Consider the following 56,410-nt stretch of genomic DNA (forward strand, 5'->3'; position numbering starts at 1 on the left):
GCACGGGGTCCGATGCCAGGTATCTCATCAAGGCGTGAGATGGCGGTCAGCTGGGCCGCGTCGGGTCCGGTGCCGGCGTTGGGGCCGGTGGTGCCGTCGGGGTCGACGCCTTGGGCTGCGGGGATTGCCGCGATCATCTCTTCGATTCGGGTGCTCAGATGTTCGATCTGGCCGGTCAGGGTGTCGACCTGGTCCAGCAGGACCCGGGCCAGCTCGCCGTGGTGGTCGTCGAACCGGCCGGTGAGGGCCTGAACCAGCGCGGCGTGTTTGACCCGCAACCGGCCCCTGGCCAGGTCCGCCAGGACGAGGGGGTCACGTTGCCCGGCGATCAGCGCCTCGATCATCGCCCTTCCGGAAACACCCATGATGTCGGTGGCCACGATCGAGATCTTGATCAGCGCGTCCTCGAGCAGCTTCTCCAGGCGTTGGACGTGACGGGAACGTTCCGTGGTCAGGTCCAGACGAAGGCGGGTGAAGTCGCGCAGCCGGCGGATCTGGACCGGCGGGACGAACGAGGGACGCAACATGCCCCGCTCGTTCAGCTTGGCCAGCCAGATCGCGTCGAGTTTGTCGGTTTTAGGCCTGCCGGGGACGTTCTTGACGTCGCGGGCATTGACGAGCCACACCTGCAGACCGTGTGCTTCGAGCAGGTAGTAAAACGGGCGCCAGTAGTCGCTGGTGGACTCCAGCACGACGCGCTCGATGCCCTCGGATGCCAGTTCCTCAGCCAGACCAAGGATCGCGTTGGTGGTGGCCGCCACCTGCCATACCCTGCTCACCCGTTTACCCGGGGTGGTCTCATGCGGCACCCGCGTGCACACCATCCCACTGGCCTTGGCGACATCGATCGCCGCGACCCGTTGCACGAGCTGATCGTCGTCGGCGACGTCGATCAGCATCCCTTCCAGACCCATCGGAATTCCCTCCTGCGTGACGCTGCAATGAAGGGTTGCCCGGGGCTCATAAGGGAAACCGAGAATCTGATCGGCGTGCTCAAGGCAACAGTGCGCGGCCCTTCACGAAGCCCCACGCCAGACTAATCCACGGGCTCAGGCGCCAAGGAACGGTCGACGTTGCGGGCAACCCAATCCAATTTTCACGCCGGCACGGCGCCCCCGCCAGGGGGTATGAAGGCTAGATGAGTAATTACAAGGGATGCTCTGCCCGGCGTGGCTTGATGTGTTTGTGGGCAAGGGTGTCCAGAATCGGCGGTATCAACGTCGAACTTGGAGGCTCACGTGGACACCGATCTGGACACGCTTGCCACTGCATTCTATGTGAGGGTCGATGACCTGTTGAAGGCGTATCCGGGACGGATCCCGCCGCGTCCCCGGATCGGTATTGCGCCCAGGATCAGCGATGCCGAACTGATGACGCTGGCCGTGATGCAGGCGCTGCTGGGCTTTACCAGCGAGGCACGGTGGCTGCGCCACGCACGGAAGTGCCTGCGCCCGATGTTTCCGTATCTGCCGGGCCAGGCCGACTACACCCGATGAGATCGGGGGCGAACAGCATCCCCCTTGGCCCCTGCGGGGCCCGGGTCCAAGCCGTGCGTTCATGGACGTATCGCTGGTACTTTTCCCGCTGTCTCGCTGAAGCCGAATCGGTCGGCATCACCACCAGTCCTTGTGAGGCCCGGGCTGGCCGGTGTGATTGGGACGACGCCGTGGCAGCTTCACGATAGGCGCGGATCTGTGCTTGCTGGATTTGCGCGAACTCCTTTTCCTGATTCGATTCGGGGAAGATCACACTGCTGGAGAGCAGATTGCATCCGTTTGCCCCCGCCCAGATGGCTGATTTCTTGCTTGCCGCCCATCGGGGTCACGGCGGTTCCAAAGCTCGATCCGGGAGGTGCGCTGGCTGGCCGCGGCCATGATCGCAATGTGGGAGGAGATTCCGAACTGCAGATGGCGGTGGCGCAGCCAGGCGCTGTCGAATCCAAGCCGCTCGCCCAGGCATGGGCGTCCTTCAGTGATCGGTGTACGGCTGACCCTCATGATATGCGGGGGCCGGACCCTGCTCCTGCGAAGGATTGCGTGGCGACATAAACGTGTGCGGGAGACCTACCAGCGGGCGCAGCCGGACAACACTGGCCCACCTTGGAACCGCTAGAATTCAAGGAAAACCAGGAGATTCAACGTCGCGCGGGGATATGAGGTACTTTCTTTGCAACGTCTGATTCCGGACTGCAAAGGAGACTCCATGCCGCTAAGGCGCCTGATTGAGCTCATCACCGGGGCCGTGGTGGCGGCTCTGGTCATCTCAGGATGCTCCGGCTCGGGGGGAGCCGCACCAGTGGTGGTGGGGGAGTCGAACCGCGGCGGAAGCGCAACGGTTGCCGAGGTGAACGCTTTTACCTCCTTCAACCCGTTTAGTGCTGCCGGCAACACGGACATCAACACAAAGATCGGCCACATCACCCATTCCGGGTTCTACTACGTGGACAACACCGAACAGGTGGTCCACAACGAGAAGTTCGGCCGCTTTGAAAAGGTCTCCGACCGGCCCCTGAAGGTGAGGTATACCGTCAACGAGGGTGTGAAATGGTCCGACGGCGAAGCTATCGACGCCGGGGATCTCCTCCTCGCGTGGGCAGCCGGTTCCGGTTATTTCGACGATGCCAACTCTTCGGCAGGCACCGGCACGACGTACTTCTCTGCCGCCTCTGACAGGACCGGACTCGCGGCCACCGCACTCCCGGAGACCGGAAGCGACGGCCGGTCCATCACCCTCGAGTACACCTCCCCGTACGCGGACTGGGAGGTGGCGTTCGACGTCGGACTCCCGGCCCATGTTGTTGCCGCTAAAAGCGGCCTGAACGACGAAGACGACCTTATTAAGCTGATCAAAAGCTCGCCGCGCGGCAAGGCCGACGAACCCGCGGTCAACTCACCGCTGAAGCGGGTCAGTGACTTCTGGAACGCCGGATTCAACAGCAAGACGCTGCCTCAGGACCCGGCCATGTACCTGTCCAGCGGCCCCTACATCGTCCGGGACATCGTACCGGACACCTCAATGAGGCTCGTCCGGAACAAGGACTACGTCTGGGGGCCAGAGCCTTACCTGGATGAGATCAACGTCCGGTTCACCGGGGCCGTCCCTGCCGCCGTCTCGGCGCTCAGCACGGGACAGGCGGACGTCATTGCGGCGCAGCCGTCAGCCGGGACCGATGGCCTCTTCGAAGGGCTGGCCGCCAAGGGGAACACCGTTGAGCGGTACAGCCAGTCAGGTTACGACCACCTAGACCTCAAGTTCTCCGGCCCGTTCGCAGACAAGAAGGTCCGTGAGGCATTCCTTAAGACAGTTCCGCGGCAGGAGCTCGTCGAGGACGTGGTGGGCGGTTTGATGGCGGATGCGAAACCGTTGGACTCGCACGTTTTCCTGCCGTCCCATCCCAAGTACGCCGAGACGGTGAAGAACAACGGGTCCACCAAATATTCGGAGGTGGATATCCAGGGTGCAACGTCCCAGTTGCGCGGTGCTGTCCCCACAATCCGGATCCTGTACAACAAGGACAATCCCAACCGTGTTCGGGCCTTTTCCCTGATCCGGGACTCGGCCCGCCTGGCGGGCTTCACCGTTAACGACGCAGGCCTTGGCAATGCGGACTGGGTGTCCGCGCTGAGCACCGGTTCGTACGACGCTGCCATCCTCGGCTGGATCGGCCCCGGAGTCGGCGTCAGCCGCATCCCGCAGATCTTCAAAACCGGGGGTGGCAGCAACTTCAACGGGTTTTCCGACGCCGATGCTGACAAAGCCATGGACGACCTCGCCAGCACCACGGACCTGGCGAAACAGGACGAACTGATGGCCGACGTCGACAAGCGGGTATGGGAAAACGCCTACGGTTTGCCGCTCTACCAGACACTTGGAACGATCGCGTTCAGCAACCGCGTGACCGGCGTTAAACCCAGTTCGGGCGTCCTGGGTGTGTGGTGGAACGTGTGGGAGTGGCGACTGAAATAGGCCGGGACGGGCTTGCCGAACGCCCTGCGCACCGGCGCCCGGGGCCGAGTTCGCCCTCAGTCCTACCAACGAGTAGCATGTGACTTGCGCAACTTTCCGGGGCAGGCTAGTTATCGGCGGTTAACTGATTACGGTTTGGCAACGGTGTACCAGTATTTGGACTTTGTGCGGTTAGGCTACTCGTACATGGGCTACGTCACAGGGTAGATCTGTGGCAGGCCTGCCGGGGAGCAAACGATTTCCCCTGATCATCTCCCACAACTCATAGGAGGCGGAATGCGTTTCACGCGCACTTCCAAAGCACTCGGCATGGTGGCGATCGCCGCCCTAGCCCTGACCGGCTGCGGCGCTGGAGGCGGCAGCAATGACGGCGCCAGCCAATCTGCCGCTGACCCCAACAAGGTCATCACCGCTTACAACGGCGAACCCCAGAACCCGTTGCTGCCGGCGAACACCAACGAGACCAGCGGTGGGCACGTTGTAGAGCTGCTGTTCGAAGGCCTCCGTAGCTATGATGCCGACGGCAAGCCGGTCAACGCCCTCGCAGAGTCCATCGACTCGCCTGACGCCCAGAACTGGACCATCAAGATCAAGCAGGGCCAGAAGTTCACCAATGGCGAGGCCATCACCGCCAAGACGTTCGTTGACTCCTGGAACTTCGCAGCGAACTCCAAGAACCTGCAGAACAACAGTTTCTTCTTCGAATCCATTGCCGGCTATGAAGACGTCTCCGCGGTAACCACGGAGAAGTCCGCGGATGGCAAGACCACCACCACTCCGGCCCCGAAGGCCGAGACCATGTCCGGTTTGACGGCCACCGACGATTCCACCCTGACAGTGAAGCTGGCCCAACCGGAGGCGGACTGGTCGCTTCGCCTTGGCTACTCGGCCTTCTACCCGCTGCCCTCCGCTGCCCTAAAGGACCCCAAGACGTACGGCGAAAACCCTGTGGGTAACGGCCCGTATAAGTTCGAAAAGACGGGCGCCTGGGTCCATGACCAGTCAATCTCGCTCGTCAAGAACGCCGACTATAGCGGTCCCCGCGCAGCTAAGAACGGTGGCGTGACGTTTAAGATCTACACTGATCCCAGCCCCGCCTACACGGACCTGCAGGCTGACAACCTTGATATCACCGACGTTCTGCCCTCCAACGCGACGAAGACCTACGTCACGGATTTCCCGGACCGTAACGCCACCAAGCCGGTTGCCAGCGACGCTACTCTGAACATCCCGGGCTACAACGCGAACTTCCAAGGGGAAGCTGGAAAGTTGCGCCGCCAGGCACTGTCCTACGCCATCAACCGTGAGGAAATCACCAAGGTGGTCTTCAACGGAACCAAAACGCCGGCTACAGGGTTCGCCCCGCCGGGGATCGACGGCTACAACAAGAACATCCCGGGCAGCGAAGTGCTAAAGTTCGACGCGGCCAAGGCCAAGGACCTCTGGGCCCAGGCCGAAAAGATCAAGCCCTACGACGGCTCCAAGCCGCTCCAGATTGCGTCCAATACGGACGGTGGACACAAAGAGTGGATTGATGCCGTGGCCAACGGCTTCAAGAACAACCTCGGCATCCAGGCTGAAATCCAACCCTTCGCCAAGTTCGCTGAAGTACTCAACCTGCGCAAGTCCCAGTCCCTTCCGGGCCTGACGCGCGGTGGCTGGCAGGGTGACTACCCGTCGCTGTACAACTTCCTTGGACCTGTCTGGGCCACGGGCGCATCCTCCAACTACGAGAAGTACTCGAACCCGGAGTTCGACAAGCTGCTCAAGGAAGGTCTGGGCGCCAAGTCCACCGATGAGGCAAACGCCAAGTTCAACAAGGCACAGGAAATCCTGTTCCAGGACCTTCCCGGACTGCCGCTCTGGGATTACACCCGGCCTATCGTATGGAGCAATACCGTCATCAATGCTGAGACCGGCTGGAATGGCGGCATTCTCTACTACAACATCACCGCCAAGTAGTCTCCAGGATCTAAACTTGCCGTCAGGCTAACTGGGGGTCCGGCACCAGCCGGGCCCCCATTGTCCTGTAGGCAGGAAGGCACACATGAAATCCCCCTCTTCGCTTCCCGAAGGCTGGTGATCCGGTGGTCCGCTTTATTCTGCGACGACTCCTCCAAGTGATCCCCGTCTTCATCGGCACCACGCTTTTGGTTTATTACATGGTATTCGCCCTTCCCGGCGACCCCATTGCTGCGCTCTTCGGGGACCGCCAGCCCCCGCAGGCTGTCATCGACACCCTCCGCAGCCAGTACCACCTCGACCAGCCGTTCTGGGTCCAGTACGGACTCTTCCTGCAGAACCTCTTCACGTTCAACCTGGGCAATGACTTCACCGGTCAGCCCATCGCAGCAAGCCTGGCCCGGGTCTTCCCGGTCACGGCAATGCTGGCGGTTGAAGCGCTGGCCATCCAGGCCATCTTCGGCGTCGCCTTTGGCGTCTTCGCCGGGCTCCGCCGCGGCGGCTGGTTTGACTCCACCGTCCTGGTGGCCTCCCTCGTGGTCATCGCTGTCCCCACTTTCGTCCTTGGCTTCGTCTGCCAGCTGGTTTTCGGTGTCCAGCTCGGTTGGGCCAAACCCACGGTCGGTGCCACCGCGGACTGGGGCAGCCTGCTGCTTCCCGCCATAGTCCTGGGACTCGTGTCCTTCGCCTATGTGCTTCGCCTGACCCGGGCCTCGGTGAGCGAAAACATGAACGCCGACTATGTACGGACCGCCACTGCAAAAGGCCTGTCCCGGCCGCGGGTTGTGATGGCACATATCCTGCGCAACTCCTTGATACCGGTGGTGACTTACCTCGGCGCCAACCTCGGCGGCCTGATGGGCGGTGCCATCGTGACGGAAGGTATCTTCAACGTTCCCGGCGTAGGCAACAAGCTCTATCAAGCGGTCCTGCGCAGCGAAGGGCCCACCATCGTCTCCATCGTCAGCGTCCTTGTGCTGGTCTTTGTGGTGGCCAACCTGCTCGTTGATCTCCTGTATGCCTGGCTAGACCCGAGGATCCGTTATGACCAGTAGTAATAACAGCCACTTCGTGGCGCCCATCGACGAGACACCGCTGCTTGCAACGGACGCCGTCAAGACCGACCAGGCACCACTGAGCCTGTGGTCGGATGCATGGCGTAAGCTCCGCCGTCGGCCGCTGTTCATCATTTCCTCGCTCCTGATTCTCGCGCTACTGGTCGTGGCGCTCTTTCCCGGCCTCTTGTCGTCGGTGGCACCGAACGACGGCTGCGAGCTGGCCAACTCGGAAGGCGGTCCCACCGCGGGCCACCCGTTCGGCTTCACGTTCCAGGGCTGTGACATCTATTCCCGCGTTATCCACGGCACACAGGCCTCCCTCTCGGTGGGTGTGCTTTCCGTGCTGTGCGTGCTTGTCACCGGTGTCACGATCGGCGCCATCGCCGGCTACTACGGCGGCTGGGTTGACGCAGTGCTCGCCCGACTGGGCGACATCTTCTTCGCGTTGCCCCTGATCCTTGGTGCGCTGGTCATCACCCAGCTTCCGCTGTTCAGGGAAAACAGGAGCGTCTGGACGGTCGTGTTTGTCATCGCCCTGCTGGCTTGGCCTCAAATGGCGCGCATCACCCGCGGAGCCGTGATCGAGGTCCGCAACGCAGACTTCGTGACCGCGGCCCGCTCGTTGGGCGTTTCGAGGTTCGGCGCGCTTGTCAGACACGTCCTGCCGAACGCGCTGGCACCGATCATTGTCCTGGCCACCTTGGAACTGGGTGTGTTTATCGTGGCGGAAGCCACCCTGTCCTTCCTGGGGATTGGGCTCCCGCAGGGCATTATGTCCTGGGGCAATGACATTGCGGGTGCCCAGGCATCCATCCGCACCCATCCACAGATCATGCTCTACCCGGCAGCGGCGCTGTCCATCACCGTGCTGAGCTTCATCATGCTCGGTGATGCTGTCCGGGACGCGCTTGATCCGAAGAGCCGTCAGCGATGAGAGACAAAGAGATGACTACTCCCGAAATCAACATCGACGAGGCGGGCCCCGCGGGCTTAGAGCCTTTGCTGGAAATCCGCGACCTGGCCATTACGTTCAAGACCGGCGGCGGTGACGTCCAGGCAGTCCGCAGTGCGCACCTGACCATCATGCCCGGTGAGACCGTGGCCATTGTGGGCGAATCAGGCTCCGGCAAATCCACCACCGCGCTTGCCGCCATCGGGCTCCTGCCCACCAACGGCGCGGTGTCGGGCGGGCAGATTCTCCTTGACGGGGAGGACATTGCCCATGCCTCCGAAAAGCGGATGATCGAACTGCGCGGCAACACGGTTGGCATGGTCCCGCAGGATCCCATGTCCAACCTGAACCCGGTCTGGAAGATCGGCTACCAGGTCAAGGAGACCTTAAGGGCCAACGGGCAGCCCAGCGGCCCGGACGACATCGCCAAGGTGCTGTCCGAGGCGGGCCTCCCGGACGCCCACCGGCGCGCCAACCAGTACCCGCACGAGTTTTCCGGCGGTATGCGCCAACGTGCGCTGATCGCCATCGGGCTGTCCTGCCAGCCGCGACTGCTCATCGCGGATGAGCCGACGTCCGCCCTGGACGTCACGGTTCAGCGGCAGATCCTCGATCACCTGGACACCATGACCACGGAGCTCGGCACGGCCGTCCTGCTCATCACCCACGATCTGGGTCTGGCCGCTGAGCGGGCAGACAAGGTGGTGGTGATGTACCGGGGCCGGGTGGTGGAATCCGGTCCTTCCCTGGAGTTGCTCCGGAACCCGCAGCACCCCTACACCCGTCGGCTCGTTGAGTCAGCACCGTCGCTGGCAAGCCGGCGTATTCAGGTTGCCAAGGAACAGGGCGTGGAAGCGTCCGACCTGCTGGTGGCCGCCACCAAGGCGGCTGCCGCGGATAACATCCTGCAGATCCATGACCTGCGGAGGGTCTACAAACTGCGTAGCGGCCTGGGGAAATCGACGGACTTTGCAGCCGTCGACGGCGTCAGCTTTGACGTCAAGAAAGGAACCACGACGGCGATCGTGGGGGAGTCCGGCTCGGGCAAGTCCACTGTGGCCAGAATGGTCCTGCAACTCGAAAAGCCTACTGACGGCAGGATTCTTTTCGACGGCGTCGACACGTCGCTGCTCAAGCCCAAGGAACTGTTCAAGTTCAGGCGCCGCGTGCAGCCTATCTTCCAGGATCCGTATGGTTCGCTGGACCCGATGTACAACATCTTCCGGACCATCGAGGAGCCCTTGCGGGTCCACAAGATTGGTGACGCAGCCAGCCGCGAAAAGAAGGTGCGCGAACTCCTGGACCAAGTGGCGTTGCCGCAGTCCACCATGCAGCGCTATCCCAATGAACTCTCAGGCGGACAGCGCCAGCGTATTGCGATTGCCCGGGCCCTGGCCCTGGATCCGGAAGTGATCATTTGTGATGAGGCCGTGTCCGCCCTGGACGTGCTGGTCCAGGCCCAGGTGCTGAACCTTCTGGCAGACCTGCAGGCCAACCTTGGCCTGACGTACCTCTTTATTACCCATGACCTGGCGGTGGTCCGCCAGATTGCGGACCACGTCTGTGTCATGGAAAAGGGAAAGCTGGTGGAAACCGGGTCCACGGATGATGTTTTCGAATCGCCGCAGCAGGATTACACCAAGGCACTGCTGAACGCGATCCCCGGGGCTAAGTTGATGCTTCCGCCGGAAGTTGCCTGACCGAAGCACCTCAGTCCGCGCGCCTGAGTCCGGACAAGGATGGAGCCGGTGCCCTGCGGGGCACCGGCTCCATCCCTGCTAAAGGCGTCCATTCCGGGTGGCTCGATCCTCAGTTGAGACTCGGTCAGCTTGCCGGGACCTGCGGTGTGGCCGCCGAGGGGACAGTGCCTCCCGTTGGCTGCAGTTCGAGCCGAAGCTGCCGGAGCCTGCTCTCGAGCAGCCCGCCCAGGGTCTTCCGTCCAGCTGCGTCCATGTGCACGGCATCAGCCAGGTTCTTGGCGAGGTTGTACTTGGTCAGCCAGTCGCCGACGCCCACAAACGGGATGCCGTGCCTGACAGCCAGCGTTCCCAGCAGCGCGTCAACCTGGGTCCTGCGACCGCCGCCGTGGTCGGCGCCACGCGCCAGCGTGCCGATCAGCGCCATCGTGGCGCCCGGATAGCGCTCCTGCAGGGCATTGATCAGGCGTTCGGCGTTGGCCTCGATCTGCGCGTCCGTCGCGCCGCGGGCGGCATCGTTGCCGCCCCCCTGGATGACAATCAGAGCCGGCGCCCCATAAGGGAGCTTCCAGTCTCCCTGTTCCAGGGCATCGATGTAATTGCCGGTCTTTTCGTTGGCAGCCACGAACCCGGTTCCGCCGAATCCGCAGAAGTGCACCTTGTAGCCAACAGCGGCCAGGCCAAGGCGCGGCCATCCGTCGGCCGGTTCGGACTGGGAATCGCCGATGAGGAGCGCCGTATGCCGCATGTCCGGCAGCACTACTTCGTCACGGCCGCTTGCGGGATTGCGGATAACGTAACCTGCCGGGTCCACTCCGGGGGCGATTCCCGATGCGACTAGGCGGGACAGAGCCGAGGCTTTTCGCATCAGTGGTTCTCCGGGCTTGCTTGACGTATCACAGCCATGATGGGGCAGAATGTGACGAAAATCCAGTGACTTTGCCCACAGTCCGGCCGTGTCGGGGCCTAGGCCGGCGCTTCGGCCGACCGCGGACCGTTCGCGATTTTTAGGCGCATTAAGCCGCAGCGTTTAGAATAATGGAAGGCGCCCTGTGTTAATGGGCCAATCCGTCGTGGACTCCGGTTGGAAATGCGGCGAAATTCTACAGCTGACCCACTGAATCGAGCACTTACGCATGTCTGAAACCACCACCAACACCGCGGTAGCCACTGCCTCACGCAGTGACCTCCGCAACGTCGCGATCGTGGCCCACGTTGACCACGGCAAGACCACACTGGTCGACGCCATGCTCAAGCAGACCAACTCTTTTGCCGAACACAACCACCTCGAAGACCGCGTGATGGACTCCGGCGACCTGGAGCGCGAAAAGGGCATCACCATCCTGGCCAAGAACACCACCGTGGCCTACAACGGACCGTCCTCCAAGGGTGAAACCATCACCATCAACGTCATCGACACCCCCGGCCACGCCGACTTCGGCGGCGAAGTAGAGCGCGGCCTGTCCATGGTGGACGGCGTTGTACTCCTCGTTGACGCATCCGAGGGCCCGCTGCCCCAGACCCGCTTCGTGCTGCGCAAGGCCCTGGCCGCGCACCTGCCGGTTATCCTCCTCGTCAACAAGACGGACCGCCCCGACGCCCGCATCGAGGAAGTTGTCCATGAGTCGATGGACCTCCTCCTGGGCCTCGCCTCGGACCTCGCCGACGAAGTTCCGGACCTGGACCTTGACAAGATCCTTGAGGTGCCGGTCGTCTATGCAGCAGCGAGGGTGGGCCGCGCCTCCCTGGACCAGCCCGCCGACGGCTCCGCTCCGGACAACGAAGACCTTGAGCCGCTGTTCAAGACCATCATCGAGCACATCCCGGCCCCGACGTACAACCCGAACGGCGTCCTCCAGGCACACGTGACCAACCTGGATGCCTCTCCGTTCCTGGGCCGCCTTGCCCTGCTTCGTATCTACAACGGCACCCTGCGCAAGGGCCAGACCGTTGCCTGGGCCCGCGCCAACGGCGAGCTCAAGAACGTCAAGATCACCGAACTGCTGGCCACCAAGGCACTGGACCGTGTTCCCACCGAGTCTGCAGGCCCGGGCGAAATCGTCGCCGTTGCCGGTATCGAGGAAATCACCATTGGTGAGACCCTGACCGACGTCGACAACCCGCAGCCGCTGCCGCTGATCACCGTGGATGATCCCGCGATCTCCATGACCATCGGTATCAACACCTCGCCGCTGGCCGGCCGGGTCAAGGGCGCCAAGGTCACGGCCCGCCAGGTAAAAGACCGCCTGGACAAGGAACTGATCGGTAACGTCTCCATCAAGGTTCTCCCCACCGAGCGTCCCGACGCCTGGGAAGTCCAGGGCCGTGGCGAGCTGGCCCTTGCCATCCTGGTTGAGCAGATGCGCCGTGAAGGCTTCGAACTGACTGTCGGCAAGCCGCAGGTTGTCACCAAGACCGTCGACGGCAAGATCCACGAGCCGATGGAACACATGACCATCGACGTTCCGGAAGAGTACCTCGGCGCCGTCACCCAGCTGATGGCCGCCCGCAAGGGCCGCATGACCAACATGGCCAACCACGGCACCGGCTGGTGCCGCATGGAGTTCATCGTTCCGGCCCGTGGCCTGATCGGCTTCCGCACCAAGTTCCTCACCGACACCCGTGGTGCCGGCATTGCTTCCTCCATCGCCGAGGGCTACGAGCCGTGGGCCGGCCCCATCGAGTACCGCACCAACGGTTCGATCGTGGCTGACCGCTCTGGAGTGGTCACCCCGTTCGCGATGATCAAGCTCCAGGAACGCATGTCATTCTTCGTGCAGCCCACCTCCGAGGTCTACGAAGGCATGATCGTTGGCGAGAACTCACGCGCCGATGACATGGACGTGAACATCACCAGGGAAAAGCAGCTCACCAACATGCGCGCAGCGTCCTCGGACACTTTCGAGAACATGACCCCGCCCCGCAACCTGACTCTGGAAGAATCCTTGGAATTCGCCCGCGAAGACGAGTGCGTTGAGGTGACCCCGGAGTCCATCCGTATCCGGAAGCTCATCCTGGACGCCAGCGAACGCGCCAAGGCCACCCGCGCCCGCGCCAAGTCCTAATAGAGTTTTTGTCCAGATAACGGCACTTTTGGTCTGCCTGGGCCTCGTTATCTGGACAAAAACTCGGGGGTGGGGCGGCTGAGTCAGCTGTCATGAACTGCCGGTACGGCAGGCGGGATTCCCGCCGTCGTACCGGCAGTTTTTTTGCCTGCTGAAGGTGATCCTCAGAAGGTCAGCGGCGCACCGGGCGCCGCCCGGGGGCTGGCGGCACTTCCTTAGCGGCGACCACGAGGTCCAAAGGGATTACGACGTCGGCCTTCCGCGTCCGGACTGTGCACTCGCCGTCGTCGGTGGCCACCAGGTGGCCCAACGCGTCTGTCAGCCCCCCGTCGATTCGGTAACGGACCACAACCCTGGTTCCGGGCGCGGCGGTGGCCAGGAAATCACGGGGCGTAGGCTGGGCGGGACTCACCAGTTCATACTAAGGCGGCCCGCTAGGTTCGCGGGAACGGGCTGGGAGATAATAGGCTCAGAAGTCAACAGTCCGGCTATTGAGCCGGATTCAAGGGCCGGCGTTCGCCGGAAACAACGTGGAGAGGCAAGGGACGTGACGTACGTAATCGCGCAGCCGTGTGTAGATGTCAAGGACAAGGCATGTATTGAGGAGTGCCCGGTCGACTGCATCTATGAGGGTGAGCGTTCCCTGTACATCCACCCTGATGAGTGCGTCGACTGTGGTGCCTGCGAACCGGTATGCCCGGTTGAGGCCATCTACTACGAGGATGACACCCCTGAGGAATGGGCTGACTACTACAAGGCCAACGTCGAATTCTTCGATGATCTGGGGTCACCCGGCGGTGCCGCCAAAATTGGCAACACGGGCAAGGACCACCCTATGATTGCCGCCCTGCCGCCGCAGAACCAAGACCTCTGAGCCGGGCTCTCCGGTGTCCTCAGCGGTGAACACTTTTGGCCTGAGCCTGCCCGATTACCCGTGGGAGGCAATGGCCCCGTATCTGGCCAAGGCGTCCGAGCATCCCGGCGGGGCCGTGAACCTCTCCATCGGCACCCCCGTGGACCCCACGCCGGCGCTGATCCAGGAAGCCCTCAAAGCTGCTGCTGACGCTCCGGGGTACCCCACGGTTCACGGCACTGCCGGCCTGCGTGAGGCCATCGCCACGTGGTTTGACCGCCGCCGCGGAGTGCCGGGCCTGGATCCGAAGAACGTGATGCCGACGGTGGGGTCCAAGGAACTGGTCGCGTGGCTGCCCCTCCTGCTCGGGCTGAAGCCGGGCGACGTCGTCGTCCGCCCCAAGGTGGCTTACCCCACCTACGACATCGGGGCCACTCTCGCTGGTGTCACCTCCGTGGCAACAGACAACCTGGACGAACTCGACGACGTTACCCGCGCCAGGGTGCGCCTCATCTGGGTCAACTCCCCGGGGAATCCCACCGGAAGTGTCCGGGACGTTGAGTCGCTGAAGGCCCTGGTGGCGCACGCACGCGAACTCGGCGCTGTGGTGGCCTCGGACGAGTGCTATGCGGAGCTCGGCTGGGGCGCGTGGGATGCCCAGCGGGGCGGCGAGCAGATCCCCAGCATCCTGGATCCGCGCGTTGCCGGCGGCTCACACGAGGGGCTCCTTGCGGTCTATTCATTGAGCAAGCAGTCCAACGTGGCAGGCTACCGGGCAGCATTCGTGGCGGGAGATCCGGCCATCATGGCCAATCTCGTCAACAGCCGCAAGCACGCCGGCATGATTGTGCCGTACCCCGTGCAGGAAGCCATGCGGGTGGCGCTTGGCGACGACGGCCACGTCATGGCCCAGAAAGACGTCTATCGTGGGCGGCGCGAACGCTTGATTCCGGCACTGCAGCGCTTTGGGCTGGAGATCAAGGATTCCGACGCCGGACTGTACCTCTGGTCCACTGCCGGCGAGAGCACGTGGGAAACTGTGGCGCGGCTGGCCGACCTGGGCATCGTGGTGGGGCCGGGCGTCTTTTACGGCGAAACAGGCAACGGCTATGTGCGAGTCGCGCTGACCGGTACCGACGAGCGGATCGACGAGGCCGTGACCCGGTTGAGCACGATGCCGTAACAATCGTGTGACTAGTACCACAAACGCGGCGTTTTGGGGGGCATTTGAATGCCGCCGATTAGCGGCACCAGTCCATTCGGCGGTACTTTTTAAGTGACTATCAATGGTGGCTTTCTACAAGAGGGCAGCCCGGGTGTTGGAATCCTGACAGAGCAGGGACAGTGCGCGGCTCACCGGATGTTGGATCAAGCTTTCGACAGAGGCCAAGCGCCTCATGAAGGGGACTCCATGACCGAGACCAACAGCGCAACCCTGCACCATGCAGGAGGCGAGCTCAAGCTCCCGCGCATCCAGGTTGTTGAAGGAAACGAAGGCTACGACGTTTCCAAGCTGCTCAAGCAGACGGGCGCAGTCACCTTTGACCCCGGCTTCATGAACACCGCAGCAACCGCCTCCGCTATCACCTACATCGATGGCGATGCGGGCATCCTGCGTTATCGCGGATATCCCATCGAGCAGCTGGCACAGCACTCCAGCTTCCTTGAGGTTTCCTACCTGCTGATCTATGGCAACCTTCCCAGCGCCACGGAGCTGGAAGCCTTCGACCAGCGCATCCGCCACCACACCCTGCTGCACGAGGAGCTCAAGGGCTTCTTCAGCGGCTTCCCGCGTGACGCCCACCCGATGCCCGTGCTGTCCTCGGCTGTCTCGGCGTTGTCCACGTTCTACCAGGACTCGCTGGACCCGTTCAACGCGGAACAGGTCGAGGTGTCCACGTACCGGCTGCTGGCCAAGATGCCGGTCATCGCCGCCTACGCCCTGAAGAAGAGCATCGGCCAGCCCATGCTGTACCCGGACAATTCCCACAACCTCGTGGAGAATTTCCTGCGCCTGAGCTTCGGTCTGCCCGCCGAGCAGTATGAGGTGGACCCGGTCATCGCCAAGGCGCTGGACCTGCTGCTGATCCTGCACGCCGACCACGAGCAGAACTGTTCCACCTCCACGGTGCGCCTGGTGGGCTCCTCCAACGCCAACCTCTTTGCCTCGGTGTCAGCCGGCATCAACGCCCTCTTCGGCCCCGCCCACGGCGGCGCCAACGAGGCAGTGCTGAAGATGCTCCGCCAGATCCAGGCCGACGGCACCAAGCCCGAGGACTACATGGAGAAGGTCAAAAACAAGGAAGACGGCGTCCGCCTCATGGGCTTCGGACACCGTGTCTACAAGAACTACGATCCGCGTGCCAAGATCGTCAAGGCTACGGCCCACGAGATTCTCACCAAGCTCGGCGGCAACGACGAACTGCTGGAAATCGCCCTGCGCCTGGAAGAGAAGGCGCTGAACGATGACTACTTTATCCAGCGCAAGCTCTACCCGAACGTGGACTTCTACACCGGCCTGATCTACAAGGCCATGGGCTTCCCGGAGAAGATGTTCACCGTGCTGTTCGCGATCGGCCGCCTGCCGGGCTGGATCGCCCAGTGGCGTGAAATGATCAGCGACCCGAACACCAAGATCGGCCGCCCGCGCCAGCTGTACATCGGCGAGCCGGAGCGCGACTACCCGGCACGCTAGCCACCAAAGCAACGCGGGGTCACTTCCCGCCTTCTCCACACCATGGATTGGGCCGGAAGTGACCCCGCGTTGTTTTAAGAGTTGCTATCTAAGCGGAGTAGCCGAGGGGGTTGTTCTTTTGCCAGCGCCAGTGATCTTCGCACATCTCGTCCACAGTCTTGGTGGTGGACCAGCTCAGGTCAGCCAGGGCCGAGGTGGCATCTGCCCAGAACGCGGGGAGGTCACCCGCCCGGCGCTCGGTGATCTCATAGGGGATGGGCTGACCCACGGCCTTCTCGAACGACCGCAGGACCTCCAGTACGGAGGAGCCCTTGCCGGAGCCGAGGTTCCAGCGGAACACGCCTGCGCGGTCGGCAACGTGGTTCAGGGCCGCCACATGGCCTTCGGCGAGGTCCACCACGTGGATGTAGTCACGCAGGCAGGTGCCGTCCGGGGTGTCGTAGTCGCCGCCGAAGACCATCAGTTTCTCGCGGCGCCCAACGGCCACCTGGGCGATGAAGGGTACGAGGTTGTTGGGGATTCCTTGGGGATCTTCGCCAATACGGCCGGACGGGTGCGCGCCCACCGGGTTGAAGTAGCGCAGCAGGGCGATGTGCCAGCGGCCGTCCGCGGCGCCCAAATCCGCGAGGACATCCTCGATCTGTTCCTTGGTCCGGCCATAGGGGTTGTTGGCGCCGATCTCCATTTTCTCCACGTAGGGAATGGGATTGTGCTCGCCGTACACGGTGGCGGAGGAGCTGAAGACAATGGAGCGGACGTCATGGCGGTCCATGACGCGGACCAGGTTCAGTGTGCCCACGAGGTTGTTGTAGTAGTACTTGAGCGGCTCGCGCACGGACTCACCCACGGCTTTCAGGCCGGCGAAGTGGATGACGGCGTCGATCGAGTTGCCTACGAAGACGCTGTCCACCGCCGCCTCGTCCACGAGGTCAACATGGTGGAATTCCGCGCTCCTGCCGCTGAGCCCCGCTACGCGCCGCAGCGATTCCTCGCTCGAGTTCACCAGGTTGTCGAGCACCACCACGTCGTGCCCGGCTTCCTGCAATGACAAAACAGTGTGCGAGCCGATGTACCCGGTGCCACCTGTGACCAGAATTTTCATGCCTCCCACGCTATCCCAATTCCACCGTTGGAAAGGCTTCCAGCACGGGTGTGCTAAATAATAAGTGTGCCCAAAATCGTTGATGCCGAAGCCCGGCGAGCAGAGATCGTGGAAGCCGTCTTCAGGATTATCGCCGTGGACGGGCTGGAACGGGCCTCCCTGCGCGAGGTGGCCGACGAAGCCGGCCTGGCTGTGGGCTCCGTCCGGCACTACTTTGCCGGCAGTGAGGAGCTGCTCAGGTTTTCCTTCGCGGCCGTCGTGGACCGGATCCTGGCCAGGCTTACCGCAGCCCTGCCAGCGATGGAGGGGAGCGTTCCGGCGTCTGACGCGCAGCATGAGTCCGTTTTAACCCTCCTGGGTGAATTCCTGCCGCTGGACGAAGATCGGGCCGTGGATGCCTGCGTCTGGATGGCGTTCAAAAACGCCGCCCGGATCCGGCCCTTCCTCGCGGCGGAAGCCGACCGCAGCCACCGGGAGGTGGCCGCCGTCGTCGGGCGGGTGATCAACGCATTGGTGACCGACGACGGCGGCGGCCGCCAGTCGCTGACGGTCGAGGCAGAGCGGCTGCTGGCTACTATCGACGGGCTCTGCATGCACGCCCTCCTCCAGCCGGCCTGGATGACTGCACAGATGTGCCATGACGTCCTGGAGCGGCACCTGAGGAGCGTTGCCGCCTGACATTACCGTCCGGGGTCAACGGGAATAGACTGGGAGCCAGGGGAGGGCAGCCGGCCAACCGAGCCGGTACGGGCAGGCCACAGGAGGAAATGGAATGCATCACACAGGTGGTTCCGGTTGGCAGATCACCACGGACACGTCCGGACCCCTGATGATCGCGCTGTTTGTCCGCGACGCGGCAGGCCTTGACGGCGCAGGCAATCCGGCACTGTCACACGCGGCGCCCAAGATCCGCCATGCCGACCACTCACATCTCACCGCGGACGTCGGTGGAGTCAGCGCACTCAAGACCGAATGGGAAGCCTGGTGGGAGCAGCTGCTTAAAGCGCATCCCCAGACTGCCCCGGAACTGTCCCCGCCCGACTTTGAGGCCTTTGGCAACTCCCCGGCCCTCCAGCGTGTCCTGCAGGCGCATTTCGGCTCCGCCCTGACGTGGGCGCGGGAACGCCGCAGCGAATATGCCCGGCTGGAGGCCGAACGGGTGGCCAGTGGATCGGACCAGCTGTTGGGCGACCTAGTGGATGACCGGCTGATGGAGGTTGGCCGCGAGGCTCGGGACTTCAGCCTGACCATCATTGAACTGCCGCTCAACGAACAGCGGGCGTGGTACCTGGAGCCGGACAAGATCATCATGAGCCACAACCTCATGTCCCAGCCGGAACTCTTCCGCAGCTACGTCCAGCCGGTCGTGGAAATCCTCGTCTGAGGAGGTCGGCGATGCGGATTCCGGCGTGGCCGGTCAGTTGCCCGTGCCCGCAGGTGCCACCGTGATCCTGACCTGGCCGTCCGCTGCGTCAGAAACCTGCCAGCCGGCCTGGTCCTGGCGGAGCCAGCTCCGGCCGGCAACATCCACTTGGGTCACGGCGAGCTGCTTGGCGTTGGCCACGGCCCACTGCGCCACGGACCAGGCGTGGCTGCCGCTGGCTTGAACAACCAGCACTTCGCCCTCGGTAACAATCGCCAGGGCGCCATACGCCTGGACGAGCTCGGTCTCGACGATGTCAGGCGCACCGGACTCCTGGGGAGCACGGAGGATGCACTGCACCGCTTCCGGGGTCTGTCCGGACAGTGCTGACGCGAAGGACCGGCCCATCACTTCATGCTGGGTGTAGGCGTGGGGGAACGCCGAACGCTGGACCCGTTGGGCGGCGTCGGTGATTTCCAGGGACTCATAGCCGGGGATCTTGACCAAGGCGTCGTAGAAGGCGTTGGTGGCATAGTACGGGTCCATGACCTGAGCCTCGGTGCCCCACCCCTGCGACGGACGCTGCTGGAACAGCCCGCGGGAGTCAGGGCCGGCCGAGTCGCCGTGGCCAATGTTGCGCAGCTTGGATTCCTGCATGGCAGTCGCTAAGGCGATGCTGGCTGCCCGCGGCGGAAGGCTGCGCCGAACGGCCACCGCGGTGATCAGCGAAGCATAAACCGCCTGGTCCGTTGCAAGCGCCGCGTGCTGGGTCCCGACGTCGGCCGTGCAACGCTCCGAAACCAGGGTTTCGGAGCGTTGCACGAAAGCCACCACGGTATAAACGCCGCCAGCTAAAAGCGCCAGGGTAAGCAGGAGCACGGTGGCGCGCCAGAAATCACGTCCACGTGCTGCCAACGCGTCAGTTGGCGTGGAGGGCGTCGTTAAGTTCCACCGTCTGGCCCTTGCGCGGCAACGCTTCCACGGCGCCCGTGGTGGAGTTACGGCGGAAGAGGAGGTTGGGGACGCCGGACAACTCTGCGGCCTTGACGATCCTGGTGGTGTCCTCGCCCACTTCGTCCCTGGGCCCGGGCACCCGCACGCGCGTGCCGGCGGTGACGTAGAGGCCAGCCTCCACCACGGAGTCATCGCCAATGCTTATTCCGACGCCGGAGTTGGCGCCGAGCAGGACGCGCTCACCGACGGCGATCCGCTCCTTGCCGCCGCCGGAGAGGGTGCCCATGATGGAGGCGCCGCCGCCGACGTCGCTGCCGTCGCCGGTGACGACGCCCGCCGAGATGCGGCCTTCCACCATGGAGGTGCCCAGGGTGCCGGCGTTGAAGTTCACAAAACCTTCGTGCATCACGGTGGTGCCTTCGGCGAGGTGGGCACCGAGGCGTACGCGGTCGGCGTCGGCGATCCGGACACCGGAGGGTACAACGTAGTCCACCATGCGGGGGAACTTGTCGATGCCGTAGACGGTGACGGCGCCGCGGCGGCGAAGCTTCGCACGCGTCAGCTCGAAGCCTTCCACAGCAGCGGGGCCGAAGTTGGTCCAGACGACGTTGGGGAGCTTGCCGAAGACGCCGTCCAGGTTGATGGTGTTGGGCCGGACCAACCGGTGGGAGAGCAGGTGCAGTCGAAGGTAGGCGTCGGCGGTGTCGGCCGGCGCTGCATCGAGGTTGATCTGGACGAAGACCACCTTCTGCTCGGTGCCGCGGTCCGGGTCAGCGCTATCTTCGGCGAGCTGGCGCAGGGTTGCGTCCGCGTTCTCCACTGAACGCAGGCTCTCGGTTGCGATGCCCAGTGCCGGTGCCGGGAACCAGACGTCCAGCATGGTGGCATCGGCTGTGTCTCCGCCCGTGGCGGTAGCGATGGTGGCTAACCCGAAGCCGTAGGCGGAGCGGCCTTCGGAGATTGCGTTCTGGTCTTCGGGCACGGCGGAAGTAGCGGTCTCAGTCATGCCTCCAGTCTAGCGAGAGGCTGGCACAGGGTTCGAACTAGACTGGCAACGTGACTGCCGAAACCACCCCTGAACCGACCACCATGCCGTTGGACCTCCGTCAGGACGTCGCCGTGCTGACCGCCGCCCTGATGGACATCAACAGTGTGTCCGGGAATGAGACGGAGCTCGCCAACGCCGTCGAAGTGGCGCTGCGGGGCATTCCGGAGCTTCGGGTGGTCCGCGACGGCGACTCAATCATCGCCCGCACAGAGCTGGGACGGACGGAACGCGTCATCCTGGCCGGGCACCTGGATACCGTGCCTTTGCCAACTACCGAAGACGCACGGGGCACGGTTCCGTCCACCTGGGAATCGGGAATTCCGGGGAAGGGCGTCCTGTATGGGCGCGGTGCCACGGACATGAAGGGCGGCGTTGCAGTCCAACTCGCGCTGGCGGCCACCATGTTCGACGGCGGCGCGTCCCCAAAGCGCGACGTTACCTTCGTGTTCTACGACCATGAGGAGGTGGAAGCGGTCAAGAGCGGCCTGGGCAGGCTGGTCCGCAACCACGGCGACCTCCTGGACGGCGACTTCGCCATTCTCCTGGAACCAACCCATGGCACCGTGGAGGGCGGCTGCAACGGCACCAGCCGATTCGAAGCCACCACGGTGGGGGAGGCGGCGCATTCTGCCCGCGCCTGGATGGGGAGCAACGCGATCCACGCCGCGGCACCCATCCTGGCCCGGCTCGCCGCCTACGAGCCCCGGACCATCAACGTTGATGGCCTGGACTACCGCGAAAGCCTCAACGCGGTGAAGATCAACGGGGGAACGGCCGGCAACGTCATCCCCGACCGTTGCGTGGTGGAAATCAACTACCGCTTCGCGCCGGACAAGTCCCCGGACCAGGCGGAGGCCCACGTCCGCGAACTCCTGGCCGGCTTCGACGTCGTCCGCACCGATGCCGCTGCGGGCGCCCGGCCGGGACTCAACCACCCTGCTGCAGCGTCCTTCGTGGCCGCCGTCGGTGCCGAGCCCAAACCGAAATACGGCTGGACCGACGTCGCACGTTTCAGTGAACTGGGCATCCCCGCGGTGAACTTCGGCCCCGGCGACCCGCTGCTGGCCCACAAGGACAACGAGCACGTCGACGCCGACGCCATCCGCGAGTGCCTGCGTGCGCTGCGGAGCTGGCTGGGCTGATCCGATGACCCGTCCGGGAACGCTACTGCTTGGCTCGTGAATGCCAATCGGTTGTCAAAATTGCCATGCAGCTCCGCCGTCGCCGCGCTGGACATCGCCCGCCGGAATGGGTGCCGACGCCACGGTGAAGCCGTGCCGACGGCGGCAACTTCCCGGCCGACGTCGACGTTGAGTAGGGTGGACGTTTCGCCGCTTATGACCCACGAAGTGTCGATTGTGGACGTTGTGGCCGGCTTGGAACTCGCCGCAGACCGGACTTCCGGATCCTCAAAGGTCATGATCCGCCCGGCTGAAGCGGCGTGCATGGGAAAGGCCATGATCAGCCGACACTGCAGGTTGCAGGCGGCCCGATCATGGCCGTTGGCTATGTGGCAGACGCTATTAGGCGGCGTGCGCCGGTGCCATTTGCGGGTTGTGGTTGCTCTATTTGACCGGCGCAATCACCGCAGTGGGAGCCTTGGCCACCCCGCCGGCTGCCTTGTTGGATCCGCGGCGTTCAATCCAGACGGCGATCCGTGACACACAGATGTTGATCGCGATATAGATGGCGGCGGCGGCGAAGAAGATGGGAAACAGGAACGCGTTGCCCAGGAAGTCAGCCATGACCTGCACCGCGCGGAGGAGTTCGCCGTAGGCCACGATGTAGCCCAGCGAGGTGTCCTTCAGGAGGACTACCAGCTGTGCCACCAGCGATGGCATCATGCGGCGGACGGCCTGCGGCAGTTCGATCAGCATCCGGGACTGGAAGCTGGTCAGGCCGATGGTCAGGCCGGCTTCCCGTTGCCCCTTGGGCAGCGACTGGATGCCGGCGCGGATGATCTCGGCGAAGATGGCGGCGTTGTACAGGACCAGCCCCGCCACCACGGCGACGAAGGAACTCGTCCCGAACACCAGCAGGACGAACAACATCATCAGGACAACTGGCATACCACGGAGGAACTCCAGGAGCACGCGGGCGGGGACCCGGATCCAGGCGACCAGGGAGATCCGCAACAGGCTGAGCATGAGTCCGAGAGGGAAAGCAATAACTGCGGCGATGGCAGCGGCGCTGAGCGTAGCCCCGATACCGTTGCCGAGCAGGGTCCAGACGTCGCCGCGGGTGAAGATTGCCCAGCGGCGGCCTTCAAAAATTCCCTGCTGGGAAAGCGTCATGGCGATCCATGCCAGCAGGCCGACGATCACCAAGGTTCCGATCACTGAACCGATGAGGGAGACCCGGCGGGCCTTGGGGCCGGGAACGTCGTACAGGACTGAAGTCATCGGGCAATCGCCACCTTTCGCTCCACCGTGCTGGCCAGGACGCCCAGCGGAACGGTGAGGAGCAGATAGAAGAACGCCACGCCCAGAAGCACGGCCATGACCTGGTCGCCGTTCGCGTTGGCCATCTGGCGGCCGTATCCGAACAGTTCAAGCACGAAGAACGCGCCGGCGACCGAGGAGTTCTTGACGAGGGCAATCAGGATGTTGATCAGCGGCGGGATCACCGTGCGGAGGGCCTGCGGCAGGATGATGAGAGAGAGCACCTGGCCAAACTTCATGCCGATGCTGCGCGCGGCCTCCGCCTGGCCGATCGGCACGCTGTTGACGCCGGAGCGGACAGCTTCAGCGATGAAGGCGGCGGTGTAGGCGCTGAGGGCGATGATGGCTGCGACTTCGAACTGCTCAAATTTGACGCCGAGCCGGGGCAGGACGATCGCCGCAAAAAAGAAGGCGATAGTCAGTGGTGTATTCCGGAGGATTTCCACGTACACGGTGCTGAAGCCTCGAAGGGCAGCTATGGGGGAGACGCGGGCCGCGGCCAGAAGCGTCCCGACAATGAGCGCGATGATCCCGGAAACGACAGAGAGGAATAGCGTGCGGAGAAGACCTTCCCAGTACAGGGGGAGGTTTTCGAGAATGACGTCCATAGGATCCTTCGGCTCTGGGCGTAGGGGGTCGAAAAGAAGGCTGGCAGTTTCCGGGGATCCGCTCTTCAGCGGACACCCCGGAAACTGCCCTCGCTACCGGTAGCGGTGCTGCCTAGTAACGGACGATGGCCGGAAGTTCAGGTGCGGTCTTGATGACCGATCCTGCGGTTGCTTCCCAGGCCTTCTTGTAGGACCCGTCCTTGCCGAAGGCCTCAAGCTGGTCGTTGATCCAGTTGCGGAATTCGGTGTCATCCTTCTTCACGCCGATGCCGTAGGGCTCCTTGGTGAAGGTTTCATCGGAGGCCAGCTTGAAGGCGTCCGGCTCCTTGTCAACGAAGCCGGCGAGGATGACGTTGTCGGTGGTGATCGCTTCGACCTGCTTGTTCCGCAGCGGCTCCAGGCAGGCGGAGTAGGTGGCTGCCGGAACGAGTTCAGCGCCATACTTGTCCACGATGGTGGCGGCTGGGGTGGAGCCGGTCACGGAGCAGACCTTCTTGCCCTTGACGTCTTCGGGCTTCTTGATCGAGTTGTTGTCCTTGTTGACCATCAGCGCCTGGCCTGCTTGGTAGTACGGGCCTGCAAAGCTAACAACCTGCTTGCGCTTGTCGTTGATGGTGTACGTGGCGATGACGAGGTCAACCTTGCCCTGCTCGATAAAAGGTTCGCGGTTGGCGGAGACCGTTTCGGACCACTCGATCTTGTCCGCGGAAATACCCAGCTTGGCGGCAATGAGTTTGCCCATCTCGACGTCGAAGCCGACGGGCTTTCCGTCCAGTCCGACCTGGCCGAAGAGCGGCTGGTCATACTTGGTGCCGATCTTGATGGTTCCTGCCGAGGCAATCTTGGCCATGGTGGTGCCCGCGGCGAACGTGGGCTTTTCGGCAACGGTGGGGTTGTTGCCTGTGCCGGGGGTGCCGCCGCCACAGGCGCTCAGGGACAAAGCCAAGGCGGCGGTGGCCGCCACGAAGAACGACTTCCGGCGGGTCATAAATGCCTTCATGACATTCCTTTCATTGGTTGGCCGTGGTTACGGCCAGGATGCGAGCTGGAGTGTTGGTGCGTTGGTGGGAACTCAGTGGGTGAGCAGCTTGGACAGGAAGTCCTTGGCACGGTCGCTCTTGGGATTGGTGAAGAATTCCTCCGGCGTGGAGTCTTCTACGATCTGGCCGTCGGCCATAAACACAACGCGGTCAGCGGCCTTCCGCGCAAAGCCCATTTCATGCGTGACCACCACCATGGTCATGCCTTCCTTGGCCAGCTGGATCATGACGTCAAGGACTTCGTTGATCATTTCGGGGTCGAGGGCGGAGGTGGGCTCATCAAAGAGCATGACCTTCGGCTTCATGGCCAGGGCGCGGGCGATGGCCACACGCTGCTGCTGTCCGCCGGAGAGCTGGGCCGGCAGCTTGGGGGCCTGGTGTCCCACTCCGACCCGCTCGAGCAAAGCCATGGCTTCCTTGTCCGCCTGCGCCTTGGCTACGCCTTTGACCTTGATGGGCCCCAGCGTCACGTTCTCGAGGATGGTCTTGTGCGCGAAGAGGTTGAAGGACTGGAAGACCATGCCGACGTCGGCGCGCAGCTGAGCGAGCTCCTTGCCTTCCTCCGGCAGCACCTTGCCATCAATGCTGATGGTGCCGCCCTCGATGGTTTCCAGGCGGTTGATGGCACGGCACAGGGTGGACTTGCCCGAGCCTGACGGCCCGATGACCACAACTACTTCGCCCTTGCGGACGTGGAGGTTGATGTCCTTCAAAACGTGCAGCTGACCGTAATGCTTATTCACACCGTTCAGGGAGACGAGCGCATCGCCGGGCACTTGAGTAGTCATAAGAAGAATCTAGCGAACAAAGACCGGATGTGCCGGGAATCATGGCATGTTGCTGCTGATCGTGATTCAAGAGATACCTGCCGCGGGCACGGCGGATGGGGCACTAGCCTAGGGGGATGAGCATTAACGCAGATCCGGCCAAAACTTCCCAGCCGCGCCGAAAGGGGCCTCTCGAACTACGCCGCAAGCAGGCAGCAGTCGAGATGTCCGATCAGCATCTGCTCGACACTAAGGGCGCAGGGCAGTTCGTCCATTCGGATCCTTGGCGCGTCCTCCGGATCCAGAGCGAGTTTGTGGAGGGGTTCGGCGCCCTCGCCGATCTGGGGCCGGCCGTCAGCGTGTTCGGTTCGGCGCGGACCAAACCCGGCAGCCCGTACTACGAAATGGGCATGGCCGTGGGCCGCCACCTGGCCGCAGCCGGCGTAGCAGTCATTACCGGTGGCGGTCCAGGTTCCATGGAGGCCGCCAACCGCGGAACGGTGGAAGGCAATGGAGTCTCCGTGGGCCTGGGTATTGAATTGCCCTTTGAACAGGGCCTGAACCAGTGGGTGGACCTGGGTATCAACTTCCGCTACTTCTTCGCCCGGAAGACCATGTTCGTCAAGTATGCCCAGGGTTTCATCGTCCTTCCCGGCGGGCTGGGGACACTGGATGAACTTTTCGAGGCAATGGTCCTGGTCCAGACCCGGAAGGTGACGTCGTTCCCGATCGTGCTCCTCGGGGTCGACTTCTGGGGTCCGATGATCGAATGGATCCGGGGGACACTGGTGGCCGAAGGCATGGTTTCCGAAAAGGACCTTGACCTGATACTGGTGGTTGATGATCCCGCCGAAGCGGTGGAGCGTGTGCTGCACGGCACGGCCCCGGTCCCCTCCACCAACGGAGAGCAGCGGCCCGAATAGCTGGCGCGTCCACATCTGGCACGATGGATGCTGTGAGCTTTTTCCTCGTATTCCTCGCCGTAGTGCTGATCGGCGCCACCCTCTGGGCCGGAGCCGGTGGCCGCCGTCGCATCCTCGGCAGGTTTCGTCGGGGCACGAAGTCCGACGCCGCTCCCGCTGACGATGACGATGAAGCGCCGGGCGCCGGGCTGCTGTACGCGGGATTCACCCAGCCGCCTGCCAACCTGCCGCCGGTGCTGCTTCCCGCCAATGCTGCACCGGACGACGTCGATCGCGTCCGTTTTTCCCTCGGCCTCCGTGGTTACCGGATGGACCAGGTGGACCAGGTCCTTGACGAACTGCGCGATCAGCTCGCCGCCAAGGACACGGAATTGGGGCAGCTCCGGACGCGGCTCCTGAACGCCGAGCGGCCGGCGCGGCCGGAGGCCGGCGCTTGAGCACTGAAACGGGGGACCGGACTGGCCCGACGGCGTCAATCACCGTCCTCGGCGCCCGCGCCGCGGGTGCGATTCGAGGCTGGCCGTGGTGGCTGCAGGTGACTGTCCTGTATGCCGCTGCGCGGCTGGTCAGCGCGTGTATTTTTATGGCCGCGGCCCTGCACCAAGGCCCCAACCCCTGGTTTCCGCCGACGCCCGACTACTGGAATTTCATCAACATCTGGGACGCGCGGTGGTACGGCCGGATTATCACGGACGGGTATCCCGCACCCCTGCCGACGGACGGCGCGGGCAACGTGCAGGAAAATGAGTGGGCGTTCTACCCGCTCTTCCCGATTCTTGGCCGGGCGTTCGCCGGCCTGACCGGGGCCAGCCCTGCGGCGGCGCTGACTGTGGTGGCTATGGTTTCTGGGCTGGGCGCCGCCCTGGCCGTTTACTGCCTATTCCGCCACAAGGCTTCACACAGTGCAGCTCTGTGGGGAACAGCATTCTTCGCTACTTTTCCCGTGTCCGCCATTTTCCAGGTCCCTTACGCCGAACCACTGACGATTTTCCTATTGGCTGTGGCGCTGTTGCTGGTGGTCCGGCGGGACTACTTGTGGGCCATGCCCGTGGTGCTGCTCCTGTGCCTGTCCCGCCCGGTGGGTGTTCCGTTTGCGGCCATGCTGGGCCTCCTCTTCCTCGCCCGGTTGGTGGAACGTGTGCGTGGAGGAGAGGCAGGCTTGGTTGGTCTGCGTGAGCTCGTGTCCCTTGCCGGCCTCACCGTCGTATGTGGTGCCTCTGCTCTCCTCTGGCCGGCCGCGGCCTGGGCCGCAACAGGCGACATCGCGGCCTATACCAAAACCGAAACCGTGTGGCGGGGCCACGACCTTGTGCTTTTCAAGCCGTGGTTCGATACCGGCGTGGACCTTTTCGGTCCCGTGCTGGGAATACTGGCGCCCTTTGTCTTCGCCGGCCTCTTTGCGCTCCTGCTGTTCTGCCCGCCGGTGGTGCGGCTTGGTGCGGAGCTTCGCCTGTGGTGCGCCTGCTATATGGGGTACCTGCTGCTGTTCCTGCACCCCCAGACCAGCACCTTCCGCATGCTGCTTCCGCTGTTTCCGCTGGCTCTCGGCGCCGCGCTGCTCTCCCGTTCGAGGGCCTACCGAGGCACTGTCGTCGCCACGTTTGTCTTGCTCCAGATCGTGTGGATCGTCTGGCTGTGGGCGTGGGCGCAGCTTCCCGGCGGGGGCGATTATCCGCCGTGATCACATGCGGCTCCGAACCGGCGAATGGACGAATCCGACGTGGGCGTAAATGTCCATCGATTAGCTACGTGCGGGTAATTACAGGATAATAGGTAGTAAGCAGGGACAACAGAATTCAGTATGTTCAGCATGGCGGTATAAGTACGGGCCGCCATAGTGGCTTGACTTGATCATGCGGACACAGCCCGCCCGGGCTGACTGTCCTGGGACTAAATGGAGGGGGAATTCCTCATGGCGGCTATGAAACCACGCACCGGCGACGGCCCTATGGAAGTCACTAAGGAGGGCCGTAGCCTGATCATGCGCGTACCGCTCGAAGGCGGCGGACGGCTTGTGGTGGAACTTAACGCTGCGGAGGCGGCCAACCTTAAGGAATGCCTCGTGGGCGTTACCGAATAACTTTGGGACCAAAGAGTTTTGCGGGGCTCCCGATAGAACAGGGTCCGCAGCCGGCTGGCCGCGGACCCTGTTCTATCGGGAGCCCTGTTCTATTTCTTGACCGCTACCAGCAGGCCGTCGCCGGTGGGAAGCATCGCCGAAGCGAGCCGGTCGTCGTCGCGGATTGCCTTACCCACCTGGCGCAGGACAACAGTGTTGGCCTCGCGGGCGGCAGGGTTGGCAACGCGGTCCTTGTCCAGGGCATCGTTGATGATCAGCAGTCCGCCGCGTTTCAGGAGCCGGACTGCCTGTTCCACGTAGCCGGGCAGGCCGGGCTTGTCGGCGTCGATAAACACCAGGTCATAGGCAGCGTCGGTCAGGCGGGGCAGGACATCGCCGGCACGGCCGGAGATGGTCCGTGTGCGGTTGGCCGGACTGCCGGCTTCCGAAAACGCCTCACGGGCGGCCTTCAGGTGCTCGACGTCCACATCGATGGTGGTCAGCACCGCATGAGGGCCGAGGCCCCGCAGGATGCACACACCCGAGACGCCGGCCCCCGTTCCGATTTCGACGGCGGTCTGGGCCTTGGACCCTGCAGCCAACACGGTCAGGACCGCGCCGACACCCGCCCCGATGGGGGTAACGCCCAACTCGAAGGATCGCTCCCGGGCACGCAGCATAACCTCGTCCTCGGCGGGCAGATCTTCTGCATAGGACCAGCTCGTGGACTTGTCGGCGCTCATGGAGGATTCGCTTTCTGGGCGGCAGGGGAGTGTTTAGTACAGCCTACTGTGTCCGGGGTCCCAGCTGCGGAAGGAATCCGTTGCGCCTTCGGCTGAAGAGCGCCGCAGGTCAGGAAATTCCCAGCCAACTTTGAAATGATGGAGATCCGCTCATCCGCGAGGTGGTCGGCGCCGAATAAGAGATGTCAACAGTATCCGGTCGAAGCAATCCACGAGGGGAGTGGACGATGTCAGCATCAGATGTGGCACCTGTCCCTGCAACAGATTTTTCTACCGCTGTGTGGGTCCGGCCCACCTGGGAAGAAGTGGTGGCCAACCACTCCGCCAAGGTCTACCGGCTGGCCTACCGCCTGACTGGAAACAAGTTCGACGCCGAGGACCTCACCCAGGAAGTGTTCGTGCGTGTCTTCCGTTCCTTGGAGAACTTCAAACCTGGCACACTCGATGGCTGGCTGCACCGCATCACCACCAACCTGTTCCTGGACCAGGCACGCCGGAAGAGCCGCATCCGCTTCGACGCGCTGGCTGAGGACGCAGAGTCCAGGATTCCGGGGCGTGAACCCGGGCCGGAGCAGAGCTTCGAATTGAACAACCTCGACCTTGACGTCCAGGCCGCCCTCGAGGAATTGCCGCCGGACTTCCGCGCCGCCGTCGTCCTCTGCGACTTGGAAGGCCTGTCCTACGACGAAGTGGCCGCCGCCCTCGGCGTGAAACTGGGAACGGTGCGTTCGCGGATCCACCGGGGCCGGACCATGCTGCGCGAAAAGCTGGCCCACCGAGATCCCCGACCACAGCAGGGCCGAAAGCCCAAGCTTTCACTGCCGCGCATCGCCAGCATCCTCTGATCGGCGCCATGACGCTCCAGAACCCCTTCGTCCCCCGGCATCACCGCGGCGCAGACCACCTGCAGGGCTGCGGCGAGTGCGCAGCGACGGTCAAGCGCGAACGCGAGTACATCCAGCGCCTCCGGGAAGCCAGCGTGCCGCCTGCCAGCGGTGACCTCACAGCGCGGCTGCTGGCCAGGACCGAACTGCTCGCGGCCACGCCCACCCCCGCCCCGGACCAACACCCGGCCGTGCGGGTCCTCGCGCTCGCGGCAGGAGGCACGGCCGCGGCTGCCGGAATACTTGCCGTCAGCGCTTTCGCGCTGGCGGGGGACGGCATGCCCCTGGCAGCAACCATGAACGGGAGCCTGGTGCAGCACGCTGCTCAGCTGCCCGCTGACGGCAGGAATCTCACGGACCCGCAATTGGCCGCCCTTCGCTCCGAGGGATGGGTCTGCCCTGATTTCGAGACCCTCGGCTTCCATATCCGGAGCGCCAATGCCGTCACGCTCAACGGCATGCCTGCGGTGGAGCTGCACCTTTCAGATGGGCAGCACTACGCCACGGTGGTAGAACAGCATCCCGTGGACGGCGCTGCGAAGGACGGGAGCCTGGTGGTCACCAAACTGGCTCCCTGGACCGCTACGTACGAGACGGCGGCAGGCAGGTTCACGCTGGAGTCCGATCTCCCCGCTGACAACGCCCTTCCGGTGCTCCAACGGCTCAGCGGTGTTGCCGTCGAAGGAATCGACGCCGGCAGCAGCGCCGGGCCAGACGCCGGCCAGGCCGCGGCACATGACGAATCGCCGGCAGCCCGGCTGGAGCGGGGAATTCGCAAAATGGGCGAGGTGCTGACCCGGTGATCTTGGCAGGTTTCCGGCCCGGCGCGCAGGAATCGTCAGAGCGGCTTCGTAGAGGGTAATCTTCCTAAAGTGTTTGGAATCAACGGCCCCGAGTTCTTCCTGCTCCTGATCATCGGCATCCTGGTGATCGGTCCCCAACGGCTGCCCGAATACACCCAGAAGCTCGCAAACCTGGTAAGGGAAGTGCGCCGCATGGCCTCCGGCGCGCGGGAACAGATCAAGGAAGAAGTGGGGATCGACATCGACGATGTCGACTGGAAGAAATACGATCCCCGGCAGTACGACCCGCGGCGCATCATCAAGGAAGCGCTCCTGGACGATGACACCAAAGCTGTCAGTGCCGGCGCCCCTGCCGCTGTAGCTGCCGTCTCCGGCGCCGCAGTGGCTGCTGCCGGCAGTGCGCCTGCAGCAGCCTTCCGGCCGGAACGCGTGGTGCAGACGCTGCCGCCGGGCACAGCCGCCCCGTTCGACTCCGAGGCCACCTAGCCCGCATAGCTGTCAGCGCGGCTGCAGCCCCAGCTTCAGTCCTGTCAGGCCACGTGGTTTGGCTGCAAGTTTGCCGGCTATCGCGGTCAAGGCAAGGGCCGCCGGAGTCTCCGGCCCGCTGAGCACAATGGGCGCTCCGGCGTCGCCGCCCTCCCGCAGCAGGATGTCCAGCGGAATTTGTCCCAGTAGCGGAACGTCCGCCCCCACTGTCGCGGTAAGCCTTTCGGCGAGGACCGCCCCGCCGCCGCTTCCGAACAGTTCCATCCGCCCGCCGTCGGGCATTTCCAGGTAGGACATGTTTTCGATGACGCCGGCCACGGACTGCCCCGTCTGGGTGGCGATGGCGCCGGCGCGCTCGGCGACGTCGGCCGCTGCAGCCTGTGGCGTGGTGACCACCAGGATCTCCGCCCTGGGCAGTAGCTGGGCCACGGAAATCGCGATGTCGCCGGTGCCGGGCGGCAGGTCGAGGAAGAGGGCATCGAGGTCACCGAAGTAGACGTCGGTCAGGAACTGCTCCAGGGCACGGTGGAGCATCGGGCCTCGCCAGGCGACAGGCTGGTTGCCGGTGACGAACATGCCGATGGAGATCACCTTGACGCCGTAGGCCACCGGCGGCAGGATCATGTCGTCCACACGGGTGGGAGCCTGCGTGATGCCCATCAGCGCCGGAACAGAGAAGCCATAGACGTCGGCGTCCACTATCCCCACCCGCAGCCCCTGCGCGGCGAGGGCGCACGCCAGGTTCACGGTGAGGGACGACTTCCCCACGCCCCCTTTTCCGCTGGCCACAGCGAAGACCTTGGTCAGCGACCCCGGCTCGTTGAACGGAATGCCACGCCGGCCGCCGGCGCCGCGGAGTTGCTCCTTCAGGGCATCCCGCTGGGCCTGGTTCATCACCTTCAGGTCGACCTCGACGGCGGTCACGCCGGGAACTGCGGTCAGCGCCTTTTCGGAATCGGCCGTAATGGTGTCCCGCAGGGGACAGCCGGCGATGGTGAGCAGGACCGCCAGCCGGACTCGGCCCTCAGGGGTGACGTCCACGGAATCCACCATGCCCAGTTCCGTGATGGGACGGCGCAGCTCAGGATCGATCACGGTAGCCAGCGCAGCGTGGACTGCCTGCTCCAGGGTGGTGCGCATTCGGGCAGGGCTCAGCTTTCGGGGGTAGGGATGTGCTTTGGGCCGGCGGTGGTGTCCTGGACGGGAGGGGCGGCGCCGCTGGCTGCTGGTTGATTGGCTGCGTGGCTTGGTTTGACCTTCGGAATCTGCTGCGTGCGGGGGTTCCGCTGTTTGTCACGCTTTTCCTTCAGCTTCTCCTTGACCTTGTCACGCGGCGACTCGTGGGTGCCGGATCCCGCGGGATCATGGGTCCGCAGTTCCTCCTGGGCTTCGAGCATGTCCTCCAGGAGCGAGCGCAGTTCCGCCCGGACGTAATCGCGGGTGGCCACTTCGCGCAGGGCGATGCGCAGCGAAGCCAGCTCCCGGGTGAGGTACTCGGTGTCGGAGAGGTTGCGCTCTGCCCGCTGCCGGTCCTGCTGGAGTGAGACCCTGTCCCGGTCGTCCTGCCGGTTCTGGGCAAGCAGCAAAAGCGGGGCCGCGTAGGAGGCCTGCAGCGAGAGCATCAGGGTCAGGAGGGTATAGCCCAGCAGGCGGGAGTCGAACTGCCATGCCTCCGGTGCCCACGTGTTCCAGACCAGCCAGACCACCACAAAGACTGTCATGTAGACGAGGAACTGGGGCGTGCCCATGAACCGGGCGAAGCCTTCAGTGGCATGGCCAAAAGCATCCGGATTGGGTGAGAACTTCGGCAGGATGCGCTGGCGGCCGCTCAAGGGCGTGTCCAGGCCGCCCTTGGATGGCGCCTTCGCTTGGCCACGCTGGGCCCCTGGATTCTTGGGGGCGCCGGTGTCAGCCAATGCGGCCTCCCAGTCTTCTTATCGGGGCCTCGCCGTCATAGGCGCGCCAGTCGTCCGGCAACATGTGATCCAAAACGTCATCAACAGTCACCGCCCCCACCAAGCGGCCGTCGTCGTTGACCACGGGGAGGGAGTTCAAGTTATAGGTTGCCAGGGTCCGGGCTACCTCGCTGATGTGGGCCTGGTCGGACAACGGCTCAAGGTTTTTGTCCACCAGGTTGCCCAACGGCTCGAACGGCGGGAAGCGCAGGAGCTGCTGGATGTGCACCACGCCGAGGAAACGGCCGGTCGGCGTCTCCAGCGGTGGCCTGGCAATGAAGATGGAAGACGCCAGAGCCGGGGACAGCTCTTCGCGCCGGACGTGGGCCAGCGCCTCGGCAACGGTCGCCTCGGGGGGAAGGATGACCGGAACCGGCGTCATCAGGCCACCAGCTGTGTCCTCGTCGTATTCGAGGAGCCGCCGGACGTCCTCGGCGCCTTCGGGTTCCATCAGCTGCAGCAGTTGCTCCGCCTGGGCGGAAGGCAGCTCGCCGAGGAGGTCGGCGGCGTCGTCGGGATCCATCTCTTCCAGGACGTCGGCGGCGCGCTGGACATCAAGGGCGGAAAGGATTTCCACCTGGTCATCCTCGGGGAGCTCCTGCAGGACGTCGGCGAGCCTTTCATCCTGGAGTTCGCTGGCCACCTCGAAACGGCGTTTGTCGCTCATCTCCTGCAGGGCTTCGGCAAAGTCAGCGGGCTTCAGGTCCTCGTGGTTGGCCACGAACTGCGTGGCCGCCTGCGGCTCGGTGCGGGCGCCCTGGAGGGCGTCGGCCCAGTCGATGATCATGGTCTCGTTCCGCCGTAACCGGCTCAGCGGGGAGAGCGAGTGTCCCCGGCGGACGAACAGCTTGCTCACGAACCAGTCGCGGGAGCGGTGTTGGTCCATAGCGATGTCCTCGATGGTGGCGTCGCCGCTGCCGTCGCGGAGCGTGACCCGGCGGTCGAACATTTCCGCAACCACCAGGGTCTCGGCGCCGCGCTGTTCAAAGCGCCGAAGGTTGACCAGCCCTGTACAGATGATCTGCGTCTGGTCTATCGAGGTGATGCGGGTCATGGGCACAAAGACGCGCTTCTTGCCGGGAACTTCGACGACGATACCCACCACGTGCGGGGCGCCGCGGCTTCCGCGGGAGAGCACCACAACATCGCGCAACCGGCCCAGACGGTCGCCCAAGGGGTCGAAGACGTCAAGACCCAGAAGGCGGGCCACAAAGACGCGCGAAAGATTTGTGCTCACGTCTACAGGCTACCGAGTCTGCTCTCTTTTAGCTGAATTTCAGGCGGCACACATGCCGATGGGCAAGAATGGGAGTATGTCAAACATTTTTGGTGCTCCCAAGGCCGGTGGCCCCAACGGGCCGGACGACTCCCGCACGGTTCCTGCCGGTGACACCGTCGGCTCGTACACCTCTTACTTGGATGCCCAGAAGGCGGTGGACTACCTCGCCGACCAGCAGTTCCCGGTCCAGATGGTTTCCATCGTGGGCAACGAACTCAAGATGGTGGAAAGGGTGACCGGCCGCCTCAGCTACCCGCGCGTGGCGCTTTCCGGTGCGCTCAGCGGTATGTGGTTCGGCTTGTTCGTCGGCGTGATGCTGTCCTTCTTCGCGCCATCGCCGGGCTACTTCTCCATCCTGGCGTCAGTACTGATGGGTGCTGCCTTCTTTATGCTGTTCGGCATCGTCACCTATGCCATGCAGCGCGGAAAGCGGGACTTCACCTCGACCAGCCAAGTGGTGGCCACCAACTACGACGTTGTAGTGTCAGCGGAGGCCGCCCACGAGGCACGCCGCCTGCTCCAGCAGCTGCCCATGACCCGCTCGGATGCGGCCGCCGCCCCGTACACACCATCGGGCTACCAGAACCCGCAGTACGGCCAGCCGGGACAACAGTACGGCCAGCCGGGACAACAGTACGGCCAGCCGGGACAACAGCAGGGCCAGGCACCCGTCCGCCCCTCAGGCTGGAACGACCCCTACGGCCAGCAGGGCGCCGGCACTCAGGGCACTGGCACTCCGGCCCCCGGTGCTCCGGCCCCCGGTGCTCCGGGCCAGGACGCCGGCCAGGGCAATGCTGCAGTCGCAGGGCAGGACGGGCAAGCAGAGGCCGCGCCCCAGCCCGCCGCGGCCCCCGTCGCAGCGGTCCGCTACCCCGACCTTCCGGACGGCCGCCCCCAGTATGGTGTCCGCGTCGGGGATCAGCCTGCTACGGGCCAGCCTGCTGCAGGCCATCCTGCTTCGGGCCAGCCGCAGGCTCAGCATGAATCCGCCAGGGACAGCGGGGAGTCCGCCTCGTAGGAGGCTGCGCGACGTATGCGCTGGCGCGTCCAAGCGCTCACGTTCCAAGGGACGCAGGACGCTCTGGCGGGGCGGAACAGGAGCGGGCCGCCCAGCAGGGCGCGTGGCCGGTGCCCACGAACAGGCGAGTGGTCGGTACGCACGACACCGGGCCTGCGCGAAGCCATAAGAGGCACAAAAAAGAACTCCGGGCGAACCTGGCGATGGCCGGGTTCGGACGGAGTTCTTTTGCCCGGAAGGTTTCCCCGGCTATTTGACGCTGCCGGCCGTCAGGCCGCCCACGAGGTACTTCTGGAACATGAAATACAGCACCACCACTGGGACGGCACAGACCAGTGATGCCGCCATCATCTGCGAATACACGGGGATGGCCCCGCCTTCAACAGCGGATGCGAAAACCTGCAGTGCAACTGCCGCGGTGTGGGTGTCCGGCCGGGTGAACACCGACGCGAACAGGACGTCATTCCAGCCCAGCAGGAAGGCGAAGATGGCCGAGACGATGATTCCGGGCCAGCTGAGCGGAATGATGATCCTGAAGAGGATTCCGAGGTTGGAGGCACCATCGATGCGCGCAGCCTCCTCCAGTTCCCGCGGCAGTCCACGAAGATACGTGACCATCACCCAGGTTGAGAACGGCAGCGCGAACGTCAGGTACGCGATAAACAGGCCCCACAGGGTTCCGATAACGGTCACACCCAAGTAGGTTCCGGCAGAGGAGAACAGCACAAACACCGGGAGCAGCATGAGGGTTCCCGGGATGGACTGGAGGCCCAGCAGGCCGCGCAGCACCGTCAGGCGTCCCATGAACTCAAACCGGACCAGGACGTAGGCGGTGCCGATGGCCATCAGGGCGGAGACCACTGCCGTGGCCCCGGAAACGATCAGGCTGTTCCCGATGGCTTTCGCCAGGCCCACGGAATCCCAGATCTTGTTGTAGCTGTCCAACGAAAAGCTGCTCGGCCAGAACTCGCCGCTGGCGACGCCCACGTCTGTGTTCAGGGAAGCCAGGAAAATGTACAGGATGGGGATCAGGACTAGGGCGCAGAGCAGGACGGTGATGATGGCCAGCAACGGCCGCGGCATGAGGCGGGTGACCTCCAGGGCGGCATCACGCCGGGTGGGCTGTTTCGCCTGCCGCTCGATTGGGTTTGCTGCGTCGATGGTCATTTCTTTCCTCCCTCGTGCACGTCAAGCCGCACAGCGCGCAGATAGATGAACAGCGGAATGGCGATCAGTATCAACGAAACGACTGCCATGGCGGCGCTGAGGCCAAACCGGAAGCTCTGGAAGCTGGTGACATAGACCAGTATCGGAAGCACATTCACGTCCGATGGGGCCGGCGCCCCGAACAGGACGTAGGGGAGGGTGAAGTTGTTGATGTGGTTCAACGTGGCAAGCAGGAAAGCGAGCGAGACGGGACCCTGGAGGTACGGGAAGATCACGTAGCGCAGCTTGTTCCACCAGAGTGCCCCGTCCAGCGCGGACGCCTCATGGACCTCGTGGTCAACTGCCTGGAGGCCGGACAGCGCCAACAGATAGATGAACGGCCAAGCCGCCCAGATCTCCACCCACACCAGGGTCCAGTATGAGTTCGGGCCGTTGAGCCACAGCCCGCCATCCAGGCCGATATTGGTCAGCGTCACATTCACGATGCCGTCCGGCTGCAGCATGGTCCGCCACACGCTGGCCACCACGAAGGACGGCAGCACATAAGGGATCAGGAAGACTGATCGCACCAGCGCGCGGCCACGGTAGGCGTTCTGCGTGACGACGGCGGCGGCCACCCCCAGCGGGATAGTGACCACCGTGGAAATCACCGCGAAGGAAACGGAAAGCCAGATGGAGCGGAGCAAGTCACTGCTCGTGGCTGCTTCGATGTAGTTCTGGATGCCGATGAATTCGGCACTGACCCACCGGCGCAGGGTGTACTGATCAAGGTCGATCAGGGACATCCAGATACCGATGGCCAACGGGATAAGGATGACAAGCGTCATCAGGAGGCCGCCGGGTATCAGCAGCCACAACGGTCTGTTCTTTTCGCTCAGCCCTTTACGGCGCTTCCCGCTGGGGATGGGTTCGCCGGGTCCGGCGGCCGCCCCGGCGGTCGGACTGCTGTCCGACGGCCGGGGCTCGGTGACGCTGCTTGCCATTTTCCGTAACCTTCCGCAGTTGTTCGGTCGGTCTTACTTCTTCGCCCGGTCCAGGGCCGTCTGGGACTTGGCCTGTTCGTCCTTGAGCCGCTGGGTGAGGTTGGCATCGCTGACTGCGCCGGCCGAAAGGTCGGGAATGGACTGGACTACCACGTTTGTCAGGGAGAGCTGGACATCGCCCCAGGCGCCGCTGAACGGGGTGGCCACGGATTTGGCACCTGAGTCAAGGGCCGGTGCAAGCATCTCGTTGCTGGCAAGCTCCTTTGCCGCTGCCTGGCTGGCGGGAAGCTGGCCGAAGACCTTGAAGTAGTTGAGCTGAACATCCTTTTCGGTGATCATCTTGATGAAGGCGAAGGCGAGATCCTTCTGCTTCGAGTAGTCAGCCACCACGAGGTTGTCACCGGACAGGATGCTGGCAGCCGGCTTGCCACCGGAAGGATTGGACTTCTGGCCCGGCGGGACGGTGGGCATCAGGGCGTACTTGTACTTGCCCTTGACAGCAGAGGCATCCAGCGCAGGGATGGAGAGCGGCGAGGTCATGGGGAAGTAGGCTGCCTTGCCTGCAGCGAAAGCGGCCAGGGCCTGCGGGTTGGCCCAGCCGACGGAAGCGGGGTCCACTACCTTGTCTTTAGTCACCCAGCCAAAGTAGGTTTCGTAGGCCTTCTTGGTGCTGGGGTCATCGAGGCGAACCTTGCTGCCATCAATGATGGGGTTGCCTGCCTGGATGGACATTCCCCAGATGTACTTCCAGGGGTCGAAATTGTCCTTGTAGGCCACTGCAACACCGTACTGGTCGCCCTTGGTGAGCTTCTTGGCCTGCTCGGTAAATTCATCCCAGGTAGTGGCGGGCTTCTCAATGCCGGCGGCGGCCAGCAGTTCGGTGTTGTAGGCCATCACGAACGGCCGGCTCACGAAGGGGATGCCGATCTGGTTGTTCCCATCGGGGCCGGAAATGCCCAGCGCGGCGGGAACGAACTTCTCCTTGCCGCCGAGCTGGTTCCATTCGTTGTCACCCAGCTTCACGAATGCCCCGGTGGAGAACGCCGTGGGAGTAAAAGTGGTGCCCAGACCATAAACGTCGGGGCCCTGGCCCGAGACCACAGAGGTCTGGATGCGGGTCATCTCGTCGTTGGCGGTAGCGAACGTCTCCCACTGGATGTCGGCTCCGGTTTCCGCCTTGAACTTGGTGCTCATTTCCTTGAACCAGGCCTGCTGCTCCTGGGGATACTGCGCCGTTACGTTCATCAGGACGTTGAGCGTTTTGCCGGTACCGTCCACCTTGCCGCCCGTGGCGCCAGAGGTAGAACCGCCTGACCCGCCGGATCCGCCGCACGCGGCAAGCATCAGGACGGAAATAGTCGCTGCGGCAACAGCACCGAGGCGACGTGGTTTGGACATACCCATGAGACTTCTCCTTTGAAGAGTTACATTGCGGCAGAGATCCGAGACTGAATGACAGGCTACGATTTTCTCTCTCCGGGCATAGCCTATTCACGAGCATCAAATCGTGGCAAGCGATTGCCAAAAACTGTTATCAGAGCTTGTCCGTTTGGAGTGGAGAGGCGGGTACTGTGCCTCAGCGGGCAAAGCACCCGCCTTTCGTCAGACGGTGCCCCTGTTGGCCAGGGCGTGCTTCGCCTCGGTGTAGATGCCTGCCATCCAGGATTCGACGTCGTCGGCCCTGCGGGGGAGCGCTGCGCTGAGGTTGACCGGGCCGTCGGCAGTCATCAGGATGTCGTCCTCGATCCGCACGCCGATTCCGCGGTACGCGGCCGGGATGGCCAGGTCTTCGTCCTTGAAGTACAGGCCAGGTTCGATGGTGAAGACCATTCCGGCCGTGAGGATGCCGTCGAGGTAGAGTTCCCGCTTGGCCTGGGCGCAGTCGTGTACGTCAAGGCCGAGGTGGTGGCTGGTACCGTGCGGCATCCAGCGCCGGTGCTGCTGGCCTTCGGGGCTGATGGCTTCCTCAACGCTGACGGGGAGCAGCCCCCACTCGGCAAGGCGTTCGGCCAGGACCGTGGTGGCGGCAGTGTGGATGTCCCGGAACCTGGTGCCCGGCTGGGCAGCAGCAAAGCCGGCGTCGGCCGCGTCCAGGACCGCTTCGTAGACCTTGCGCTGGATGTCTGTGAACGTGCCGTTGGCCGGCAGGGTCCTGGTGACGTCCGCGGTGTACAGTGAGTCGGCCTCAACGCCGGCATCCAGCAGCAGCAGTTCGCCGGCGTTGATCCGGCCGGTGTTCCGCGTCCAGTGCAGCACGGTGGCGTTATTGCCGGCGGCGGCGATGGTGTCGTAGCCGAGTTCATTGCCGACTTCGCGGGCCCGAGCGAAAAAGGCGCCTTCCACAACGCGTTCACCGCGGGCGTGCGTCAGGGCGCGGGGCAGGGACTTAACCACTTCCACAAAGCCCTCGGCGGTGGCTGCCACCGCCGTCATCATCTGCTCCACTTCCCATTCGTCCTTCAGGAGGCGGAGTTCGGACAGGGCTTCGGAAAGCTTTTCGTCCAATGCATCCAGGACGGCGAGGTCCAGGTTGTCCGGATCCTTGGCAGTGTTGTAGCGGGCCGTGTCCACAAGGGCGTCGATGTTCTCGTCCACTTTGCGGACAAGGCGGACGGAGATGCCACCGATCTCCGGGGCACCCACATTCCGGGTGATCGCCGTTTCAAGTCCATCGATATGGGCGGTGGGCAGCCCCAGCCGGGCTTCGAACTCAGCGAGCGTGGGGCGGGTGCCGATCCAGAACTCACCGGACCGGGAGTCGGCGTAGAACTGTTCCGTATCCCGGCCGGCCAGCGGGCGGAAGTAGAGCGTGGCACGGTGGTGCCCGCCGCCGTCGCCCTTTCCTTCGCCGGCCGGCTCCAGAATGAGGACAGCGTCCGGCTCATGGTCAAGGCCAAGGCCGGTGAGGTGCGCAAAGCCGGAGTGCGGGCGGAAGCGGTAGTCGCAGTCGTTGGAGCGGACTTTCAGCGGGCCGGCAGGGATGACCAGGCGTTCACCTTTGAACTGGTCGGAGATGGCTTTGCGCCTGGCCGCTGCGTAGTTGGCCACGGCGTCGCGGGTCGGCAGCTGCTGGCCGGTGGGCGCCCAGTTGCTGGCCATAAATGCCTTGAAGGCATCGGAACTGGGCCGCTGCGAGCGGTTGTTGACGCGCTCGTCGAGGGGCTGGGAAGCAGAGGTCAGGGTGTTTTCGGCATCGTTCACGGCACCATCGTCTCACCAGCAGCGAGGCTTGGGCCAATGCCCGGGCCGACCCTGTCAACTAGGCTGGGCAGGTGAGGATTGACCTGCATGCCCACTCCGACGTTTCCGACGGCACGGAAACCCCTGCTGACGTTATGGCCTCTGCGGCCAAGGCGGGCCTGGACGTGGTTGCCCTGACCGATCATGACTCCACGGACGGCTGGGCCGAGGCGTCCCGCGCGGCGTTGGATCACGGGGTTGCCCTGGTTCCGGGAATGGAAGTGTCCTGCCGGACGGAGCAGGGCATCAGTGTGCACCTGCTGAGCTACCTGCACGATCCTGCGCATCCGGGACTGCTGGCGGAAATCACCAAGGCCAAGGACGCGCGCCTCACCCGGGCAGAACGGATGGTGACGCTGCTCGCCGAGGACTACCCGCTGACCTGGGATGACGTCATCCACCATGTGGCCCCCGGAGCGACACTGGGCCGGCCGCACATCGCTGATGCCCTGGTTGCTGCGGGCGTGGTTTCGGACCGCTCGGAGGCTTTCGCCTCCATCCTTACCTCGCATTCGCGCTACTTTGTCCAGCACTACGCACCCGACCCGGCAACCGCCGTCGAACTTGTCTGCGCGGCCGGCGGCGTCCCCGTGTTTGCCCATCCTGTGGCGTCCGCCCGCGGCCGCATCGTGGGGGAGCAGGTTTACCAGGAGATGATCGACGCCGGTCTGGCGGGCGTGGAGATCGAGCACCGCGACAATCCCGAGGAAGGCCGCAAGTTCCTGCGCGGCCTTGCGGCCAGGCACGGGCTGCTGATTACGGGGTCTTCGGATTACCACGGCACCGGCAAACCCAACCTGCTCGGCGAGAATCTCACTACGGCGGAGGTGCTGGCCCGAATCGAAGAGCTGGGAACAGGTACCGCTGTCGTTCGCCCCTGAGCTGCGCCCTGACCCAACTGACTCGCAGTTAACGTCGTGAAAGCGCGTTTTGGCGACGTTTGATGCGAGTCAGTTGGGTGGGAAGGACGTGAAGGACGCCTTGTCACCCAACCGCTTGGCCATGACATCGATGGCGGGCTGGTTCTGGTCCACGCACACGAACTTGCGGTCGAGCTTGGCGGCCACGGCCCCGAGCGTTCCGGACCCGGCGAAGAAGTCCAGGCACCAGTCACCGGGACGGCTGGACGCGGCCACCACACGGCGGATGAGCCCCTCGGGCTTCTGTGTGGGGTAGCCGGTCTTTTCCTTGCCGGTGGGGGAGACGATGGTGTGCCACCAGACGTCCGTGGGCAGTTTCCCGAGCTCCCGCTTGGCAGGCGTCACCAGGCCCGGTGCCATATAGGGCTCCCGGTCAACCTCGGCGCTGTCGAAGTGGTACTTCGACGGGTTCTTGACGTACACGAGGATGTTGTCGTGTTTGGTGGGCCAGCGGTATTTGGCGCGGGCGCCGTAGTCGTAGGCCCAGATGATCTCGTTCAGGAAGCACGCACGGCCGAAGATGGCATCCAGCATGACCTTGGCGTAATGCACTTCCCGGTAGTCCAGGTGCAGGTAGAGCGTGCCGTCGTCAGCGAGCAGCCGCCAGGCCTCCACCAGCCGTGGTTCCAGGAAGGACCAGTAATCGCTGAACGCGTCATCGTAGCGGTGCAGGGCGCCCTTGATCGTGTCGTAGGAGCGGCCCTTGAAGCCCACGCGGTCGCCTTCACCGTCGGTGTTCAGCACCATCCGGGTTTCCTGGCGCTTCTGGACCCTGCCGGTGTTGAACGGCGGGTCCACGTAAATGAGTGTGAAGGCGCCGTCCGGCAGCGAGGGGAGGAACTCCGCGTTATCCGCGTGAACCACCAGGTTGCTGCCGTCCGGCGCCCAGACGGTGTCAGTCATCGAGGCTGTTAGGCCTCTACGTTGCCGGGCTGGGAGCCGGTGTCGGCTCCTGCCACTACTTCGCCGTTGCGGCGGCGGGTGCGGGTCCGGCTGCGGCGCGTCCGTGACTGGTCCACTTCGGCCGGGGCGGCCACGGCCGGTTCGGCGGCAGGTCCGGTGCCCGCGGTGTCGGCATCGGACGTACGACGACGGCGGTCGCCTGAGCGTCCACCCTCGGAAGCGCTGCGGCGGCTGCTGTTGTCACGGCCTCCTGAACGGTTGCTGTCGCGTCCGCCGTCGCGTCCGCCGTCGCGTCCGCTGTCGCGTCCGCTGTCGCGTCCGCTGTCGCGTCCGCTGTCGCGTCCGCTGTCGCGTCCGCTGTCGCGTCCGCTGTCGCGTCCGCTTGAGCGCGTGTTCTTCTTGCCGGTTTCGCCCAGGTCCTCCAGGACTTCGGCATCTACACCGGCGAGCGTGCGCTTGTTGCGGGGCAACCGGCCCTTGGTGCCTGCCGGGATGTCCAGCTCTTCATACAGGTGCGGGGACGAAGAGTAAGTCTCCACGGGTTCCGGAACGCTCAGGCCCAGGGCCTTGTTGATCAGGCCCCAGCGCGGCATGTCGTCCCAGTCAACAAAGGTCACGGCTGTCCCCTTGTTGCCGGCACGGCCCGTGCGGCCCACGCGGTGCAGGTAGATTTTTTCGTCTTCAACACACTGGTAGTTGATGACGTGCGTGACGTCATCCACGTCGATCCCGCGGGCAGCGACGTCGGTGGCCACGAGCACGTCCACTTTGTTGTTACGGAACGCACGGAGCGCCTGCTCGCGGGCGCCCTGGCCCAGGTCACCGTGGATGGCGGCAGCGGCGAAACCGCGGTCCAGCAGTTCTTCGGCCACCTTGGCTGCCGTGCGCTTGGTCTTGGTGAAGATGATGGTGCGGCCACGGCCGCGGGCCTGCAGGATGCGGGAAACAACTTCGATCTTGTCCATGCTGTGGGCACGGTAGATGAGTTGGCGGATGTCGCGCTTGGTGAGGCCCTCGTCTTCGGGATCAGCTGCCCGGATGTGGGTGGGCTGCGTCATGTAGCGGCGGGCCATCGCGATGACCGGGCCCGGCATGGTTGCGGAGAAAAGCAGGGTCTGGCGGACTCCCGGCGTACCGGCAATAAGCGTTTCCACGTCCGGGAGGAAGCCCAGATCCAGCATTTCGTCGGCCTCGTCCAGGATGACGGTCTTAACGTTCTTGAGGCTCAGGTGCTTCTGTTTGTACAGGTCGATGAGGCGGCCGGGGGTTCCCACCACAATCTCGACCCCCTTCTGCAAAGCCTCCACCTGGGGCTCGTACGCACGGCCGCCGTAGATGGTGGTGATGCGGGCGTTGCGCTTCCGCGACGCGGTCTGAAGGTCGTTGGCAACCTGGACGGCCAGTTCGCGGGTCGGCACGATGACAAGGGCCTGCGGTGCACCGGGAACGGCGAGCTTGTCGAAGCCGGCGTCATCCGGTCCCACCACGCGCTGCAGCGCGGGGATGCCGAAGCCGAGGGTCTTGCCGGTGCCTGTCTTGGCCTGGCCGATGATGTCGTGGCCTGCGAGGGCTACGGGCAGGGTCATGGCCTGGATGGGGAACGGGTGGGTGATCCCGGCGTCTGCCAGGGACTCGACGATATCGGCGCGGACGTTGTAGTCGGCGAAGGATTTCTCCTCGATTTCGTGCGGCTTCTCGTCCGAGATGATGGTCTCTTCGGGTTCGATCGTTTCGATGCCGGAATCGTCAGTCAGGATCTGGTGGGTATGCAATTCACTCACAGGTGAGTTTCCTTATTCATTTGGGCATTGGCGCTGCCTGCTCAACGGCTGGCCAACGAGGCCGTACCGGAGCACGCTCGGGCGCGCAAGCAAATCCAGTGGAAGCCGATCGCGGGCTATCTAAATGCTGGCACTGGTGACCAGCGGGTCTATCTCAAGATCGCGTAGGGGCGGGCTTGTTGAATCCAAAATCAAGGAAATCAACGACCGGGCATCCATTTCTACTACTTCAGTCTAGCCGTACGGACATGGAATTCCGGCCTTGCCCCTCAGGGGAGTGCCCAGTCAGTTCAGGACAGCAACTCGAAGTGGACCTCGCGGGCGGCGATGTCGGAGGAGATCAGGCGGACCCGGACCTTGGTTCCGGACTCGAGGTCGCCTGCGCAGCGGGCGGTCACGGCTGGCTCGGAGATCTGGATGATCCCCGAGGGGCCGTTGCCGTTTTTGCCGGCTCCGCCCCGCCCGTTTCCGTTTCCGTTGCCGTTCTTTCCGTTCCCGTTATCCTTCTGCGGCTTGGACCCGGAAATGACAATCGCATCGAACTCCTGGCCGATGTGGTTGACCAGAAGTGCGGCCTCCACGGTGTCCAGCGCCATGCGCTCCATCCGGGCAGCCAGTTGGTCCGAGCCAGCCATGATTTCCGGCAGGGTGGGCAGGGCTTCCCGCGCCCAGCCAGGCACCGGCCGGCCGTTGCTCAGGGCCTCGCAGATCACCAGGACAAAGCGGTCGATAAGCCGCCGGAGGGGCGCCGTGGTGTGGGCATAGGCGGCGCCGATGGCGGACTGGATGGCGTCCTCAGGAACAGTGCCATCAAAGGCGGTGTAACTTGCGCCGCGGAACAGCATTCCGGCGGAGTGCAGGATGGCCAACTGCCGCGGCTCGGTGGGATCGAGGCTGCGAAGGTACTCGCCATAGCTGGTTTTCCCATCCCATGCCTTGCCCAGGGCCACGGTTTGGAGCCTGAAATGCCTGAGGGAGCGCTCGTCCGGGGCGGGCATGGTCCGCAGGATGCCTACTTTCCCCGTCAGCATCAGCTTGGCCGCCGCCATGCCCGCCATGAGGGAAATCTGTGCATTCCAGTCTTCCACCGGGAGCTGCGGCGCCGCTGCAATCCGGTAGCCGCCGTCGGGGGTCTGCACGATCTCCTGCTCCGGCATGTTCAGGCTGGCACCGCCGCGCTGCCGCTCCAGTTCAACGCGCTTGAGCCCCACTTCCCTCAGGAGCTGCAGCACGGGGTTGGCTGTGCCGGCATCGATGTCGGCCTGGACGCCCTTGTAGTCCAGCTTGGCCCGGCTGCGGATCGTGGCCCGCTGGACGGTGACGGTCGAAACCTGGGCGGCGTCGTCCAGCCCGAAGTCCCAAACAAATGCAGCGCACAGCTGATCGGCCAGGAGGCTGCCGGCTTGTTCGCTGATGACTTCAGGGTGCAAGGGGATGCGGCCGTCCGGGGCGTAGAACGTCTGGCCGCGGCGGCGGGTTTCGGCATCCAGGCTGCCGCCGGGGCGGACAAAAGAGGGCACATCAGCGATGGCATAAAGCACCCGGTAGCCGGCGCCGGCACGTTCGATGGAAAGCGCCTGGTCCAGGTCCGTGGACGACGCCGGATCGATCGTCAGGAACTCAACGTCCGTCAGGTCCGCGGCGGGGAGCTGGTGGGCTGCCACTGCTGCCTCGGCGTCGCGGACCGCCTCTGCAGGGTAGGGGCCCGGCAGTTCCAGTTCGGTCCGCAGGGCACTCAGCGCTGCCGCGAGGGCGTTGGTCTGCTCGCGGACATTGGGGGCCAGCCGATGATGTGACACGAAAGTCAGGTTAGCCCGATTTCCATGGATCGTGCACGCCCCGCCCCGCTGCGCGCAGGTTTCTTAGGATGCGGCGGCGTCCAGGGCGACCACGAGGGCGCCGGCCGCTGCGGCGGGGTCGGCGGCTTCCGTGATGGCTCGCACCACAACTATCCTGCTTGCCCCGGCTTCCACCACCTGCTCAACGTTGCTCAAATCGATGCCGCCGATCGCAAACCAGGGCAGTGTGGCCTGGGCGCCGCCGGCGGCGCGGACTGCCTCCGCTGCATAGCGCACCAGGTCGAGGCCGACGGCGGCCCGGCCGGGTTTGGTGGGGGTAGCCCACACCGGTCCGACGCAGAAGTAGTCCAGGCCGCCGTCGGCAGTCACCGTTGCGGACATCCGGATGGCGCCCTCGATCTGTTCGGTAGTGTGGGTGGAGAGCCCCACGGTGGCTCCGGCACCGAGCAGAGTGCGGGCCGATGCCACGGGCAGGTCCTTCTGCCCGATATGGAAGACGGGCGCGCCCGTCAGCATGGCGATGTCGGCGCGGTCATTGACGGCCCAGAGACGGCCGTGCCGGGCGGCGGCTGCCTGGAGCACCGCCAACAGTTCCAGCTCCTCGGCGGCCTCGATCCCCTTGTCGCGGAGCTGGATGATGTCCACCCCGCCGGCAAACGCCGCGTCCACAAATTCCGCGAAGTCCCCGCGGTCCCGGCGGGCATCGGTGCACAGGTACAACCTGGCGCTGGTGGGCAGGCCGTTGCTGGACGCCTCCGGCGGTATCTGGGCGGAGTGGCTGGGAGGGGTAGCGGGAGCGGAGTGTGCGTTCATGGAAACTACCCTAGTTCCCCTAAACTGGGTGAGTACTGCGGGAGCCCGTTGCAGCCGTCACAAAGCGGCCGGGCTGAGAGGGCACCAGAGCCGACCGCTTGACCTGATCCGGCTAGTACCGGCGTAGGGAAGGAAACACATGCTCTCCCCATCCAGCGGCGCACCCGCCAGCCCGCCAGCCAGTGCACCAGCCAGCCCGCCTTCCGAGCCAGCAGGCAGTCCCGATTTCTGCCACGCCGACGTAGCTGTCATTGGCGGCGGCGTCATTGGCCACGGGATCGCCTGGGAAGTGCGGCGCTCCGGCCGCTCCGTGGTCCTGATCGATGATGCACCCGGCTCCGGGGCCAGTTGGGCGGCAGCCGGCATGCTCGCGCCCGTCAGCGAACTGCACTACCAGGAGGAAGACCTTCTGGAGCTGATGCTCGAATCCTCCGGCCTCTGGCCCGCCTTCGCAGCCCACCTCGCCGGGGCCGGGGCGGGGGATACCGGCTACCTGACGACGCCGACCCTCGCCGTCGGTGCCGATGCCGCGGACCGCCGCGCGCTGATGGACCTGCGGACCGTGCAGCAGGCCAGCGGCCTGGTGGTGGAACCGCTGACCGTCCGGGAAGCACGGATGAGGGAGCCGCTCCTCAGCCCGGCGATTTCCTGCGCCTTGGAAATCCCGGCGGACCACCAGGTGGATCCGCGGAAGCTGGTGGCGTCCCTGCAGCAGGTCCTGGCCAGCCACGAACCCGGCGCCGGAACCGCTGTGGACGGCGCCCGCGGCGGGTTCGCCGTCGGGCACCGGGCCGAAGCCCTACTCTGGGATGCCGGACGCGTCAGCGGGGTGAAGCTGGCCAACGGCGGCACAGTCACTGCGGGAGAGACCATTGTGGCCAACGGCCTGCAGGCGGCTGCGCTGGAAGGATTGCCGGACGGGCTGCGCTTGCCTCTCCGCCCTGTGTACGGCGACATCCTGCGCCTCGCCGTACCGCGGCACCTGCGTCCGCTGGTCACCTCCACCGTCCGCGGCCTGGTCCACGGGGTGCCGGTCTACATCGTCCCGCGGCAGGACGACACCGTGGTGATCGGCGCAACCCAGCGGGAGGATGCACTGTCCGCCATCCCGGACGCCGCCGTGTCGGACCCTGCCTTGCCGGGCCCCATCACGCCGAGCACTGCCTTTTCACACACCATCACGCCGAGCACTGCCGTCTCCGCAGGCGGCGTCTACCAGTTGCTCCGCGACGCACAGGCCCTGCTGCCCGCCGTCGCCGAGCTGGAGCTCCTGGAATGTACCGCGCGGGCGCGCCCCGCGACGCCGGACAACGCACCCCTGCTCGGCCGTGTACCCGACTCCCGGCCCGGTGTCGGACACATCGCCGGGCTGATCATTGCCACCGGATTCTTCCGCCACGGCGTGCTGCTGGCTCCAGCGGCGGCGGCCATCTGCCGGGACCTGCTGGACGGCAGGGAGGATCACCGGTGGCACGCCCTCAGCCCGGCCAGGTTCTCCAGCCAGCCTCGAACAACCTTTCAATCGACTAAGGAAACAGCATGAATATCACTCTCAACGGCGCGCAGCATGCCGTGGCCGACGACGCCTCCATCACCACACTCGTCACGGAGATCACGGGCCGTCCCCTCGCAGCGAACGGCCAGGCCACTGATGGACAGAAACTCGGCGTGGCCGTTGCCCACAACTCAGACGTAGTACCCCGCAGCCAGTGGTATGCCACGGCACTCGCCGAAGGTGACACCGTTGAACTGGTCACCGCAGTCCAGGGAGGCTGACACCATGCCAGTAACCAGCAGCATCAGCACAGGAAACCACCCAGCAGACACGGACCGGCTGGTGATCGACGGCGTGGAGTTTGGTTCCCGCCTGATCATGGGCACCGGTGGAGCTCCGAGTCTCGACGGATTGGGCGCCGCCCTCGTGGCGTCCGGCACCGAACTGACCACGGTGGCCATGCGGCGTTATTCACCGAAAGAGTCAGGCTCACTCTTCCAGCTCCTGGTGGACCACGGGATCCGGGTCCTGCCCAACACGGCTGGCTGCTTCACCGCCCGGGACGCGGTGATGACGGCGGAACTGGCGCGCGAAGCGCTGGAAACGGACTGGGTCAAACTGGAAGTCATCGCCGATGAACAGACCCTGCTGCCGGACGCCGTCGAGCTCGTGGACGCCACCGAACAACTTGTGAACCGGGGGTTCAAGGTGTTCGCCTACACGAACGATGATCCCGTGCTCGCCCTGCGGCTGGAGAACCTTGGGGCCGCCGCCGTCATGCCGCTGGGCGCCCCGATCGGCACTGGCCTCGGGATCCTCAACCCCCACAACATCGAACTGATCGTCTCGCGCGCGTCGGTGCCCGTGGTGCTGGACGCGGGCATTGGCACGGCGTCCGACGCGGCGCTTGCCATGGAGCTGGGTTGTGATGCCGTGCTGCTGGCCACCGCCGTGACCCGGGCCCAGAACCCGGCGTTGATGGGGGCGGCCTTCAAACACGCCGTCATCGCCGGTAGGCTGGCGAAAGCGGCCGGCAGGATTCCGCGCCGCGAGCACGCCCTGGCATCATCGGCGATGGAAAACCGGGCCGAATTCCTTTAGCCCGGCGCCCGCTGCCGTCTGCCGGGTCGGGCTCACAGAACCAACCTAGGAGTCCGCTGTGGCCGGCAAAAAAGACGTCCTCACCCGCGAACGGCTTGACGCTGTCCTGGCCGGGCTGCCTGACTGGCGGTACCGGCTGGGCGGGCTCGTCACGATGTATAAAACGCCGACGGCGGCCGCAGCACTTGAGCTGATTGCCGCCGTCGGACGCCTCGCGGAAGCGCAGAACCACCACCCCGACCTGGAATGGCGCTACAACCGGGTGTTCATCCGCTACACCTCGCACGACGCCGGGGGCGAAGTCACTGAGCGGGACGCCGCTGCAGCGGCGGCAGCCAGCGAAGCGGCCGGCCAGGCCGGCGCGACTGCGCAGCCCGAGGCCCAGTGGAACACCTGAAACGGGTGGCTACAACTTCAGGGCCTGTGTGAGCCGCTGTATGTCGTGACGTTCGCGCGTCCGGCCCAGGTAGATGACAGCGCCGATGGCCGCCGCAGTGCCCAGGACCATTGGCAGGACCCACGGAATCCAGGTCAGACCGGGCAAGTAGCCAAAGCCCGCCGTGATGAGGAGGATCCAACTGACCGCACCCACCGCGACGGCGACGCCGGCGGGCAGCCCCGTGCCGTACCTGGCGTGGCGTTTGTCATTGGCCCAGACAACGAAGCCGGCGGCGGCCGTGGCCAGGACAACGATGGTCAGCGAAAGCATGGGATCTCCCTCGGAATGCAGCGGGCCACCGCCATCGGCGGTGGCCCGGCGTGCGTGCTAGAACTGGCCGAAACCGACCTTGCGGGCCTCTTCGGCACCGATTTCCACGTAGCCCAGGGCGTTGCCGGGGACAATGATGATGCGTCCCTTGTCATCCGTCAGGCGGAGATCGGTGCCCTTGGTGATGGCTTCTTCAACGATCGTAGCTACGGCGTCAGCATCCTGAGCCGATTCCAGCACGATTTCGCGGCCAATGTTCTGAATGCCGATCTTAATTTCCAAAAGGGGGCCTCCCAGCCAATCGAAGTTTCTTCGGTTCTCTTATTTGTAGTCTAGGACTCTTTAGGGAAGCGGGAAATTCCGCGCCAAGCTAAACGGTAAATGAGGTCGCTGGCCACGTCGAGGTCCAGATCCCCGTCCGTTTCCAGCCAATACCGGGCGCTGACCTGCGCCATTCCAGCCAGCCCGCGGCCCAACAGTTGCGCCTCCAGGGGCGGCAGTTTGGTGTCTTCGGCAATGACGCGGGCGACGGCGTCCGCGAAGGTTTTGTTGAAAGTCTCCAGCCGGGAACTGACATCCGGGTCATTAATAAGGTCCGATTCGAAGACCAGGCGGTGGGCCTGGTCGTCGCTGGCGATAAAGCGGTAGTACGCCCGCATCACGGCGTGGACGCGTTCGTCATTGTCCGAGGTGGAGTTCAGGGCGCCGAGCATCCGGTCTGTCAGTGAGGTCAGATGGCTGTCCAGCAGCGCAAGGTAGAGCTCCCGTTTGGATGGGAAATGCTGGTACAGCACGGGCTTGCTTACGTGGGCCGTTTCGGCAATCTCGTCCATCGCGGCCCCATGGTAGCCGTTGGCGACAAAAACCTCCTGGGCCGCCGCGAGGAGCTGGGCCCGGCGTTCGTCCCGGGGGAGCCTGGCGGACCGCTGGCCTGCTGTGCGTGGAGGTGCGGGAGGTTCCCCGCCTGACGCCCGGTCAGCCCGCGTTTCATGGACCACAGTTACCCTACTTTCCCTTGCCGTTATTTACACAATACTGCGCGGTAATATGACCGGGCGGTATCTCGGGGCATACATTGAAGTATGGCTTCGACTTTGACCGCAAATGATTCCTCTGTCTCGCTTAGTCCGCTGGTTGAGCCCGCCGGCGAGCTGACTCCGGCCGAGGTGGAGCGATACTCCCGGCATCTCATCATTCCGGAGATCGGTGCGGTGGGTCAGCGGCGCTTGAAGAATGCCAAGGTCCTTGTCATCGGTGCCGGGGGACTGGGCTCGCCAGCCCTGCTGTACCTGGCTGCCGCCGGCGTGGGGACCCTGGGAATCATCGACGACGACGACGTTGACCTTAGCAACCTGCAGCGCCAGGTGGTCCACGGTGTGGCGGACGTGGGACGGCCCAAGATCGAATCCGCCCGGGACGCCATTGCCGCGCTGAACCCCCTGGTGGACGTCCGGCTGCACAACGTCAGGCTGGATGCCTCCAACGCCCTGGAGCTGTTCGCGGACTACGACCTGATCCTGGACGGGGCGGACAACTTCGCCACCCGTTACCTGGTCAACGACGCCGCGGCAATCCTGGGCAAACCGTATGTCTGGGGTTCGATCTTCCGCTTCGACGGCCAGGTCAGCGTCTTCTGGGAAAAGCACGGCCCCACCTACCGCGACCTCTACCCGGAGGCCCCGCCCGCGGGCTCCGTACCCTCCTGCGGCGAAGGCGGCGTCTTTGGCATGCTCTGCGCAGCTGTGGGTTCGCTGATGGTGACTGAGGCTGTCAAGCTGATCACCGGCGTCGGGCGTTCACTCCTGGGCCGGGTTGCACTCTTTGACGCGCTGGGCGGCAGCTGGCGCGAGATCCGCGTGGCCAAGGACCCAGGCGCCGAGCGGATTACGGAACTGACCGACTACGACGCCTTCTGCGGCATCGCGCCCGACGTCGCCGCGGACACCGAGCACACGGTCACGGCAACCCAACTGGCCACCATGCTGGCGTCACGCAAGGCCGGACTGAAGGACTTTGAACTGGTGGACGTCAGGGAAACCGGCGAACACGACATCGTGAATATTGACGGCTCGGTGCTCATTCCCCAGGGCAGGATCCTGGCGGGGGAGGCGTGGGCGGAACTGCCTCAGGACAAGGACATTGTGTTCCACTGCAAAGCCGGGACCCGGTCAGCGAATGTCCTGGAAGCCGCGCGGAAGGCAGGCTACCAGCGCGTCAGCCATCTCGACGGCGGGATTCTCGCCTGGGTGCGGGATGTCGAGCCGCAGAAGCCGGTTTACTGACGGAAGCCGCCAGCGACGCGCTAGGCGTCAGGCTGTTTCGCGGCCCTTTTGATTCGTGGAGCCCTGGTGATCCGCGGGGCACTCAGCCTGGGCCGCGGCAGCGGGCTGCTCCACGGTAATGCCGTAGAGGGTTTCGAGGGCCGAAACGTAGTCGTCCTGCTGGCCGTTCGCCGCCAATTCGCGGGCACGGACCGTGGGCACGTGGAGCAACTGCTTGACCATCCGGCGAAGCGCGAACTCCACTTCCTCGGCGGCCGCGGTGCAGCCGTGGCGGGCACGGACCCGCTCCATCTCCGCATCAAGGACGTTCATGGTGTGCCGGCGGAGCGCCACGATGGCCGAATCCGCGGAGCGGGCTTCCCGCTCCTGTTCGAACGCTTTGGCGGCGCCGGACACAATGCCGCTGGCGTGGGTCAGCGACTCAACCTGTTCCTGCGGGGCCGCTAACCGTACGGATTCGAGCGTCAGCAGCTCAACGCCGTCGAGCTGTCCGACTTCCGGGTCAAAGTCATGGGTGAGGGCAAGGTCGATGGCGATCAGCGGCTGGGGAGACGCGGCACGGACCTGGGCAAGTTCACCGGCTTCAATGCGGGTGTCCGAGCCGCTGCAGCCGATCATCACGTCGGCGGCTGCGACAGCTGTCGGGAGAGTATCCGCGTCCAGGGCCGTTCCGCCCCTGGTGGCGACAAATGCTTCGGCGCGGCCCGACGAGGAAAACACGGAGGTGTCCGTGCAGCCGCGATCGCGCAGCAACGCCATGGTGGCGCCGGCGTAGGCGCCGGTGCCAAACAGGACAACCTTTTTCGCCGACCAGTCGGGGTTCTCGGACAGATCGGTTGCCAGGTCCAGGGCCACGGAGACGATGGACAGGCCGCGGGATCCAAGGGCGGTCTGTGCGCCGACGTCCTTGGCCGTTTTGGACGCGGCCTGGAACAGCCGGACCAGGCCCGAGCTGGCAGTGCCCTCGTGTTGGGCGGTGATGAGGGCGCGGCGCACCTGGCCGGCAATCTCGCGCTCGCCCACGACGGCGGAATCGAGTCCGGCGCTGACGGCAAAAAGGTGCTGGCTGACTTCGGTACCGGTCCGGGTGCTGAAGGCGCGGGAGACAAGCTGTTCGTTGAGGCCGCTCAGACCGCTGATCTCGGATACGAGGGCCGCCCGGGCGGCCTCGACGTCATCGGCGTGGGGCGCTTCACCGTAGATTTCGTATCGGTTGCAGGTGGCAAGCACCACCGCGCCCGTCACTGCCGGCGATCCGGAGAGTGCGGACGTGGCGATCTCTGAAGCACCGTTGCTCAGTTGAGCAACGGTCTCAAGATCGATGTCGGCGTGTGTAGCCACCAATGAAAAAAGAACCACAACGGATCCATCATAGCTTTTTCGTGGCGCGGTAAAACAACCCGGGGCGCACGGTGTCGGGGGCTTAAGGCCGTGATTCGCGGCACGCTCCCTCGAAAGCTCCCGCAGGTGACAGGCTGTCGTTATCTTTTGGGGCCGATTTTGGGCACAATCGAAGGCATGACTTCCAGCTCCGCCGTGCCTCATGTCCTGTCTGACGACGGTGCCCTTGCCGCCAGCCATCCGCTGATGGATGGCCGCACCGCAGATTCCCCGCTGATCACCGCCTACCGTGGCGGCAAGCCCTCGCGGCGGCCGGTGTGGTTCATGCGGCAGGCCGGGCGATCCCTTCCCGAGTACCTGAAGGTGCGCGAAGGAGTGGCCATGCTGGACTCGTGCCTGCGGCCGGAACTGGCATCCGAGATCACCTTGCAGCCCGTCCGTCGCCACGACGTTGACGCGGCCATCTTCTTCTCCGACATCGTGATTCCGCTAAAGCTCGCCGGAATCGGCGTGGACATAGTGCCCGGGGTGGGACCCGTACTGGACAAGGCCGTCCGCACCGCCGAGGACGTAGCGGCCCTGCCGCAGCTGACGTGGGAGGCGCTGGAGCCCATCCGCGAAGCCGTCCGCCTGACTGTGGCGGAACTTGGTAAGACCCCGCTGATCGGCTTCGCCGGCGCACCGTTTACGCTCGCCGCCTACATGGTGGAGGGCAAGCCCTCGCGGGACCACCTGGGCCCGCGCACCATGATGCACGCGGATCCGGAGACCTGGGCCGCGCTGGCCAACTGGGCCGCCGATGCCTCCGGGCTGTTCCTCCGTGCCCAGCTTGAAGCCGGCGCCTCCGCCGGTCAGCTTTTTGATTCCTGGGCAGGGTCGCTGGGCCTCGCCGACTACACCAGGCACGTGGCGCCGGCCTCAGCCAGGGCGCTGGACCACGTCCGCCACCTGGGTGCGCCGCTGGTGCACTTCGGCACCGGCACGTCTGAACTCCTGGCTGCCATGCGCGACGTCGGCGTGGACGTGGTGGGTGTTGATTACCGCCTGCCGCTGGACGAGGCCAACCGTCGCCTGGGCGGCACGGTGCCGCTACAGGGGAACATCGATCCGGCGCTGCTGTCCGCGCCCTGGGAAGTCCTCGAGGCACACGTGCGCGAAGTCATCAAAGCTGGCTCCTCGGCGCCCGGGCATGTGCTGAACCTTGGCCACGGGGTGCCGCCCGAAACCGACGCCACCGTCCTCACCCGGGTTGTCGAACTCATCCATTCCATTTCACCGGAGTAGGAGCGTGGAAAGCTCCTTAAAGCCGGCCCCGGCTGCCATCGTCCTGGGTGGCGGCATCTCCGGCCTGCTGGCAGCGCGGGAACTGGCCACGGCCGGCCAGGCCGTAACCGTCTTGGAAGCTACCGCACTCTGGGGCGGCTGCGTTGGCAGCCATGTGGTGGCAGGCCTCACCCTGGACAGCGGGGCGGAGTCCTTCGCAACACGCTCCACCGCGGTGGCCGAGCTGGCCGCTGAACTTGGGCTGGCCGGCAAGATCGTTTTGCCCCGCCCCGGCGGTGCCTGGGTGCAGCTTCCGGACGGCCCCCGGGAGCTTCCCAAGACCGGCGTCCTGGGCATTCCCGCCAACCCATGGGACCCGGAGGTCCGGCGCTCCCTTGGATTTTTTGGTTCGCTGCGGGCGTCATTGGACAAGTACCTGCCCGCCAGGGTGGGCGCGTCAGCGGAAGTCACCAGTGTCTCGGCGCTGGTCCGGGCGCGGATGGGCCGTCGGGTGCTGGAGCGGCTGGTCGCTCCGGTGGTGGGCGGCGTGCACTCCGCCGATCCCGGGCTCCTCGATGTCGATATGGTGGCCCCGGGCCTGCGCGCGGGGATCCGGACGCACGGTTCGCTGGCTGCCGCAGTTGCTGCCCAACGCCGCGGTCCGGGCGGGCCTTCCCTCGCGAAGGCGGGTTCCGCCGTCGCCGGACTCGAAGGCGGGATGCACACCCTGGTCACGGCCCTCGTCAGCGATCTCCATGAACGCGGCGTCACACTGCTCGCCGGTTCCCCGGCGGGTGCAGTGAAGCGGACCCCCGAGGGCTGGCGGGTCACCGCGGGTGAAGCAACGTACGACGGCGGCCTGCTGGTGGTGGCGCTCCCCGGCCCGGCCGCC

Annotated in this window: 54 protein-coding genes, 2 pseudogenes and 1 riboswitch (1 of these 57 cut by a window edge); of the genes and pseudogenes, 29 read left to right on the forward strand and 27 right to left on the reverse strand. The window is 64.6% G+C overall.

Features of this window, described 5'->3' with window-relative positions; translation table 11 throughout:
* Positions 1-914, reverse strand: a 914-nt coding sequence (locus tag ABIB27_RS00005; protein WP_354253310.1) for an IS110 family RNA-guided transposase, incomplete at its 3' end; no start/stop codon positions are given.
* Between the two features lie 324 nt (positions 915-1,238).
* Between ABIB27_RS00005 and ABIB27_RS00010 the strand changes: the two are divergent.
* Positions 1,239-1,493: pseudogene (locus ABIB27_RS00010) on the forward strand (IS982 family transposase); the annotation flags it as partial.
* Here ABIB27_RS00010 and ABIB27_RS00015 read toward each other — a convergent pair.
* Positions 1,483-1,955 (reverse strand): annotated as a pseudogene (locus tag ABIB27_RS00015) (LLM class flavin-dependent oxidoreductase); the annotation flags it as partial. The pseudogenes ABIB27_RS00010 and ABIB27_RS00015 sit on opposite strands and share 11 nt — an antisense overlap.
* Positions 1,956-2,202: 247 nt before the next feature.
* Here ABIB27_RS00015 and ABIB27_RS00020 point away from each other — a divergent pair.
* The 5 genes from ABIB27_RS00020 (at position 2,203) to ABIB27_RS00040 (ending at position 9,638) form a co-directional block, all read left to right on the forward strand.
* Complete coding sequence (locus ABIB27_RS00020) at positions 2,203-3,966, forward strand: ABC transporter family substrate-binding protein (RefSeq protein WP_354213829.1); 1,764 nt, start codon at positions 2,203-2,205, stop codon at positions 3,964-3,966.
* 276 nt (positions 3,967-4,242) lie between these two features.
* On the forward strand, positions 4,243-5,928 hold the full coding sequence (locus ABIB27_RS00025) for a peptide ABC transporter substrate-binding protein (RefSeq protein WP_354213830.1): 1,686 nt from the start codon (positions 4,243-4,245) through the stop codon (positions 5,926-5,928).
* Between the two features lie 125 nt (positions 5,929-6,053).
* Positions 6,054-6,983 (forward strand): ABC transporter permease, encoded by a 930-nt coding sequence (locus ABIB27_RS00030; protein ID WP_354213832.1) that lies wholly within the window; start codon positions 6,054-6,056, stop codon positions 6,981-6,983.
* The gene (locus ABIB27_RS00035; protein ID WP_354213834.1) at positions 6,973-7,920 is read left to right on the forward strand and encodes an ABC transporter permease; all 948 of its coding nucleotides are present in this window, start codon (positions 6,973-6,975) and stop codon (positions 7,918-7,920) included. The genes ABIB27_RS00030 and ABIB27_RS00035 overlap by 11 nt, the downstream gene beginning before the upstream one ends.
* Positions 7,921-7,931: 11 nt before the next feature.
* Positions 7,932-9,638, forward strand: coding sequence for a dipeptide ABC transporter ATP-binding protein (locus ABIB27_RS00040; protein WP_354213835.1), 1,707 nt, complete (start codon positions 7,932-7,934; stop codon positions 9,636-9,638).
* Positions 9,639-9,762: 124 nt separating this feature from the next.
* On the opposite strand, the gene ABIB27_RS00045 is transcribed toward ABIB27_RS00040, so the two are convergent.
* Positions 9,763-10,503, reverse strand: a complete 741-nt coding sequence (locus tag ABIB27_RS00045; RefSeq protein WP_354253311.1) for an SGNH/GDSL hydrolase family protein — start codon at positions 10,501-10,503, stop codon at positions 9,763-9,765.
* A 268-nt stretch (positions 10,504-10,771) separates the two neighbouring features.
* Here ABIB27_RS00045 and typA point away from each other — a divergent pair, with 268 nt between their 5' ends.
* Positions 10,772-12,700, forward strand: a complete 1,929-nt coding sequence (gene typA, locus ABIB27_RS00050; RefSeq protein WP_354158259.1) for a translational GTPase TypA — start codon at positions 10,772-10,774, stop codon at positions 12,698-12,700.
* Positions 12,701-12,872: 172 nt separating this feature from the next.
* On the opposite strand, the gene ABIB27_RS00055 is transcribed toward typA, so the two are convergent.
* The gene (locus ABIB27_RS00055) at positions 12,873-13,112 is read right to left on the reverse strand and encodes a putative acetyltransferase (RefSeq protein WP_354213837.1); all 240 of its coding nucleotides are present in this window, start codon (positions 13,110-13,112) and stop codon (positions 12,873-12,875) included.
* Positions 13,113-13,247: 135 nt separating this feature from the next.
* Here ABIB27_RS00055 and fdxA point away from each other — a divergent pair, with 135 nt between their 5' ends.
* From fdxA to ABIB27_RS00070, 3 genes are all read left to right on the forward strand, one after another.
* Positions 13,248-13,574 carry a ferredoxin gene (fdxA, locus tag ABIB27_RS00060; protein ID WP_354213838.1) on the forward strand — a complete coding sequence of 109 codons (327 nt, stop codon included), beginning with the start codon at positions 13,248-13,250 and terminating at the stop codon, positions 13,572-13,574.
* 13 nt (positions 13,575-13,587) lie between these two features.
* Positions 13,588-14,736, forward strand: coding sequence for a succinyldiaminopimelate transaminase (dapC, locus tag ABIB27_RS00065; RefSeq protein WP_354213839.1), 1,149 nt, complete (start codon positions 13,588-13,590; stop codon positions 14,734-14,736).
* Between the two features lie 228 nt (positions 14,737-14,964).
* The gene (locus tag ABIB27_RS00070) at positions 14,965-16,248 is read left to right on the forward strand and encodes a citrate synthase (protein WP_354213840.1); all 1,284 of its coding nucleotides are present in this window, start codon (positions 14,965-14,967) and stop codon (positions 16,246-16,248) included.
* An 88-nt stretch (positions 16,249-16,336) separates the two neighbouring features.
* On the opposite strand, the gene galE is transcribed toward ABIB27_RS00070, so the two are convergent.
* Positions 16,337-17,350, reverse strand: coding sequence for a UDP-glucose 4-epimerase GalE (gene galE, locus ABIB27_RS00075; RefSeq protein WP_354213842.1), 1,014 nt, complete (start codon positions 17,348-17,350; stop codon positions 16,337-16,339).
* Positions 17,351-17,416: 66 nt separating this feature from the next.
* Here galE and ABIB27_RS00080 point away from each other — a divergent pair, with 66 nt between their 5' ends.
* Both ABIB27_RS00080 and ABIB27_RS00085 read left to right on the forward strand, forming a co-directional pair.
* The gene (locus tag ABIB27_RS00080) at positions 17,417-18,028 is read left to right on the forward strand and encodes a TetR/AcrR family transcriptional regulator (protein ID WP_354213844.1); all 612 of its coding nucleotides are present in this window, start codon (positions 17,417-17,419) and stop codon (positions 18,026-18,028) included.
* Between the two features lie 94 nt (positions 18,029-18,122).
* Positions 18,123-18,734, forward strand: a complete 612-nt coding sequence (locus ABIB27_RS00085; protein WP_354213845.1) for a hypothetical protein — start codon at positions 18,123-18,125, stop codon at positions 18,732-18,734.
* 33 nt (positions 18,735-18,767) lie between these two features.
* Here ABIB27_RS00085 and ABIB27_RS00090 read toward each other — a convergent pair whose 3' ends face one another.
* Together ABIB27_RS00090 and dapD are read right to left on the reverse strand one after the other, a co-directional pair.
* Positions 18,768-19,628, reverse strand: a complete 861-nt coding sequence (locus ABIB27_RS00090) for a hypothetical protein (RefSeq protein WP_354253312.1) — start codon at positions 19,626-19,628, stop codon at positions 18,768-18,770.
* A 4-nt stretch (positions 19,629-19,632) separates the two neighbouring features.
* Complete coding sequence (gene dapD, locus ABIB27_RS00095) at positions 19,633-20,673, reverse strand: 2,3,4,5-tetrahydropyridine-2,6-dicarboxylate N-succinyltransferase (protein WP_354213846.1); 1,041 nt, start codon at positions 20,671-20,673, stop codon at positions 19,633-19,635.
* 50 nt (positions 20,674-20,723) lie between these two features.
* On the opposite strand from dapD, the gene dapE reads away from it, so the two are divergent.
* Positions 20,724-21,857 carry a succinyl-diaminopimelate desuccinylase gene (gene dapE / locus ABIB27_RS00100; protein ID WP_502909074.1) on the forward strand — a complete coding sequence of 378 codons (1,134 nt, stop codon included), beginning with the start codon at positions 20,724-20,726 and terminating at the stop codon, positions 21,855-21,857.
* A gap of 423 nt (positions 21,858-22,280) precedes the next feature.
* Here the strand turns inward: dapE and ABIB27_RS00105 are convergent, their stop codons facing one another.
* The 4 genes from ABIB27_RS00105 to ABIB27_RS00120 all read right to left on the reverse strand — a co-directional run bounded on the left by ABIB27_RS00105 (position 22,281) and on the right by ABIB27_RS00120 (position 25,592).
* The gene (locus ABIB27_RS00105; protein ID WP_354213847.1) at positions 22,281-23,117 is read right to left on the reverse strand and encodes an amino acid ABC transporter permease; all 837 of its coding nucleotides are present in this window, start codon (positions 23,115-23,117) and stop codon (positions 22,281-22,283) included.
* A complete protein-coding gene (locus ABIB27_RS00110) occupies positions 23,114-23,764 on the reverse strand; it encodes an amino acid ABC transporter permease (RefSeq protein WP_354213848.1) in 651 nt (216 codons plus the stop codon). The genes ABIB27_RS00105 and ABIB27_RS00110 overlap by 4 nt, the downstream gene beginning before the upstream one ends.
* A 112-nt stretch (positions 23,765-23,876) precedes the next feature.
* On the reverse strand, positions 23,877-24,764 hold the full coding sequence (locus tag ABIB27_RS00115; RefSeq protein ID WP_354213849.1) for a glutamate ABC transporter substrate-binding protein: 888 nt from the start codon (positions 24,762-24,764) through the stop codon (positions 23,877-23,879).
* A gap of 72 nt (positions 24,765-24,836) precedes the next feature.
* Positions 24,837-25,592 (reverse strand): amino acid ABC transporter ATP-binding protein, encoded by a 756-nt coding sequence (locus ABIB27_RS00120; protein WP_354213850.1) that lies wholly within the window; start codon positions 25,590-25,592, stop codon positions 24,837-24,839.
* 116 nt (positions 25,593-25,708) lie between these two features.
* Between ABIB27_RS00120 and ABIB27_RS00125 the strand changes: the two genes are divergently transcribed.
* From ABIB27_RS00125 to ABIB27_RS00140, 4 genes are all read left to right on the forward strand, one after another.
* The gene (locus ABIB27_RS00125) at positions 25,709-26,494 is read left to right on the forward strand and encodes an LOG family protein (protein ID WP_354253313.1); all 786 of its coding nucleotides are present in this window, start codon (positions 25,709-25,711) and stop codon (positions 26,492-26,494) included.
* Positions 26,495-26,517: 23 nt separating this feature from the next.
* Positions 26,518-26,931, forward strand: coding sequence for a DivIVA domain-containing protein (locus ABIB27_RS00130; protein WP_354213852.1), 414 nt, complete (start codon positions 26,518-26,520; stop codon positions 26,929-26,931).
* Complete coding sequence (locus ABIB27_RS00135) at positions 26,928-28,175, forward strand: putative hexosyltransferase (protein WP_354213853.1); 1,248 nt, start codon at positions 26,928-26,930, stop codon at positions 28,173-28,175. Before ABIB27_RS00130 ends, ABIB27_RS00135 begins: the two co-directional genes overlap by 4 nt.
* Positions 28,176-28,406: 231 nt before the next feature.
* The gene (locus ABIB27_RS00140) at positions 28,407-28,574 is read left to right on the forward strand and encodes a DUF3117 domain-containing protein (RefSeq protein ID WP_009357720.1); all 168 of its coding nucleotides are present in this window, start codon (positions 28,407-28,409) and stop codon (positions 28,572-28,574) included.
* 89 nt (positions 28,575-28,663) lie between these two features.
* On the opposite strand, the gene ABIB27_RS00145 is transcribed toward ABIB27_RS00140, so the two are convergent.
* Complete coding sequence (locus ABIB27_RS00145) at positions 28,664-29,296, reverse strand: O-methyltransferase (protein ID WP_354253314.1); 633 nt, start codon at positions 29,294-29,296, stop codon at positions 28,664-28,666.
* A gap of 227 nt (positions 29,297-29,523) precedes the next feature.
* Here ABIB27_RS00145 and sigE point away from each other — a divergent pair, with 227 nt between their 5' ends.
* The 3 genes from sigE (at position 29,524) to ABIB27_RS00160 (ending at position 31,469) form a co-directional block, all read left to right on the forward strand.
* Positions 29,524-30,141: an RNA polymerase sigma factor SigE gene (gene sigE, locus ABIB27_RS00150; RefSeq protein ID WP_354213855.1), complete on the forward strand. Its 618-nt coding sequence runs from the start codon at positions 29,524-29,526 to the stop codon at positions 30,139-30,141.
* A gap of 8 nt (positions 30,142-30,149) precedes the next feature.
* On the forward strand, positions 30,150-30,983 hold the full coding sequence (locus ABIB27_RS00155) for an anti-sigma factor (RefSeq protein ID WP_354253315.1): 834 nt from the start codon (positions 30,150-30,152) through the stop codon (positions 30,981-30,983).
* A 69-nt stretch (positions 30,984-31,052) separates the two neighbouring features.
* Complete coding sequence (locus ABIB27_RS00160; protein WP_354213857.1) at positions 31,053-31,469, forward strand: twin-arginine translocase TatA/TatE family subunit; 417 nt, start codon at positions 31,053-31,055, stop codon at positions 31,467-31,469.
* Between the two features lie 12 nt (positions 31,470-31,481).
* Here the strand turns inward: ABIB27_RS00160 and ABIB27_RS00165 are convergent, their stop codons facing one another.
* The 3 genes from ABIB27_RS00165 to ABIB27_RS00175 are packed head-to-tail and all read right to left on the reverse strand — an operon-like array spanning position 31,482 to position 34,661.
* Entirely contained in the window at positions 31,482-32,609 is a 1,128-nt protein-coding gene (locus tag ABIB27_RS00165; RefSeq protein ID WP_354213858.1) for an Mrp/NBP35 family ATP-binding protein, read from the reverse strand.
* A gap of 11 nt (positions 32,610-32,620) precedes the next feature.
* Complete coding sequence (locus ABIB27_RS00170) at positions 32,621-33,385, reverse strand: DUF1003 domain-containing protein (RefSeq protein WP_354213859.1); 765 nt, start codon at positions 33,383-33,385, stop codon at positions 32,621-32,623.
* Complete coding sequence (locus tag ABIB27_RS00175) at positions 33,378-34,661, reverse strand: magnesium transporter MgtE N-terminal domain-containing protein (protein WP_354213860.1); 1,284 nt, start codon at positions 34,659-34,661, stop codon at positions 33,378-33,380. The genes ABIB27_RS00170 and ABIB27_RS00175 overlap by 8 nt, the downstream gene beginning before the upstream one ends.
* A gap of 76 nt (positions 34,662-34,737) precedes the next feature.
* Here ABIB27_RS00175 and ABIB27_RS00180 point away from each other — a divergent pair, with 76 nt between their 5' ends.
* Positions 34,738-35,721 carry a YflT domain-containing protein gene (locus ABIB27_RS00180; RefSeq protein WP_354253316.1) on the forward strand — a complete coding sequence of 328 codons (984 nt, stop codon included), beginning with the start codon at positions 34,738-34,740 and terminating at the stop codon, positions 35,719-35,721.
* A gap of 249 nt (positions 35,722-35,970) precedes the next feature.
* On the opposite strand, the gene ABIB27_RS00185 is transcribed toward ABIB27_RS00180, so the two are convergent.
* The 4 genes from ABIB27_RS00185 to ABIB27_RS00200 all read right to left on the reverse strand — a co-directional run bounded on the left by ABIB27_RS00185 (position 35,971) and on the right by ABIB27_RS00200 (position 41,072).
* Positions 35,971-36,804, reverse strand: a complete 834-nt coding sequence (locus tag ABIB27_RS00185; protein ID WP_354214399.1) for a carbohydrate ABC transporter permease — start codon at positions 36,802-36,804, stop codon at positions 35,971-35,973.
* Between the two features lie 80 nt (positions 36,805-36,884).
* A complete protein-coding gene (locus ABIB27_RS00190) occupies positions 36,885-37,871 on the reverse strand; it encodes a carbohydrate ABC transporter permease (RefSeq protein ID WP_354213862.1) in 987 nt (328 codons plus the stop codon).
* Positions 37,872-37,904: 33 nt separating this feature from the next.
* A complete protein-coding gene (locus ABIB27_RS00195; RefSeq protein WP_502909075.1) occupies positions 37,905-39,275 on the reverse strand; it encodes an ABC transporter substrate-binding protein in 1,371 nt (456 codons plus the stop codon).
* Between the two features lie 198 nt (positions 39,276-39,473).
* Positions 39,474-41,072 carry an aminopeptidase P family protein gene (locus ABIB27_RS00200; protein WP_354253317.1) on the reverse strand — a complete coding sequence of 533 codons (1,599 nt, stop codon included), beginning with the start codon at positions 41,070-41,072 and terminating at the stop codon, positions 39,474-39,476.
* A gap of 71 nt (positions 41,073-41,143) precedes the next feature.
* On the opposite strand from ABIB27_RS00200, the gene ABIB27_RS00205 reads away from it, so the two are divergent.
* A complete protein-coding gene (locus ABIB27_RS00205; RefSeq protein WP_354213865.1) occupies positions 41,144-41,992 on the forward strand; it encodes a PHP domain-containing protein in 849 nt (282 codons plus the stop codon).
* Between the two features lie 69 nt (positions 41,993-42,061).
* Here the strand turns inward: ABIB27_RS00205 and ABIB27_RS00210 are convergent, their stop codons facing one another.
* From ABIB27_RS00210 to thiE, 4 genes are all read right to left on the reverse strand, one after another.
* Entirely contained in the window at positions 42,062-42,934 is an 873-nt protein-coding gene (locus ABIB27_RS00210) for a DNA-methyltransferase (RefSeq protein ID WP_354213866.1), read from the reverse strand.
* Between the two features lie 8 nt (positions 42,935-42,942).
* A complete protein-coding gene (locus ABIB27_RS00215) occupies positions 42,943-44,715 on the reverse strand; it encodes a DEAD/DEAH box helicase (protein ID WP_354253318.1) in 1,773 nt (590 codons plus the stop codon).
* 290 nt (positions 44,716-45,005) lie between these two features.
* Entirely contained in the window at positions 45,006-46,514 is a 1,509-nt protein-coding gene (locus ABIB27_RS00220; protein ID WP_354213868.1) for an RNB domain-containing ribonuclease, read from the reverse strand.
* Between the two features lie 63 nt (positions 46,515-46,577).
* The gene (thiE, locus tag ABIB27_RS00225) at positions 46,578-47,327 is read right to left on the reverse strand and encodes a thiamine phosphate synthase (protein WP_354213870.1); all 750 of its coding nucleotides are present in this window, start codon (positions 47,325-47,327) and stop codon (positions 46,578-46,580) included.
* Positions 47,328-47,354: 27 nt separating this feature from the next.
* Positions 47,355-47,474, forward strand: a riboswitch (TPP riboswitch).
* On the opposite strand from thiE, the gene ABIB27_RS00230 reads away from it, so the two are divergent.
* From ABIB27_RS00230 to ABIB27_RS00245, 4 genes are all read left to right on the forward strand, one after another.
* On the forward strand, positions 47,467-48,870 hold the full coding sequence (locus ABIB27_RS00230) for an FAD-dependent oxidoreductase (RefSeq protein ID WP_354213871.1): 1,404 nt from the start codon (positions 47,467-47,469) through the stop codon (positions 48,868-48,870). It overlaps the preceding riboswitch by 8 nt.
* Positions 48,867-49,103 carry a sulfur carrier protein ThiS gene (gene thiS, locus ABIB27_RS00235; RefSeq protein ID WP_354213872.1) on the forward strand — a complete coding sequence of 79 codons (237 nt, stop codon included), beginning with the start codon at positions 48,867-48,869 and terminating at the stop codon, positions 49,101-49,103. The genes ABIB27_RS00230 and thiS overlap by 4 nt, the downstream gene beginning before the upstream one ends.
* A gap of 4 nt (positions 49,104-49,107) precedes the next feature.
* On the forward strand, positions 49,108-49,923 hold the full coding sequence (locus ABIB27_RS00240) for a thiazole synthase (protein ID WP_354253319.1): 816 nt from the start codon (positions 49,108-49,110) through the stop codon (positions 49,921-49,923).
* Positions 49,924-49,981: 58 nt separating this feature from the next.
* A complete protein-coding gene (locus tag ABIB27_RS00245; protein ID WP_354253320.1) occupies positions 49,982-50,320 on the forward strand; it encodes a 4a-hydroxytetrahydrobiopterin dehydratase in 339 nt (112 codons plus the stop codon).
* Positions 50,321-50,329: 9 nt separating this feature from the next.
* Here the strand turns inward: ABIB27_RS00245 and ABIB27_RS00250 are convergent, their stop codons facing one another.
* The 3 genes from ABIB27_RS00250 to ABIB27_RS00260 are packed head-to-tail and all read right to left on the reverse strand — an operon-like array spanning position 50,330 to position 51,630.
* On the reverse strand, positions 50,330-50,632 hold the full coding sequence (locus tag ABIB27_RS00250; protein ID WP_354213875.1) for a hypothetical protein: 303 nt from the start codon (positions 50,630-50,632) through the stop codon (positions 50,330-50,332).
* 57 nt (positions 50,633-50,689) lie between these two features.
* Positions 50,690-50,914 (reverse strand): DUF3107 domain-containing protein, encoded by a 225-nt coding sequence (locus ABIB27_RS00255; RefSeq protein WP_354213876.1) that lies wholly within the window; start codon positions 50,912-50,914, stop codon positions 50,690-50,692.
* 50 nt (positions 50,915-50,964) lie between these two features.
* A complete protein-coding gene (locus tag ABIB27_RS00260) occupies positions 50,965-51,630 on the reverse strand; it encodes a TetR/AcrR family transcriptional regulator (protein ID WP_354213877.1) in 666 nt (221 codons plus the stop codon).
* An 84-nt stretch (positions 51,631-51,714) separates the two neighbouring features.
* Here ABIB27_RS00260 and moeB point away from each other — a divergent pair, with 84 nt between their 5' ends.
* Entirely contained in the window at positions 51,715-52,914 is a 1,200-nt protein-coding gene (gene moeB / locus ABIB27_RS00265; protein WP_354213878.1) for a molybdopterin-synthase adenylyltransferase MoeB, read from the forward strand.
* A gap of 27 nt (positions 52,915-52,941) precedes the next feature.
* On the opposite strand, the gene ABIB27_RS00270 is transcribed toward moeB, so the two are convergent.
* The gene (locus ABIB27_RS00270) at positions 52,942-54,273 is read right to left on the reverse strand and encodes a glutamyl-tRNA reductase (RefSeq protein ID WP_354253321.1); all 1,332 of its coding nucleotides are present in this window, start codon (positions 54,271-54,273) and stop codon (positions 52,942-52,944) included.
* A 159-nt stretch (positions 54,274-54,432) separates the two neighbouring features.
* Between ABIB27_RS00270 and hemE the strand changes: the two genes are divergently transcribed.
* Together hemE and ABIB27_RS00280 are read left to right on the forward strand one after the other, a co-directional pair.
* On the forward strand, positions 54,433-55,539 hold the full coding sequence (gene hemE / locus ABIB27_RS00275) for a uroporphyrinogen decarboxylase (RefSeq protein ID WP_354253322.1): 1,107 nt from the start codon (positions 54,433-54,435) through the stop codon (positions 55,537-55,539).
* Positions 55,540-55,543: 4 nt separating this feature from the next.
* Positions 55,544-56,410: the 5' portion of a protoporphyrinogen/coproporphyrinogen oxidase gene (locus ABIB27_RS00280; protein WP_354253323.1), read on the forward strand. It continues 591 nt past the right edge of the window; only the first 867 of its 1,458 coding nucleotides appear in the window; it begins with the start codon at positions 55,544-55,546; its stop codon lies off the right edge, out of view.

The organism is Arthrobacter sp. UYEF21 (genome assembly GCF_040546085.1).
Taxonomy (GTDB): domain Bacteria; phylum Actinomycetota; class Actinomycetes; order Actinomycetales; family Micrococcaceae; genus Arthrobacter.

Excerpts from the sequence above, each read along its gene's own strand:
- ABIB27_RS00020 (WP_354213829.1), top strand. The coding sequence starts at position 2,203 with ATGCCGCTAAGGCGCCTGATTGAGCTCATCACCGGGGCCGTGGTGGCG.
- ABIB27_RS00025 (WP_354213830.1), top strand. The coding sequence starts at position 4,243 with ATGCGTTTCACGCGCACTTCCAAAGCACTCGGCATGGTGGCGATCGCC.
- ABIB27_RS00035 (WP_354213834.1), top strand. The coding sequence starts at position 6,973 with ATGACCAGTAGTAATAACAGCCACTTCGTGGCGCCCATCGACGAGACA.
- ABIB27_RS00040 (WP_354213835.1), top strand. The coding sequence starts at position 7,932 with ATGACTACTCCCGAAATCAACATCGACGAGGCGGGCCCCGCGGGCTTA.
- ABIB27_RS00045 (WP_354253311.1), bottom strand. The coding sequence starts at position 10,503 with ATGCGAAAAGCCTCGGCTCTGTCCCGCCTAGTCGCATCGGGAATCGCC.
- typA (WP_354158259.1), top strand. The coding sequence starts at position 10,772 with ATGTCTGAAACCACCACCAACACCGCGGTAGCCACTGCCTCACGCAGT.
- ABIB27_RS00070 (WP_354213840.1), top strand. The coding sequence starts at position 14,965 with ATGACCGAGACCAACAGCGCAACCCTGCACCATGCAGGAGGCGAGCTC.
- galE (WP_354213842.1), bottom strand. The coding sequence starts at position 17,350 with ATGAAAATTCTGGTCACAGGTGGCACCGGGTACATCGGCTCGCACACT.
- ABIB27_RS00085 (WP_354213845.1), top strand. The coding sequence starts at position 18,123 with ATGCATCACACAGGTGGTTCCGGTTGGCAGATCACCACGGACACGTCC.
- dapD (WP_354213846.1), bottom strand. The coding sequence starts at position 20,673 with ATGACTGAGACCGCTACTTCCGCCGTGCCCGAAGACCAGAACGCAATC.
- ABIB27_RS00105 (WP_354213847.1), bottom strand. The coding sequence starts at position 23,117 with ATGACTTCAGTCCTGTACGACGTTCCCGGCCCCAAGGCCCGCCGGGTC.
- ABIB27_RS00110 (WP_354213848.1), bottom strand. The coding sequence starts at position 23,764 with ATGGACGTCATTCTCGAAAACCTCCCCCTGTACTGGGAAGGTCTTCTC.
- ABIB27_RS00115 (WP_354213849.1), bottom strand. The coding sequence starts at position 24,764 with ATGAAGGCATTTATGACCCGCCGGAAGTCGTTCTTCGTGGCGGCCACC.
- ABIB27_RS00120 (WP_354213850.1), bottom strand. The coding sequence starts at position 25,592 with ATGACTACTCAAGTGCCCGGCGATGCGCTCGTCTCCCTGAACGGTGTG.
- ABIB27_RS00125 (WP_354253313.1), top strand. The coding sequence starts at position 25,709 with ATGAGCATTAACGCAGATCCGGCCAAAACTTCCCAGCCGCGCCGAAAG.
- ABIB27_RS00130 (WP_354213852.1), top strand. The coding sequence starts at position 26,518 with ATGGATGCTGTGAGCTTTTTCCTCGTATTCCTCGCCGTAGTGCTGATC.
- ABIB27_RS00140 (WP_009357720.1), top strand. The coding sequence starts at position 28,407 with ATGGCGGCTATGAAACCACGCACCGGCGACGGCCCTATGGAAGTCACT.
- ABIB27_RS00145 (WP_354253314.1), bottom strand. The coding sequence starts at position 29,296 with ATGAGCGCCGACAAGTCCACGAGCTGGTCCTATGCAGAAGATCTGCCC.
- sigE (WP_354213855.1), top strand. The coding sequence starts at position 29,524 with ATGTCAGCATCAGATGTGGCACCTGTCCCTGCAACAGATTTTTCTACC.
- ABIB27_RS00155 (WP_354253315.1), top strand. The coding sequence starts at position 30,150 with ATGACGCTCCAGAACCCCTTCGTCCCCCGGCATCACCGCGGCGCAGAC.
- ABIB27_RS00165 (WP_354213858.1), bottom strand. The coding sequence starts at position 32,609 with ATGCGCACCACCCTGGAGCAGGCAGTCCACGCTGCGCTGGCTACCGTG.
- ABIB27_RS00180 (WP_354253316.1), top strand. The coding sequence starts at position 34,738 with ATGTCAAACATTTTTGGTGCTCCCAAGGCCGGTGGCCCCAACGGGCCG.
- ABIB27_RS00185 (WP_354214399.1), bottom strand. The coding sequence starts at position 36,804 with ATGCCGCGGCCGTTGCTGGCCATCATCACCGTCCTGCTCTGCGCCCTA.
- ABIB27_RS00190 (WP_354213862.1), bottom strand. The coding sequence starts at position 37,871 with ATGGCAAGCAGCGTCACCGAGCCCCGGCCGTCGGACAGCAGTCCGACC.
- ABIB27_RS00195 (WP_502909075.1), bottom strand. The coding sequence starts at position 39,275 with ATGGGTATGTCCAAACCACGTCGCCTCGGTGCTGTTGCCGCAGCGACT.
- ABIB27_RS00210 (WP_354213866.1), bottom strand. The coding sequence starts at position 42,934 with ATGACTGACACCGTCTGGGCGCCGGACGGCAGCAACCTGGTGGTTCAC.
- thiE (WP_354213870.1), bottom strand. The coding sequence starts at position 47,327 with ATGAACGCACACTCCGCTCCCGCTACCCCTCCCAGCCACTCCGCCCAG.
- ABIB27_RS00230 (WP_354213871.1), top strand. The coding sequence starts at position 47,467 with ATGCTCTCCCCATCCAGCGGCGCACCCGCCAGCCCGCCAGCCAGTGCA.
- thiS (WP_354213872.1), top strand. The coding sequence starts at position 48,867 with ATGAATATCACTCTCAACGGCGCGCAGCATGCCGTGGCCGACGACGCC.
- ABIB27_RS00240 (WP_354253319.1), top strand. The coding sequence starts at position 49,108 with ATGCCAGTAACCAGCAGCATCAGCACAGGAAACCACCCAGCAGACACG.
- ABIB27_RS00250 (WP_354213875.1), bottom strand. The coding sequence starts at position 50,632 with ATGCTTTCGCTGACCATCGTTGTCCTGGCCACGGCCGCCGCCGGCTTC.
- moeB (WP_354213878.1), top strand. The coding sequence starts at position 51,715 with ATGGCTTCGACTTTGACCGCAAATGATTCCTCTGTCTCGCTTAGTCCG.
- hemE (WP_354253322.1), top strand. The coding sequence starts at position 54,433 with ATGACTTCCAGCTCCGCCGTGCCTCATGTCCTGTCTGACGACGGTGCC.